The sequence below is a fragment of the Streptomyces sp. NPDC046197 genome, from assembly GCF_040646295.1.
Taxonomy (GTDB): domain Bacteria; phylum Actinomycetota; class Actinomycetes; order Streptomycetales; family Streptomycetaceae; genus Streptomyces.
The window spans coordinates 27,847-81,041 of record NZ_JBEYZY010000020.1; the positions used below are offsets into that span (position 1 = coordinate 27,847).

The following is a 53,195-nucleotide window of genomic DNA, read 5'->3' on the forward strand; positions in this document are numbered from 1 at the left end:
GCTGGGCGCGAACGCCCGGCCAGGCGCGAACGCCCGGCCGGGTACGGGCGCCCGGCCAGGTACGGGCGCTTGGCTGGGCGCGAACGCCCGGCCAGGTGCGAGCGCCCGGCCGGGTACGGGCGCCCGGCCAGGTACGGGCGCTTGGCTGGGCGCGAACGCCCGGCCAGGCGCGAACGCCCGGCCAGGCGCGAACGCCCGGCCAGGTGCGAGCGCCCGGCCAGGTACGGGCGCCCGGCCAGGTGCGAGCGCCCATCCAGGCGCGAACGCATGCACGAGCGCCCGGCCGGGCAAGAACGCCCGGCTACGCATTCCTGCGCCGCCGGGCCTGCCAGACTGCGGCCGCGGCCAGGGCGGCCACCGCCGCGCCGCCCGCGAGGAGCCCCAGCGACGGCCCGCCGTCCGGCTTGCTCCCCTTGTCGGTGGCCTGGGCCGCCGTCGTTCGCGTCCCCGCCGCCACCTGCTCGCCGCACCCCCGCTGCGGGTACCCGGCGATCGCGCAGAGCAGGGCGTTGGTGTCGTAGCGCAGTGGCTTGGCGACCGCGGCCAGTGCCTCGGCCGTCGTCGCGTCGGCGGAAACCCGCGCGCAGGCGGTTCGCGGTGCCGGCGGGGTCTCGCCGGACGGGGCGTCCGCCCGGGTGCCGAAGTCGAGGACCAGCGCCACCCGCTTGGAGCCTTGCCGGGCCGGTGTCTTCGCGCAGATTGTCGCGAAGTCGGCGCTGCCGCGCGGCTTGGACGCGTCCTGCGAGTCCTCGCTGACCGCGAAGCGGAACCCCTGCACATCACCGTCGGAGGGACGCGCCGTCGACGGTCCCTCGGTGGCGTACGTCCAGTGGCTGCCCGTCCGCTCCCAGAAGGACCAGTACCGGTAGCCGACGGCCTGCGCGTCGGTGACGCCCGCCGCCAGGAAGAAGACGGACAGGACGACCGCGGCCAGGGGCCAGGACGCGAGCGTGCGGCGGCGTGTCACGGCTGGTGCCTCTTCTTGCGGCCGCTGAGCAGGAAGCCGGCGCCGATACCGGCGACCAGGCAGACGCCGACGAACCACCAGGTGCCGAAGCCGGATCCGGTCTTCTTGTCGCTGTGTTCGGCCGGCTTCGCGGCCACCGCCTGCGGGGCCGGCCCGGTGGCGTTGAGCGCCTTCACCAGGTCCATGCCGCCGAAGTCGCGCGGGTCGGTGCCCGTCGCGTGGGCCGCGAAGACCAGCTGGGCGTACGCGGCGGGACCGCTCTCCTTCGCCCAGGCCTCGGAGTGCTTCTCAAGCCACTGCAGCGGCTTCTGCGCCTGCGCGGCCCCGCCCTGGGCGGCGAGCGCGACGACCGCGTCGGCGGTGTTGCCGTAGTCGGGCTGGCTGGTGGCACCCGGGAGCACGGACGTCAGGTAGCCGTCCTTCGCGACCGCCTGGGCCAGGTACGAGGCCCCGTTGGCCGCGGCCTGCTCCGGGGTCGGCTTCGCGGAGTCGGTGCAGCGGGCGGCGCCGCCCGCCTTGCCCGCGGCCCGCGCCACCATGCCCTGGCCCAGTGCGCCGACCACGCCCGCCGCCGTGGCGTCCGCGTTGGCGGCCAGCTTGCCCTTCTTGTCGGGCTGGTAGGCGAAGGCGCCGTCGTCGGAGCACGGCAGGGCGAGCTTCAGCAGGGCGTCGTAGGGCGACTTGCCGTCCTTCAGGACGGCCGTCGGCTTCTCGCCCACGGCGGTCAGCGCGCCGATGACGACGGACGTGGAGTTGGCGTCGCTGGCCCCGCCGGCGGCGTAACCCCAGCCACCGTCCTTGTTCTGCACGGACTTCAGCCAGGACACGGCCCGGCCGGTCGCGGCGTCGTGACCGCCGAGCGCGGCGAGGGCCTGCACGGCGGCGGCCGTGCTGTTGGTGTCCACGGTGACCGGGGCGTCCTTGGCGTCGCAGGGCCGGGCGGGCGCGGCGCGGAAGGCGCCGAACGCGCCGTTCGCGCACTGCTGCCCGGCCAGCCAGTCCACCGCCTTGGCGGCCGGCCGCACACCCGCCGTGTGCTGGGCGAGCAGGGCGAGGGACTGGCGCCAGACGCCGTCGTACTTGGGGTCGGTGCTGCCGTACAGGCCGGAGGGTATCGCCGTCGACGGGGACGGGGACGGGGACGAGGCAGGGGCGGCGACGGCGGGGGCCGCGGTGCCGATCACGGCGACGGCGGCCAGGGCCGCGGCGCTGCGGCGGACGTTCATGATCGGCGGGGGCCTCTCTGTGCTGTTCGGTGCGCGGTTCGCGGGAGCCGGGCAGCACGGGAGACCCCGGCGGCTCGGCTCCGTGAACCTCGACGGTGCCGTGCGGCGGCGGGCTGCCGACGCACGTGAGCCGGTCACGCTCCCGCGCGGGGCAGTCCGGCTCGCCGCCCGGGAGGGCGGCTCACGATAGGGGTGTCCCCTGCTCGAGCGAAGTCGAGAGCTGGGGGAAGGGTCAGCGCCGGAATTGCACCGGCTTCCCCCCGTACGGGCGTGTGGCGACCCGGCCACTCTACCGGCAGGTAGGCGCGGCCCCGGAGGGGGCTGTGAGCACCGCCTCACGCCCCGGTCCGCGCCCGGGGCGTCGGGCCGCCGAAGGGGAGGAAGAGGGTGCGGGAGGCGATCAGCCAGGTGTCGTGCACTCTTCTGAAGGTGTCCTCGTAGTGGCCGACCTGGGTCGGGGGACCGGCGGGGACCATGCCGCCCCGGTGGCCGTCGACACGGTACGTCGTGAAGTACGACGTCGCGGTGGCCGTGTCCGGGGACGTCGCCGTGACCAGGACGTTGGCCATCAGGCGGCGCGAGAGCCGGTCGGCCGGGCGGGAGCCGAAGTACTCCCGCAGCGCGCCCCGGCCCGTGACCAGACGCTCGCCCGCGGGCCAGGCCCAGGTGCCGTCCTCGGTGAACAGTTCGGCGACGGAGCCGGGTTCGCCGAGGTCGAGGCGGTGGACGAAGTCGAGGACGACGCGCTCGCAGGCGCGCTCGGCGAGAAGCCGGTCGAGGGGGTCCATGGGTTCCTTGGTACCAGGATCCGCGGCGTACGCACGACCGGATCACGCCGCCACGTACGCCACGGGATCGCTCCCCGGAACCGCCGCCGCCCGCCCCTGTTTCACCAGCCGGCGCAGATGGGCCTCGGCCTCGGAGACGGCGATGTGCCGTGAGCCGTACGGGATGTCGTCCCAGGGCCGGTTCCACTCCATGCGCTCGGCGAGCTGCCAGGGGGTCAGCGGGTTGCCGAGGAGGGCGAGCAGGGCCATGAGCCGCTTCTCGTGGTGTGCCAGCAACTCCCGTACCCGCGCGGCCGCGTCGGTGAAGGCGTGCTGGTGGGCCGGGAGTACCTCGGCGGCACCGAGGCGGCCGACGCGTTCCACGGAGTCCAGGTAGTCGCCGAGCGGGTCGGTCACCGTGGCGTCGTCGGGGTCCTCGTACAGGCCGATGTGCGGGGTGATCCCGGGCAGCAGGTGGTCGCCCGAGAACAGGCGGCCCCGGCCCGGCAGCCGGGCGGGGTGCTCCTCCTCCAGGTGCAGGCAGACGTGGCCCGGCGTGTGGCCCGGTGTCCAGACCGCGCGCAGGCGGCGGCCGGGCAGGCCGAGGAGTTCGCCGGGGACGATCTCGCGGTCGGGGAGGGCGGGGGAGAGACCGGGGAGGCTCCGGGTGCGTGGAGTGCGCAGGGGTGCGACGTGCTCCTCGGGAGCGCCCGCGGCGACGAGCTTGGCGGCCATGTACGAGAACCAGCTCTCGGGGCGCGTCTCGCGGGCGCGGCGCACGATCGCCGTGTCGGCCGCGTGCATGGCGATCCAGGCGCCGGAGGCCTCCCGCACCCTGCCCGACAGGCCGTGGTGGTCGGGGTGGTGATGGGTGATCACCACCCCGTGGAGCTCGCCGACGGACGTACCGCATGCCGACAGGCCCTCGGCGAGGGCGTCCCAGGAGGCCGGGTCGTCCCAGCCGGTGTCGATCAGGACCGGGCCGCGGTCGGTGTCGACGACGTACACGAGGGTGTGGCCGAGGGGGTTGTCCGGGATGGGGACCCGGAGGGAACGGACGCCGCCACCGTGGTCGTACACCTGCGCCATGGGCTCCCCAATCGCCGCGTCCCCGCCACTATAACTAGAACACGTTTCCATAGGAGCCCGAGTCGACCGACGGTCCCTCGTCGCATCCGTGGACTCCCCCGGGTGGAGCTGGTATCAGTTCCCTGTCTGATGGATCGTCAGACGCGAGGTCCCCGGGGAGGCAGTCGGCCATGACCGAGCTCGTGGAACACGGACAGCTGTTCATCGGCGGGGAGTTGACCGACCCCCTGGGCAGGGGCGTCATCGAGGTGGTCTCCCCGCACACGGAAGAGGTCATCGGCCGGGTACCGCACGCCTCGCGGCAGGACGTCGACCGGGCCGTCTCCGTCGCGCGCCGCGCCTTCGACGAGGGGCCCTGGCCGCGCGCGAGCCTTCAGGAGCGGATCGAGGTCGTCACCCGGATCAAGGACGCGATCGCCGCGCGGCACGAGGAGATCGCCCGGGTGATCTCCTCCGAGAACGGCTCGCCGTACTCCTGGAGCGTTCTCGCCCAGGCGCTCGGGGCGATGATGGTGTGGGACGCGGCGATCGCCGTGGCGCGGGACTTCCCCCACGAGCAGAAGCGCAACGGCGTGCTCGGCAGGATTCTCGTGCGGCGTGAGCCCGTCGGGGTCGTCGCGGCCGTCGCCCCCTGGAACGTCCCGCAGTTCGTCGCCGCGGCCAAGCTCGCTCCCGCGCTGCTCACCGGGTGCACGGTCGTGCTCAAGCCGTCGCCCGAGTCGCCACTGGACGCGTACCTCCTCGGGGAGATCGCGCGCGAGGCCGGGCTGCCGGAGGGAGTGCTGTCGATCCTTCCGGCCGAGCGCGAGGTGAGCGAGTACCTGGTCGGGCACCCGGGTGTCGACAAGGTCTCCTTCACGGGGTCGGTCGCCGCCGGCAAGCGCGTGATGGAGGTCGCGGCGCGGAACCTCACCCGCGTGACGCTGGAGCTCGGCGGCAAGTCGGCGGCGGTGGTGCTGCCCGACGCGGACCTCGCGGCGGCGGTCGCGGGGATCGTCCCGGCGGCCTGGATGAACAACGGGCAGGCCTGTGTGGCCCAGACCCGCATCCTTGTGCCGCGCTCGCGCTACGAGGAGTTCGCGGACGCCTTCGCCGAGGCGGCGGGCGCGCTGGTGGTCGGCGACCCGCTGGACCCGGCGACCCAGGTCGGCCCGCTGGTGGCCAGGCGGCAGCAGCAGCGCAGCCTCGACTACATCCGTATCGGCCAGGAGGAGGGGGCGAAGATCCTGACCGGCGGCGGGCGTCCGCCGGGCCTGGACCGCGGCTGGTACGTCGAGCCCACCCTCTTCGGCGGCGTCGACAACTCCATGCGGATCGCCCGGGAGGAGATCTTCGGACCGGTGATCTGCCTGCTGCCCTACGGCGACGAGTCCGACGCCGTGCGGATCGCCAACGACTCCGACTACGGACTCAGCGGCAGCGTGTGGACGGCCGACGTCGAGCACGGCATCGAGGTCGCCCGGCAGGTCCGTACCGGCACCTACTGCGTCAACACCTTCAGCCTGGACATGCTCGGTCCGTTCGGCGGCTACAAGAACTCCGGTCTGGGACGGGAGTTCGGGCCGGAGGGCTACGGCGAGTACCTCGAACACAAGATGATCCACCTCCCGGCGGGCTGGGAGGCGTGAGCCATGGGGGGTCCTGCCTGGCCGGGCGGAGCCGGGAGCCCGGGGGTGGGTGACCGCTGGCACGTCGAGGTCGACCGCTCCCTGTGCATCGGTTCGGCCCAGTGCGTCCACCGTGCCCCCGACGGCTTCCGCCTCGACCCGGGCCGCCAGTCCCACCCGTCCGAGCCGGACACCGACGCCAACGAGCGCATCCTCCAGGCGGCAGAGAACTGCCCGGTCGAGGCCATCGTGATCACTTTGCTGGGCAGCGGGGAGGCGGTGTTCCCGCCCGAGGAATAGGGGCCCTCACGCGGCCGGACCCGTGCGCTCCTCCCGCCCCACCGCGTAGCCGGGAACGGAGGGCCACCGCACGGTCAGCACCACGGACTCCTCCTCGGCGACCCAGGAGTGGTCCACTCCCCGGCCCCAGACGACGTAGTCGCCCTGCTGTTCCAGCAGCACGCTGCGGCCGGGGAGCTCGACCCGGAAGCGGCCGCTGACGAGAACCAGGAGGGCGGTCCGCTCCTCGCCCCGCACCCACTGCGCCCGCTCCTCGCCACGGGGGTGGACACCCCACTTGATCTCCACGGCCTCACTCCGGCGGGGATCACCGCTGTCCTTGAAGTGCCCGAGCAGCCACCCCCGGTCCAGAGCCGCGTCCCGGCCCGCGTTGCCCACGTACACGCTGTCATCCATGGGCCCGAACGCTACGGGTGCCGTTCGGATCACCCCGGGCGGGGCGAAAAAAATCTCCCGATTCGGGGGGTTCTATCCGGAGAATCGGTCTTATCCTGGTAGTGGCCTACGAGGCGAGTGAGGGAGTTCGACCGGAGTAGCCGACTCTGGCGAGACGCTTACGGGCATCCGCCGGTGCCGACGTCGACGGTCGGGCTGAGAGGCCCGAAGGTGGTAGTTGCACCAGAAGGCGACCCCCATTACCTGATCCGGACAATACCGGCGAAGGGAACCCGTCTCGTAGGTCCTTGCTGTGCCCGCCCGCCGGTCCTAGGGGGTGTCCGGGGACGTCAGGTCGATCAGCCGGCACACCGTCTCGATGTCGATCTTCACCTGGGCGATGGAGGCGCGGCCCGACAGCCAGGTGATGAGGGCCGAGTGCCAGGTGTGCTCGATCACGCGGACCGCCGAGAGCTGCTCGGGGGTCGGGTCGTCCAGGCCCATCGCGTCCAGGATGATCGCGGTCGTCTGGCGGGAGACCTGGTCGACCTCGGGGCTCACGCTGCGGTCCGCGAAGGTCAGGGCGCGCACCATGGCGTCGGCCAGGTGCGGCTCACGCTGCAGCGCCCGGAAGGCCCGCATCAGGGTCTCCGCGACCCGCTCGGCCGCCGTCTCGCCGGCCGGCGGCTTCTTGCGCAGCGTGCCGTGCATGTGCTCCAACTGGTCCTGCATCGTGGCGACCAGCAGGTGGATCTTGGACGGGAAGTAGCGGTACAGCGTGCCCAGGGCCACCTGCGAGGACTCCGCGACCTCCCGCATCTGCACCGCGTCGAAGCCGCCCCGGCTGGCCAGCTGCGCGCTCGCGTGCAGGATGCGGCGGCGGCGCGCCTCCTGCCGCTCGGTGAGGGGCGGTGACGGGGGTCCCCCGTGCTGGCGCGAGGTCGCGAGCTTGGGGGAGGGGCGCGCGGCGGCACCGGCAGCTCGCGCGGTACTGGCTTCCACCTTGGCTTGCGCAGGCATGGGTCCCGTTCCGTGACAGTCGGTGAGGGGTCGGTGGACAGGGGCGATCCCCAGCATGGCAGGACGTCCGCCGTGGCGTGAATCACCTGATCCACTTCTCACACTTCGGCTACCTGCCGGTAGATTCAGAGCCTCCTGGACGATCAAGTCTGAAACTTGTTCTAGATTAGCGTCCCGGCGTAATCTCGCGGGACAGTGCAGGCAGAAGGGGGCCCAGAGTGACCGCTGAGGCCAGTCAGGCGGGTCCCCAGGAGGACCACGCAGCCGACGGCGAGCGACCGCTCAACATCGCGCTCCTCACCTACAAGGGGAACCCGTTCTGCGGCGGCCAGGGCGTCTACGTCCGCCACCTCTCCCGCGAGCTGGCCCGCCTCGGCCACCGGGTCGAGGTGATCGGTGCCCAGCCGTACCCCGTCCTCGACGAGGGCTACGACCGCCAGAGCCTGACCGAGCTGCCGAGCCTGGACCTCTACCGCCAGCCGGACCCCTTCCGCACCCCGAAGCGGGGCGAGTACCGCGACTGGATCGACGCACTGGAAGTCGCCACCATGTGGACCGGCGGCTTCCCCGAGCCCCTCACCTTCTCCCTGCGCGCCCGCCGCCATCTGCGCGCCCGCCGCGGCGAGTTCGACGTGGTGCACGACAACCAGACGCTGGGTTACGGCCTGTTGGGGGACGTGGGCGCCCCGCTGGTGACGACCATCCACCACCCCATCACCGTGGACAGACAGCTCGAACTGGACGCCGCCGAGGGCTGGCAGCGGCGGTGGGGCGTACGGCGCTGGTACGCCTTCACCCGGATGCAGAAGCGGGTCGCCCGCCGCCTGCCGTCCGTACTCACCGTCTCCGGCACGTCCCGGCAGGAGATCGTCGGCCACCTGGGCGTGGGGCAGGACCGCGTCCACGTCGTGCACATCGGCGCGGACACCGACCTGTTCTCGCCCGACCCGTCGGTGCCGCAGGTGCCGGGCCGGATCGTGACGACGTCCAGCGCGGACGTGCCGCTCAAGGGCCTGGTCTTCCTGGTCGAGGCGCTGGCGAAGGTGCGCACCGAGCATCCCGGCGCGCACCTCGTCGTCGTGGGCAAGCGGCCCACGGAAGGCCCGGTCGCCCAGGCAGTGGAGCGGTACGGCCTCGAGGGCGCCGTCGAGTTCGTCAAGGGCATCTCGGACACCGAACTGGTCGACCTGGTCCGCTCGGCCGAGGTCGCCTGCGTGCCGTCGCTGTACGAGGGCTTCTCCCTGCCGGCGGCCGAGGCGATGGCCACGGGGACGCCGCTGGTCGCCACCACCGGCGGGGCGATCCCGGAGGTCGCCGGGCGTGACGGGGAGACGTGCGTCGCGGTCCCACCGGGGGACGCCGGCGCGTTGGCCGCCGGGCTGGGACGGCTGCTGGGAGACCCGGAGTTGCGGCTGCGGCTGGGCCGGGCGGGCCGTGAGCGCGTGCTGCGCCACTTCACGTGGGCCCGCGCCGCCGAGGGTACGGTGGCCCGCTACCGCGAGGCGATCGCCGTGAGCCGCTTCGCGGCGACGGCTCCCGGCCGCCCGGCGGCCGCGGAAGAGGTCCACCCCGAAGGCGTCTATTCCGAAAGCAGGGCCACGTGCTGACCGTCGACTTCTCCCGGTTCCCGCTCGCCCCGGGCGACCGCGTCCTGGACCTCGGCTGCGGTGCCGGCCGGCACGCGTTCGAGTGCTACCGGCGCGGCGCGCGGGTCGTGGCCCTGGACCGCAACGGCGAGGAGATCCGCGAGGTCGCCAAGTGGTTCGCGGCGATGAAGGAGGCGGGCGAGGCCCCGGCCGGAGCCACCGCGACGGCCATGGAGGGCGACGCGCTGGCCCTGCCCTTCCCGGACGAGTCCTTCGACGTCGTCATCATCTCCGAGGTGATGGAGCACATCCCCGACGACAAGGGCGTACTCGCCGAGATGGTGCGGGTGTTGAAGCCCGGCGGGCGGATCGCGATCACCGTGCCGCGCTACGGCCCGGAGAAGGTGTGCTGGGCCCTGTCCGACGCCTACCACGAGGTCGAGGGCGGACACATCCGCATCTACAAGGCGGACGAACTGCTCGCCAGGATGCGTGAGGCGGGCCTGAAGCCCTACGGCACCCACCACGCGCACGGGCTGCACTCGCCGTACTGGTGGCTGAAGTGCGCGTTCGGCGTGGACAACGACAAGGCGCTGCCGGTGCGCGCGTACCACAAGCTGCTGGTCTGGGACATCATGAAGAAGCCGCTGGCCACGCGGGTGGCCGAGCAGGCGCTGAACCCGCTGATCGGCAAGAGCTTCGTGGCGTACGCGACGAAGCCGCACCTGCCGGCCCTTCCCGGGGTGGCCGGGAACCCCGCGGCTGCCAAGGCTGCCAAGGCTGCCAAGACATCGAAGACTTCGAAGACCTCCAAGACGCCCGAGGCGGCCGCCAAGTGACCACTCCCCGGACAGAACACCTCGTCCTGCCCGGGGTCCTCACCGCCGAGCAGGCTGCCGCGACCGTCCGCGGGATCCTCGCCGTGCAGCGGGAGGACGGAGCGATCCCGTGGTTCCGCGGGCACCACCTCGACCCGTGGGACCACGTCGAGGCGGCGATGGCACTGGACGCGGCGGGCGAACACGAGGCGGCCGAGGGGGCGTACGCGTGGCTGGCCCGGCACCAGCGGCCGGACGGGTCCTGGTACGCGGCCTACGCGGACGGGGCCCACGACGACGTCACCGACCGGGGGCGGGAGACCAACTTCGTCGCCTACGTGGCCGTAGGGGTCTGGCACCACTACCTGTCGACGGGCGACGACACGTTCCTGGACCGCATGTGGCCGGTGGTGTACACGGCGATCGAGTTCGTGCTGCGGCTGCAGCAGCCGGGCGGGCAGATCGGCTGGAAGCGGGAGGACGACGGCACCGGCACGGCCGACGCGCTGCTGACCGGGTGTTCCTCGATCCACCACGCGCTGTGCTGCGCGCTGGCCATCGCCGAGCAGCGGGAGGAGCCGCAGCCGGACTGGGAGTTGGCGGTGGGCGCGCTGCGGCACGCCATCCGCAGGCATCCCGAGCGGTTCCTGGACAAGGACCGCTACTCGATGGACTGGTACTACCCGGTGCTGGGCGGCGCGCTGACCGGGACGGAGGCCAAGGCCCGCATCGAGGACGGGTGGGACCGCTTCGTGGTCCCCGGCCTCGGGGTGCGGTGCGTGGTGCCCAACCCCTGGGTGACGGGCGGCGAGTCGGCCGAACTCGCCCTGACCCTGTGGGCGGTGGGCGAGTCCGACCGCGCCCTGGACGTCCTGCAGTCCATCCAGCACCTGCGCGATCCGGAGACCGGCCTGTACTGGACGGGGTACGTCTTCGAGGACGACGCCGTCTGGCCACGCGAGCTGACCAGCTGGACCGCCGGGTCCCTGCTGCTGGCCGTGGCCGCGCTCGGCGGCCACGAGGCCACCTGCACGGTGTTCGCCCAGGACCGGCTGCCCAGGGGGCTGGACCCGGACTGCTGCGCCTGACGGCGGGGGCCGTCAGTTGCGGTGGATGCGGTTGGCGATGGCGTGGCCGACGAAGAGGTAGACCACCGCCGCCAGGCCGTAGCCGGCCACCACGCGGGCCCAGGCCTTGTCGAAGGTGAAGAGGTCTCGGGACCAACCGGCCAGCCAGTTGGCCGCGTCATGGACGAACTGGACCAGGTCGTTGGCCCGGTTGGCGTCCAGCAGATACATCAGGATCCAGAGTCCGAGGATGACGGCCATGACGTCGGCGACCACCGCGATGACCGTGCCAGCGGAGTTGGAACCACTGCGATATCGAGGGGACATGCTTTCCGTCTGGCCACGGAATCCTGGTTGAAACCTGGAACGCGCACGGCGAGTGACCCGGTGGGCACCTCAAGTGCCCCGAGTGGCGAGGTCGGCCGGCCGGAGTGACGCTGGCGGGAGAACCACGGAAGGACCACGGAGTACACCCACTCGGGAGGACATCGTGCCCGTACCTATACGGCGCCTCGCCGTGGCGCTCACCGTCTGCTGCGCCCTGCTGGCCGGCTCCACCGCCTGGGCGGGCAGCCAGGCCGCCGGCCCGCGCACCGCCCCCGCCGGCGTCGTCGCGACCGCGTCGCCGACCCCCAGCCCCAGCGCGTCCGCCGAGAAACAGCGCTTCGCCAAGACCCGTTTCGTGGCGAACGCCGGGCTCGCGGCCGGGGCCGTCTACCAGTGGATCGTGAAGCCGTACCAGCAGGGCAAGTTCAAGAAGGGCGCGGACGGCCGCAGGACGGCCCTGATCAAGGCGGGTCTGGCCGGCACCTTCGCGTACAACCGGCTCAAGGCGGCCGTGCGCAACGCCCAGGGCGACCCGACGCTGTCCAAGGCGCTGGCCCCGCTCACCGCGGGCATCGATTCGCTGAAGAGTCTGCCGGCCAGGCTCCGCCAGGGTGACGGCTCGGCGGTGAACGACTTCAGCAACGTCATCAACCAGGTGAAGGGCGCCGGGAGCAGCGCGGGAGCCCCGGTCAAGGACCAGGTGCCCTCGGCCTCCCAGCTCAGGGGTGGCTCCTAGTTCAAATCCGACAGTACCCGCAGGGTGTGCGGGTCCGGTGCCAGGACCAGCAGGTCCGTCACCGGGCCCGTGCGCCACGACTCCAGCCGCTCCGCGATGCGTTCGCGCGGGCCGACCAGGGAGATCTCGTCGGCGAAGGCGTCCGGGACGGCGCGCACGGCCTCCTCCCGGCGGCCGGAGAGGAACAACTGCTGGATCCGGCGCGCCTGCTCCTCGTAGCCCATGCGTGTCATCAGGTCGGCGTGGAAGTTGCGGGCCGCGTGGCCCATGCCGCCGATGTAGAAACCGAGCATCGCCTTGACCGGCAGCAGCCCCTCGGACACGTCGTCGCAGACCCGTGCCTGGGCCATGGGGGCCACCAGGAAGTCCGCGGAGAGGGAGGCCAGGGCCGGCCCGTACACCTCCGGGCGGCTCGGCGACCAGTACAGCGGGAGCCAGCCGTCCGCGATGCGGGTCGTCTGCGCCACGTTCTTCGGGCCCTCCGCGCCGAGCAGGACCGGCAGATCGCGGCGCAGGGGGTGGGTGATCGCCTTCAGCGGCCGGCCAAGACCGGTGGCGTCCGGGCCCCGGTAGGGGTGCGCGTGGAAACGGCCGTCCAGCCGCACCGGCGCCTCACGGCGCAGCACCTGCCGTACGACGTCGACGTACTCCCGGGTGGCGGTGAGCGGGGACGTGGGGAACGGCCGCCCGTACCAGCCCTCCACGACCTGGGGCCCGGACAGCCCGAGGCCCAGCAGCATGCGCCCGCCCGACAGGTGGTCCAGCGTCAGCGCGTGCATCGCGGTCGTGGTCGGCGAGCGCGCGGCCATCTGCGCGACCGCCGTGCCCAGTTTGATCCTCGAGGTGTGGGCGGCGATCCAGGCGAGTGGGGTGAAGGCGTCCGAGCCCCAGGACTCGGCCGTCCACACCGAGTCGTAGCCGAGCCGCTCGGCCTCCTGGGCCAGCGGCACGTGGTCCGCGGCGGGGCCGCGCCCCCAGTAGCCGAGTGCCAGACCGAGCCGCATGTCGCCTCCAGCTTTCTGACGCACCGTCAGTTGCCGGGCACCGACTGTACGACAATGGCCCCCCGCCCGGAAGGGCGAGGGGCCGCGGGGCTGTTGCCCGGATCAGCCGCGCTGGATGTTCGACGTGTCCTGCAGGACACCGCGACGGCCGTCCTGCATCTCGGTCAGCAGACCCGTGCCGCGCTGCTCCACGGCCAGGTACCACACGCCCGGCGCCAGTTCGGCGATCGGCGAGGGCGAACCGTCCTCCGCGAACAGCGGACGCGGGGCCGGCACGGCGAACCAGAACGGGGAGAAGGGCGCGCCCGGCTGCTGAGCCTGCGGAGCCTGCTGCGGCTGCCCGGCGTACGGCTGCTGCCCGCCGAAGGCCGGCTGCTGGGCGCCCGGGTAGCCGTAACCACCCTGCGGCTGGGCCCCGTAGGGCTGCGGCGCGGGCGGCTTGGGGGCGGGCACGAGGGCGGCCTGCAGGGCGGGGACCAGGGGGGTGGCGACGGCGGCCGCGGCCAGGACGAGGGCCGCGATGAAGCCGAGGATCAGACCGGCCCCGGCGTCGACGTGGTCGGGAACGTCCACCAGCGTCCAGAAGAGGGTCCAGGCGGAGAGTATCGCGAAGCCCGTGCCGACCATGCCCAGGTCCAGGCCGGCCACCTTGCGCTGCTGCGGCAGGCAGCGGTTGAGGACGACCAGCGCGCCACCGATGACGGCGCCCATGTACGTGCCGAGGCCTGTCCCCAGGGACTCCCACGCGTTCTGGCTGTTGGAATAGCCGGCCAGGGAGTAGGAGTAGAAGTCGAGGAACGACGCGATGAACAGCAATACCGCTGCTCCGATCACCACGCCGTCGCCTCTAGTGAGGGAGCGGATATTCACTGCAGGTCCTTCGAATAGGTCGTCTCGTCGTCGGTGGAGGCGTCGCTGTCACCATGTCGCCCTCGGCCCCGGTGGGAAGCGCGGGGCCGGCCCCTCATCGTACGGATGACACTATCGTCAGTCTGCCGAGGCTGTCCGCCGGGACCAGCGCGCTGATCACGACCCGCGCAGGAAACTCACGATTCCCTCAGAGATCCCTTGCGCCGCTTCCTGCCGCCAGGCGCTGCTGGTCAGCAGCGCCGCGTCCTTGCTGTCGCGCATGTTGCCGCACTCGATGAACACCTTCGGAACCGTTGACAGATTGAGACCGCCCAGGTCCGAACGTGTGACGAGACCGGTACCACCGCCGACGTAGTTGGAGGGGGGTTCCCCGGTCACGCGCACGAAGTTGCCCGCGACGCGCTCCCCGAGGTCGCGGGAGGCGGCGACGATCGGGCGGGTGTCGGCCGCCCCGGCGTGCACGGTTGCCGGGAGGATGACGTGGAAGCCGCGGTCGCCCGCCGCCGCGCCGTCGGCGTGGATCGAGATGGCCGCGTCGGCATGCGCGGCGTTGCCGAACCGGGCCCGCTCGTCCACGCACGGGCCCCAGGACGGCGAGTCGCCGTCGTGTGTCACTTTCACCGTGGCGCCCTGCTGTTCCAGGAGCGCGCGCAGCCGGTGCGCGACGTCCAGGGTGAACCGGGCCTCGGTGTATCCGGAGTTGGTGGAGGTGCCGGTGGTGTCGCACTCCTTCCAGTTCGTACCGATGTTCACCTTGCGGTTGATCTCGGCCGTGTGCTGGAAGTTGCCGGAGTTGTGGCCCGGGTCGATGACGACGACCTTGCCCTTGAGCGGACCGTCGGCGACCGGCGCGGAGGCCCGGGGCGCCGGCGTCGCGGAGCCGCCCGGCTTGTCGTCCTCACCCGGATAGGAGGGGACCGGAACGGCCGAGGAGGCGCTCGACGACCGCACGGCCGCCCGGTTCGCACCGCCGCCCGGTCTGCCGCCCGAGTCGCCGACCGCCTCGTACACGAGATAGCCGAGCAGCGCCCCGGGCACGAGCGCGGCGAGGGCGACGGTCAGCGGCCCGCGCCGGGACCGGCGGGGCTGCGGGGGATCGAACTCCGGGCCTAGGTAAGACACGTCTGCGACTCTAACCGGGGGCTCAGATCCCCGCTCCCGTTCGCCGCAGGACGCGCAGCGAGTCGGTTGCCGAGACCTCCTTGAACGCGCCGGACGCGAGCGCCCGGAGGTAGACGCGGTAGGGCGCCTGGCCGGTGAACTCGTCCACCGGGTCCGGGAACACGTCGTGGACGACCAGCAGGCCGCCTTCCGCCACATGGGGGGCCCAGCCCTCGTAGTCGGCCGTGGCGTGCTCGTCGGTGTGGCCGCCGTCGACGAAGACCAGGCCGAGAAGCGTGTTCCACAGGGCGGCGATCCGGGGCGAGCGGCCGACGAGCGCCACCACGTGCTCCTCCAGGCCCGCCCGGTGCAGCGTGCGCCGGAAGGTGGGCAGCGTGTCCATCAGCCCGACCTCGGGGTCCACCGTCTCCGGGTCGTGGTAGTCCCAGCCGGGCTGCTGCTCCTCGCTGCCGCGGTGGTGGTCCACGGTGAGGGCCGTGACGCCGGCCCGCCGGGCCGCGTCGGCGAGCAGGACCGTGGAGCGTCCGCAGTACGTGCCGACCTCCAGCAGCGGCAGCCCGAGCCGCGCCGCGTGCGTCGCCGCCGCGTACAGCGCGAGCCCCTCGTGCACGGGCATGAACCCCTTCGCGGCCTCGAAGGCGGCCAGGATCTCCGCCGGGGGTCCCCCCTGCCCGCGCGCAGCCGGGAGCTCGGGGGAGGGGGACGTGCGCATGGGGGTCCTTCCGCTGGTACGTGCGTTACCGGGCGCCCATGCTGCCGCACCCCCTGCCGGGCGGCGACAGGGGGTGCGGGTGGTGGGGATCTCAGTACGGCCTCGGTACGGCTCGGGCGGCCGTCAGGCGCTGATCGTCTCGCCCGGGAGGGAGAGGTCCAGTTCGACGGGGGTCTCGGCGCCGGTGTGGGTCGCCGAGGAGGCGTGCGGGCCGTGGCCCGCGGCCCTGGCGGCCAGGACGTAGGCGCCCTCGGTGGGAACGGTGAGGACGTAGGTCCCGTCCTCCGCGGAGAGCGTGGCGCCCGCCTGGCGGCCCCGGCGGTCGATCAGGGTGACCTTGGCGCGGGCCACCGGGGTGCCCTCGGCGTCCAGGACACGGCCGCGGAAGCCGCGCAACACCTCCTCCGCATGCGCGATGCCCGCCTCCTCCTCGCTGCTCGCGCGCAGTTGCGTGTGCTGCGCCGGGCGGCTCCGGTTCGGCAGGAACAGGGCGAGCAGCAGGCCCACCGCGACCGCGGCCGTCGCGATCAGGAAGGAGACGCGGAAGCCGTGCATGGTGGGGATCGCGAGGCCGTGCACGTGGTTCGCCGTGTTGGCCAGCACCATGCCGATCACGGCGCTGGAGACCGAGGTGCCGATGGACCGCATGAGGGTGTTGAGGCCGTTCGCCGCACCGGTCTCCGAGGCCGGGACCGCGCCGACGATCAGGGCGGGCAGGGAGGAGTAGGCCAGGCCGATGCCCGCGCCGAGCACCACCGCGATGACCAGGCTCTGCCAGGCGGCGTCCATCAGGCCGAGGCCGGAGCCGTAGCCGATCGCGATGATCAGCATGCCGATGATCAGGGTGACCTTCGGGCCGTACCTGGCCGAGAGGCGCGCGTAGACGGGGGCCGTGAACATCATCGTCAGACCGAGCGGCGCCACGAGCAGACCGGCGACCACCATCGACTGGCCGAGGCCGTAGCCCGTGACCTTCGGCAGTTGGAGCAACTGCGGCAGGACGAGCGAGACGACGTAGAAGCTGACGCCGACCATGATCGAGGCGAGGTTGGTCAGCAGCACCTCGCGGCGCGCGGTGGTGCGCAGGTCGACCAGCGGGGCCTTGACGCGCAGCTCCAGCACGCCCCACAGGAGCAGGACGACGACGGACGCGGCGAACAGGCCGAGCGTGGTGCCGGACGACCAGCCCCAGTCGCTGCCCTTGGTGATGGGCAGCAGGAGCAGGACCAGGCCGGTGGCCAGGCCGAGCGCGCCCAGCAGGTCGAAGGAGCCCTCGGCGCGCATCGGGGACTCCGGTACGGCGAGGAGGGTGAGCACGATGGACAGGGCGCCGAGTCCGGCGGCGCCGTAGAACAGGGCGTGCCAGTTGGCGTGCTGGGCGACCAGCGCGGCGGCGGGCAGCGCGAGGCCGCCGCCGACGCCGATCGAGGAGCTCATCAGCGCCATGGCCGAGCCGAGCCGCTCGCGGGGCAGCATGTCGCGCATCAGGCCGATACCGAGCGGGATCGCGCCCATCGCGAAGCCCTGGAGCGTACGGCCCACGATCATGGGGAGCAGGGTGCTGGTGACCGCGCTGAGCAGCGCGCCCACCACCATCACCGCGAGGCTGGCGATCAGCATCCGGCGCTTGCCGTACAGGTCCCCGAGGCGGCCCATGATCGGTGTGGCCACGGCGCCCGAGAGGAGCGTCGAGGTGAGGACCCAGGTGCCGTTGCTGGGCGACGTGTTCAGCAGCTGCGGCAGGTCCTTGATGACCGGGACGAGCAGGGTCTGCATCACCGCGACCACGATGCCCGCGAAGGCGAGCACCGGGACGAGGGCCCCGCTCGCGCTCCTGGTGGGCTGGTCGGTCGTCGTGAGCGTCATGGGGTGAGGCCTCCGGGCCGAAGGGTGGGTCGGTGATCAGGCGTTCGGGACAAGTGCCCGGTAAACCCCGTACGCCGAGGCAACTATTCCGATGCTTTGGCGTACTAACGAATTCTTGACCGTTCCGTGACGATCTGAGCGGGGGGCGGGGGCGGGGGCGAACTCCGGGACTCGCACCCGGAAAAACCCCGGCCGGCGTGGTGCGGGACGCCGCCCCGCGGACCCTCGGCACGGGTGCCTCCGCTGTTTCGCCCCACCCCGTGGGTGATCCCACTCGGGGCCGTCTCCCGGTCCGCCGGGCGGCCGGTGGGAGGCTCGCGCTCCGCGGGCCGATCTGCCGCTTCCTCCGCACCGCCCTACGATCGGGCCCGGATCACGAGGCGTCCGGGCGAGGGCTTGGGGAGGGCAGGGCATGGACCGGGACATCCGCACCGTGGACGACGTACTCCGGCTGCTGGACGGCCTGTTCGCGCCGGACGCCGACCGGTGGACCGGTGGCGCGGCCGACTGGTGGGACGGGTTCTACGCCGACCGTGCCCGGCCGGTGCCGTTCTTCGTCGCCAAACCGGACGAGAGCCTCGTCGCCTGGCTGGACCGCGGCGCGCTCGGCGGGCGCCGGGCGCTCGACCTGGGGTGCGGGCCGGGCCGCAACGCGCTCCATCTCGCCGCCCGGGGGTACGAGGTGGACGCCGTCGACCTGTCCCCGGCGGCCGTCGCCTGGGCGCGGGAGCGGGCCGGCGAGGCCGGGGCAACGGTCCGCTTCCGCTGCGGGAACGCCTTCGCACTCGCGGAAACCGAGCTCACCGGGCCGTACGACCTGGTCTACGACTCCGGCTGCTTCCACCACCTGCCCCCGCACCGCCGCGTCAGTTACCTCGCCCTGCTGGACCGCGTCCTCGCCCCCGGCGGTCACCTGGCCCTCACCTGCTTCGCGGCCGGCGGCATGGGCTCCGAGCTGCCCGACGCCGAGCTGTACCGCACCGGCCGTCTGCACGGCGGGCTGGCCTACACGCCCGAGTCTCTCCGCCGGATCTTCGCGGACCTGACGGAGGTGGAGCTGCGGCGGATGCGCGACGAGCCCGGTGACTCGCCCTGCTTCGGTGAGAGCTTCCTGTGGACGGCGCTGTTCCGTCGCGAACCCGGCGGGTCGTAGCACCCGCCAGGGGACGGCACGGCTACAGCCAGCCCTGCTGTCGTGCCTCGCGCATCGCCTCCATGCGGTTGCGGGTGCCGGTCTTGCCGATCGCGGAGGAGAGGTAGTTGCGCACGGTGGACTCCGACAGGTGCAGCCTGGCGGCGATGTCCGCGACCGTGGCCCCGTCGGCCGAGGCGTTCAGCACATCGCACTCGCGGGCGGTGAGCGGGTTGGGCCCCGCGCTGAGCGCGGCCGTGGCGAGCGCCGGGTCGACCACGGTCTCGCCGGCGAGCACCCGGCGGACCGCGGCCGCCAGCTCCTCCACCGGTCCGTCCTTGACCAGGAAGCCCGCCGCGCCGGCCTCCATGGCCCGGCGCAGATAACCGGGGCGCCCGAACGTGGTCAGGATCAGCACCCGGCAGCCGGGCAGCTGCTCGCGCAACTCCGCGGCGGCGTCCAGGCCGCTTCGGCCCGGCAGTTCGATGTCCAGCAGGGCCACGTCGGGGCGGTGGGCCAGCGCGGCGCCCACGATCGCGTCGCCCGCCGAGACCTGCGCGACGACCTCCATGTCCTCCTCCATGCCGAGCAGCAGGGCGAGGGCGCCACGCATCATTCCCTGGTCCTCGGCGAGCAGGACGCGGATGGACTGGGCAGGCGGGTGGCCGCCGGGCATCTCGTTCACGGCGCAAGCCTATTGAAAGCGCCGTACGGGCGGGCTCCGAGCGTTCTGACGGTGCGCGGCGCCGGGCCGTCACGTCGGCCTGGGCGCCGCGGCGAGCGCCTGATCCGCCTGCCCCGTACCGTCCTCGCCGTCCACGGGCAGTTCGGCGGTGACCGTGAATCCACCGCGCGGCGAGGGGCCCGCCCGCAGCGAACCGCCCGCCGCCGCGAGGCGTTCGGTCAGACCCTTCAGACCGGTACCGCCGATGCCCTCCGGGGCCGGCCGGGAGGGCGTGCCGTCACCGTTGTCGACGATCCTCAGGCGGACCCGCTCGGGCGTGCCGTCGAGGACGATCTCGCAGCGGGTGGCGCCGCTGTGGCGCACGGCGTTGGTGACCGCCTCGCGCACCACCCAGCCCAGCAGCGCCTCGCTCCGGGAGGCCAGCGGAGGTCCCGACCGCTGGACGACGGGTTCGATGCCGGCGGCGGTCAGCGCCGAACCGGCCCGGTCCAGTTCCGTGCTGAGACTCCCCTCGCGGTAGCCGGTGACCGCCTCGCGCACCTCGGTCAGCGCCTGGCGGCCCACCGACTCGATGTCGGTGATCTGCGTCAGCGCCGCCGGCAGGTCCCGGGGCGCAAGGCGGCGGGCCGCCTCCGACTTCACCACGATCACCGACAGGGTGTGCCCGAGCAGGTCGTGCAGGTCACGGGAGAAGCGCAGGCGCTCCTCCTCCACCGCGCGGCGGGCCAGCTCCTCACGGGCGGCGCGCAGTTCCCGTACCGCCTCGGACAGGGAGAGGATCGCGGCCGTCACCATGGTGGAGATCCAGGTCGCGTAGGCGATGTTGAGCCCGTTCCAGCCGTCCCGGAAACAGGAGACCACGCCCGCGAGGACGGCCGTCGCGGTGCCGACGCCGCGCAGGGACGGCCCGCGCAGTGCGGCGCCCGTCGCCAGCCCCAGCAGCGGGAAGCACAGCAGCCAGCTGCCGCCGTAGCCCAGGGCCAGCCCGCAGGTCACCGCGGCCAGCAGGCCTAGGGCCACCCGCGTGGACGCCGCCGTGCGCCGCTTCTTGTCGAAGGCCCGGAACGCCACGTAGATGTACAGCGAGTTGAAGGCCAGCAGGCCCAGGCCGCCGATCCACGGGTTGGGCGTCCTGCCCTCGAAGATGTTCGAGAAGGCGCCCATGCCCATCAGCAGCCAGGGCAACAGGCTCAGGCCGTTGGCGGGCGGCCCCGGGTGCTCGGGAATCTCCCCGGCCTTCCGGGCCGCACAGTACTCGGCCTTCAGGCGTCCCTTGTTCTGCTGGTAGGAGCGCTGCTGCCGCCGCGCCAGGCGGACCGCCTCGCGCCCCTCACTCCACGCACGGCCGATCCTGTGCCTCAAGGCCATGTCCCCGCTCCCCCCGGTCACACCGTCTCCGCGCAGCGACGGTACGCCGGCACGGCGTACGAGCCGAAGGCCGCCGGCCAGGCCGTCAGGACCAGGACCGCGCCCACCGCCGGGGCGTGCCCCTCGGCGACCGGGACACCGAGCTGGGCGACGCGGCTGGTCGGGGTGTACGCGCTGAGGGCGCGCAGCCAGTGCGGGAAGAGGGCGACCGGGAACCACAGGCCGCCCAGGACGGCGAAGGTCCTGACGGCCCCCGTGAAGGACACGGCCGGCCGTGTCCCGTTCTCCTTCGTCATGGCCACGACGCTACGAACCGACCCCGTCCACCCGGCAGATGCGCTTGTACGGACTCGGGCAGGACAAATGTCACGGCCGACCGAGCACGACCGAGCTGACACAGCGTCAGGAGCCTTCACAACCGTGGTGCGCTGGGCTATACAGGGGGCGCCGGACTGGAACGCGTTCTAGGTCGGCCCGTGACGACCTCGGTGCGGCCGACGGTGCGGACGGCCCCACCGAGGTCTTGGACCCGCGAGGAGACCCATGCCCATCGACGCAGCCAAGGCCCTGGCGGCCGAGCCCCGTACCGGCGAGATCTCCTGGGGCCCCAAGGACGTCCAGCTCTACCACCTCGGCATCGGCGCGGGCATCCCCGCCACCGACCCCGACGAACTGCGCTACACCCTGGAGTCCCGGCTGCACGTCCTGCCGAGCTTCGCCACCGTCGCCGGCTCCGGTACGCCCGGCGTGATCAGCGGCCTGTCCATGCCCGGCGTGGAGGTCGACCTGGCCCGCGTGCTGCACGGCGGCCAGACGCTGACCCTGCACCGGCCCATCCCGGTGACGGGCACGGCGCGCGCCACCCACCGGATCGCCGCCGTCTACGACAAGGGGAAGGCGGCCATCCTCGTCCTGCGCACCGAGGTCGCCGACGCCGACGGCCCGCTGTGGACCAACGACTCCCAGATCTTCCTGCGGGGAGAAGGCGGCTGGGGCGGCGACCGCGGCCCCGCCGCCCGCCCGGACCCGCCCACCGGCCCACCGGAGCGGACCGTCGAGCGGCCGATCCGCGAGGACCAGGCACTGCTGTACCGCCTGAGCGGCGACTACAACCCGCTGCACGCCGACCCCGAGTTCGCCAAGCTCGCCGGGTTCGACCGGCCCATCCTGCACGGGCTGTGCAGCTACGGCATGACACTCAAGGCGGTCGTCGACACCCTGCTCGGCGCGGACGTCACCCGCGTGCGGTCCTACACCACGCGGTTCGCCGGGGTGGTGTACCCGGGGGAGACCCTGCGCATCCGCATGTGGCGGTCGCCGGGCTCGGTCCGGGTGGCCGTGAGCGCAATCGAGCGGGACGACGCACCGGTCCTCGCCGACACGACCGTCGAGCACTCCTGAGCCGCCGCATTTACGGAGCACCAGCACCCCTGAGCCACAGGCACTTCCCGAGCCACCAGCACTCTTGAGCCGCCAGCACTCTTGAGCCGCCCGGACTTCCAGAGCCCACCAGCACTCCTGAGCCACCAGTCCTCGAGGGGAGCCGCACCATGCGCGCAGCCGTACTGCACGAGATCGGCCAGGACAAGCTGGAGGTCCTCGACGACGTCGAGGCCACGGGCTTCGGCCCCGGCAAGGTGAGGATCCGGGTCCGGGCCACCGGGCTGTGCCACTCGGACCTGTCCGCGATGAACGGGGTGCTGCCGCAGCCGGCTCCGTTCGTGCCCGGGCACGAGGGCGCGGGCGAGATCCTGGAAGTCGGCGAAGGGGTCGGGCACGTGAAGGCCGGTGACCGGGTCGTCGTCTGCTGGCTGCCCGCCTGCGGGGCGTGTCCGGCCTGCAGGCGGGGGCAGACCGAGCTGTGCCTGGCCGGGTTCATGAACGCGGGCACCCCCAACTTCGGGCGGCCCAACGGTGATGTGTTCGGTTTCGCCGGCACCGGCACCTTCGCCGAGGAGGTCGTCGTCGACGCGGGATGCGCGGTGCCGATCCCGGACGACGTGCCCTTCGACATCGCGGCCCTCATCGGCTGCGGAGTGACCACGGGCCTCGGGGCCGCGCTCAACACCGCCGACCTGCAGGCCGGTTCGTCGGTCGCCGTCATCGGCTGCGGCGGCGTCGGCATCTCCGCCATCCAGGGCGCCCGGCTGCGGGGCGCCGCCGAGATCGTCGCCGTGGACCCGGTGGCCTCGCGCCGCCAGGCCGCACTCCGGTTCGGTGCCACGCAGGCGGTGTCGCCGGACGAGCTGCCCGACGTCAGGCAGCGGGTCACCGGCGGGGAGGGCTTCGACCACGTCTTCGAGGTCGTCGGCAGGTCGGCCACCGCGCGCACCGCATACGAGAACACCCGGCGCGGCGGCACCCTGGTCGTCGTCGGCGCGGGCGCCATGGACGACTTCCTCCGGCTCAACATGTTCGAGCTGTTCTTCGACGAGAAACGGATCCTGCCGTCGATGTACGGCGGCGGGGACGTGGTGCGCTCCTACGAGCGGACGATCGCGCTGTGGCGGGCGGGCCGGGTCGACCTGGAGGGCCTGATCACGCACCGGGTGCCGCTGGCCGAGATCAACGAGGCACTCGACCGGATGCGCACCGGCACCGCCCTGCGCACCTGCATCGAGATCTGAACTCCGCCGTCCGGAAGGGACCTTGATGTCACTGCCACTTGAAGGGCTCTCCGCGGTCGTCACGGGCGCCGGGCGCGGACTCGGCCGGGCCGAGGCGCTGGAGCTCGCCCGGCTCGGCGCGGCCGTCGTCGTCAACGACTACGGGCAGCCCGGCCGCGACGGCTCCGGCGCGGCCTCGGCCGCACCCGCCGAGGAGGTGGCCGCCGAGATACGGGCGGCGGGCGGCCGGGCCCGCGCCCACACCGGGGACGTCGCCGACTTCCACCAGGCCGCGGAACTGGTCGAGTCGGCCATCGAGGACTTCGGCGGCCTGGACATCCTGGTCAACAACGCGGGCATCCTGCGCGACCGCATGGTCTTCTCCATGACCGAGGACGAGTGGGACTCGGTGATCCGGGTCCACCTCAAGGGCCACTTCAACACCACCCACTTCGCGGCCGCGTACTGGCGCGAGCGGTCGAAGGCGGCCGGGGGACCGGTGTACGGGCGGATCGTGAACACCTCCTCGGAGGCATTCCTGGCCGGATCGGCCGGTCAGCCCAACTACGCGGCCGCCAAGGGCGGGATCGTCGGGCTGACCACCTCGACCGCGCTCGCCCTGGCCAAGTACGGCGTGACGGCCAACGCGATCTGCCCACGTGCCCGCACCCGGATGACGCAGGACGTCTTCGCCGCACTCGCCCGGCCCGACGAGGGCCTCGACCCGCTCGCCCCCGAGCACGTGGCGCCGCTCGTCGGCTATCTGGCCTCGCCGGCCGCCGCCCGGATCAACGGGCAGCTGCTCGTCGTCCACGGCGGCATGGTCGCGGTCGTCGAACGGCCGCGGGTCGCGGCGAAGTTCGACAGCAAGCAGGACACCTTCACCCACGACGAACTCGACGCGCTGCTCACGCCGCACTACGCCGAGCGGCCCGAGGGTGAGACCTTCGCGGCGGTGGAGGTGCTGGGGCTGCGGCGCGCGTAGGGGGTCTCGTTCGGGTCAGCGCGGACCCCGCGGTGATCCGAACGACACCACCTGGCCGGCGCACGCAACGGCCCCCGTCCTTCGGGAAGGACGGGGGCCGTCGGCCGCTTGCTCCGTGCCGTCAGCGGGCCGCCCCGGTCTCCTCGACCGGTTTGCGGTGACGGCCGCTGGGAGTCTCCTCGCCGTCGTGCGAGGAGACCGGGCCGCGGTGCTTGCCGTGGCCCGCGTTCTCCGGAGCCATGGAAGTCCCCCCTGAACGGAACCCGTCGGAGCCCCTGGGGGAGGAAAGCGGCTGGGTCTTGTTGGCGTCACTCATCGGAAGAATCCACCCCGTCAACATCATCTTTCGTACAGCCGGGCGAGTCTAACCGCGACACCTCGGGCGAAATCCAGGCGGCCACGCCAACCGGCACGACTTCGTTACCTGCTTGCCGTACGCCCCGTCAGCGGGGCCTGCTGCAAGGGGACCGGACGGGGCGCGGAGGGTTTCGGAGGTTCCGGTTCCAGGGCGTCCCGCCGCACCCCCGCCGCGGGGTGCGGCATGTCCGCTGCCGGGGGCGGGGCCGGGGAAGCAGCCTCGGGAGCCGAGTTCGAGGCCGGGTGCGCCGGGTGCACGAACGTCCCGTGGGCGACTGTTCCGGGGCCGACCGTCCGGTAGGCGACCGCCCCGCGGCCCACCGTCCCGTAGGCGACCGTCCCCACCGTCCCGTAGGCGACCGTCCCGTGGGCGGTGGGGACGGTCGCCTCGGCCGCCGCCTCCTGCGCCGTCGTCGCGGGCGTCGGCGGCGCCCAGCGCTCCACCCCGCACGGCACCGCGTCGCCGGCGTAGGGCAGGTGGAGCTCCCCGTCCGGCGTCCACAGCCCGGCCCCGGCCAACCACCCCTCCGGCGCCGGGAGATGGTGGACCTGGCGCTCGGAGGGGCGCCACACGCCGACCCAGCTGCCGAACGCGCCGTCGCAGCGCAGCGCCACCGCGCAGTGCTCCGGCGTCAGCACCTGCCCCGGCTGGATCGCGAACGGCGTCATCGTGCAGCCCGGCAGCCGCAGGCACTCCGGGAAGCGCACCGGCAGGGTGCTGCCCAGCACCCCCCAGCCCAGCCGTTGCCGGCCGGGCGAGGGCGCGTCCGAGCTGATCAGCAGGAGCCCGCTGTCGGGGTCGGCGAGCAGCAGCCGGTCGTCGCTGTGGGCCGCGATCTGCAGCAGCGGCGACACCTCGCCGCCGTGGGCCAGGTCCACCACGACCGCCTTGGTCCGCCCCCCGGCCGCCCGGTCCAGGGCCAGCATGCGTCCCGTCCGGTCCAGCCAGACCCCGCCCGAGCAGCGGCCCGGCACCTCGGCCAGGGGCTCGGGCCCGAAGGCGCCGCCCGCCACCAGCCACACCGCCGTCGAGCGCGGGCCCACGGCGAGCGCGTACGCCCGCTCGCCTCCCGGTGCCGGGGGCAGCAGCCGCAGCCGGGTGCCGTCGGCGGGGCACTCGACCGCGCCGAGCGGCAGTTCCCCGGTGCGCGGACCGGTCGGGTACAGCAGCGAGAAGGTGTGCCGTCCGGCCACCAGCCGCCGGATGAGGACCCGGCCGTCGCCCATCGGCTGCACCTCCGTACCGGGCTCCTCCGGCTGGTTGCCGGGCAGCGGCACCGCGTACGGCTCGGGGCCGTCCAGCGTCCAGCGCTCGGGGTACCAGCAGTCCCCGCTGCGCGCCAGAAGGGCGGCGTAGCAGCCGTCCACCGTGATCGCGCAGCCTGCCCGCCGCGTACCGCCGTGCTCGTTCTCCGCCGTGGGCGGTGGGGCCACCCCCTGCTCGAACGCAGCTGAGAGCTTGGGAGACGCACAGGCTGTCATCGTTCGGTCACCTCCGGTGACGGAGGCTAGTTTTCGCACGCGCAGACGGCGCAGCGGCGGGCGGCGGCTTCACACATAAGGGTGGAGGAGAAGCGATTCTCCTGAGGGGGTGGAGACCGATGTGCTGGACGCGGACGGCCGGGTCCGCGGCGGCGGTGCCGGTTCAGCCGCAGGGAACGGCCGGGTAGCCTTGCATCCGTGCCCCGTCTGTCTGAAGTCATCGCCGCGCTGGAGAACCTGTGGCCCGCCGAGCGGGCCGAGTCCTGGGACGCGGTCGGCACCGTCGTCGGCGAGCCCGGCCAGGAGGTCGGCAGGGTGCTGTTCGCCGTCGACCCGGTGCAGGAGGTCGTCGACGAGGCGGTGAAGCTGGGCGCCGACCTGCTGGTCACCCACCACCCGCTCTACCTGCGCGGTACGACGACGGTCGCGGCCTCCACCTTCAAGGGCCGCGTGGTGCACACCCTCATCAAGAACGACGTCGCGCTGCACGTGGCGCACACCAACGCGGACACCGCCGACCCGGGCGTCTCCGACGCGCTCGCGGGCGCGCTGGACCTTCGTGTCCTGCGGCCCCTCGTGCCGGACCCCGGCGACCCGGAAGGCCGGCGGGGTCTGGGCCGCGTCTGCGAGCTGGACCATCCGCTGACCGTCGGTGAACTGGCCGCCCGCGCCGCCGAGCGGCTGCCCGCCACCGCGCAGGGCATCCGTGTGGCCGGCGACCTGGAGGCGGTGGTCCGCACGGTCGCGGTGAGCGGCGGCTCCGGCGACAGCCTCTTCGACCACGCACGGGCCGCGGGCGTCGACGCCTTCCTCACCGCGGACCTGCGCCACCACCCCGCCTCGGAGTTCATGGCGGCAGGCGCCGACGGTCCCCCCGCGCTGCTCGACGCGGCGCACTGGGCCACCGAGTGGCCCTGGTGCGAGCTGGCCGCCGCCCAGCTCGACGAGATCTCCGACCGGCACGGATGGGGCCTTCGCGTCCATGTGTCGAAGACGGTCACCGACCCCTGGACCGCCCACGCGGCGTCCGCCTCCACCACCAGCACTAGCGCAACGGGAGCCCCCAACTGAACGCCGCGCCCGCCGACCAGATCCGACTCCTCGACGTCCAGGACCTCGACGTACGCCTGCAGCAGCTCGCGCACCGGCGGAGGTCCCTGCCCGAGCACGGCGAGATCGAGTCGCTGACCAAAGACCTCACGCAGCTGCGCGACCTCCTGGTCGCCGCGCAGACCGAGGAGAGCGACACCGCCCGCGAGCAGACCAAGGCCGAGCAGGACGTGGACCAGGTGCGCCAGCGCGCCGCCCGCGACCAGCAGCGCCTCGACTCCGGCGCGGTCACCTCGCCGAAGGACCTGTCGAACCTCCAGCACGAGATCGCGTCCCTGGCCAAGCGGCAGGGCGATCTGGAGGACGTGGTGCTGGAGGTCATGGAGCGCCGTGAGTCCGCGCAGGAGCGGGTCGCTGAGCTGACCGAGCGCGTCGCCTCGGTCCAGGCGAAGATCGACGACGCGTCCGCGCGCCGGGACGCGGTCTGCGAGGAGATCGACGGCGAGGTGGCCTCGGTGACCAAGGAGCGCGAGGTCATCGCCGGTTCCGTCCCCGCCGACCTGCTCAAGCTCTACGACAAGCTGCGCGAGCAGCAGGGCGGCATCGGCGCGGCCAAGCTGTACCAGCGCACCTGCCAGGGCTGCCGCCAGGAGCTCGCCATCACCGAGCTGAGCGAGATCCGTGCGGCCGCGCCCGACACCGTCGTGCGCTGCGAGAACTGCCGCCGCATCCTGGTGCGCACCGCCGAGTCCGGCCTGTAAGGACGGCAGGGCGTGCGGGAGTTCATCGTCGAGGCCGACGGCGGGTCGCGGGGCAACCCGGGGCCCGCGGGCTACGGGGCGGTCGTGATCGACGCGGCGACGGGGGAGACCCTGGCCGAGGCCGCGGGCCACCTCGGGGTGACCACCAACAACGTCGCCGAGTACCGGGGCCTGCTGGCCGGCCTGCGCGCCGCGCACGAACTCGACCCGACGGCCACGGTTCACGTGCGGATGGACTCCAAGCTCGTCGTCGAGCAGATGTCGGGCCGCTGGAAGATCAAGCACCCGGACCTGAAGCCGCTGGCGGCACAGGCGGCCCGGGTCTTCCCGCCCGACCGGTCGACGTACGAGTGGATCCCGCGCGAGCGCAACAGGCACGCCGACCGCTTGGCGAACGAGGCGATGGACGCGGGCGGCAGAGGCGAGCAGTGGTCGCCGTCGACCTCGACGGCCCAGCTGCGCGCGGGATCGCGTTCCCACCCGGCTGCCCCACCCGCCGAGGTTCCTTCCGCCCGCGGCGCGGCGGCGGAGCGTCCGGACGCCCCGTCCGGGGCGGGTACGGCGGAGCCTTCCGGCGACGGGGCCACGGACGCGGACGTCCGGGCCGCCCGCACCGTGGCCGCCCCCGGCTGGGCTCCCGCGGACCTCGGCGCCCCCGCCACTTTCGTACTGCTGCGGCACGGTGAGACTCCGCTGACCCCGCAGAAGCGGTTCTCCGGCAGCGGCGGCACCGATCCCTCCCTCTCCGACGTCGGCAGGGAGCAGGCCGAGCGGGTCGCGGCGGCCCTCGCCCGGCGCGGCACCATCCAGGCCGTGGTCTCCTCCCCCCTCGCGCGCGCCCGCGAGACCGCGGGCATCGTCGCCGCCCGCCTCGGTCTGGACGTGGCCGTCGACGAAGGGCTCCGCGAGACGGACTTCGGCGCCTGGGAGGGCCTCACCTTCGCCGAGGTCCAGGAGCGCCACCCGGACGACCTGAACGCCTGGCTGGCCTCCCCGGACGCCGAACCGTCCGGCGGCGGCGAGAGCTTCGTGGCGACCGCCGCCCGGATCGCCGCCACCCGAGACAAGCTGGTCGCGGCGTACCAGGGCCGCACGGTGCTGCTCGTCACGCACGTCACCCCGATCAAGACGTTCGTCCAACTCGCCCTCGGCGCCCCGCCGCAGTCCCTGTTCCGCATGGAGCTGTCGGCGGCCTCGCTGTCGGCGGTGGCGTACTACGCGGACGGCAACGCGAGCGTCCGCCTGCTCAACGACACCTGTCACCTGCGCTGACCGGCGGCGCAGCTCGGCCGGTGTGACGTCGACCGCCGTGGCGAACGACGTCAGCGTGGTCAGCAGCCGCAACTCGCCCTCGGCGCACCGCAGCCGCAGCTGCACCGTGAACGCGAGGCAGACCTCGTCCACGCCCGCCCGGCCCGGCGAGCCCGGACACGCCGAGGACATGTCCGTCCACGCAGTCCACACGATCCCGGGAGGCCCGCATGCGTCCCCCTGCGCGCGGACCACGTCGCCGACTGCCTCGAGAACCCCCAATGGGCCACCGTCGTACGGGAGATGACGGGCGGAGCCGGTGCGGACCTGGTCCTACCGCCCCTACGAGAGCGGCGCCGCCTCCGGCAAGGTCGTCATCCGGATCGCCTGAACCCCGCCCCTGGCACACCGGACCGCCCGAGCCCCGCCGCCTCGCGCGCCAGTGCCTCGACCCGCTGCCAGTCCCCGGCGGCGACCGCGTCCGCGGGCACCATCCACGTTCCGCCCACGCAGCCGACGTTGGGCAGTGCAAGGTACTCCGGCGCGTTGCCCGGGCCGATGCCTCCCGTCGGGCAGAAGCGGGCCCGGGGGAGCGGGCCGGCCAGCGACCTCAGGTAGGCGGTTCCGCCCGCCGCCTCGGCCGGGAAGAACTTCATCTCCCGTACCCCTCGCTCCAGCAGCGCCACGACCTCCGAGGTGGTCGACACCCCGGGCAGAAAGGGCACCCCGGACGCCCGCATCGCCTCCACCAGACCGTCCGTCCAGCCGGGACTGACCAGGAACCGCGCCCCGGCGGCCACGCACCGCGTCACCTGCTCCGGCGTGAGGACCGTGCCCGCGCCGACCACCGCGCCGGGCACCGCACCGGCAATCGCCCGGATCGCCCCGAGGGCGGCGGGCGTCCGCAGCGTCACCTCGATCGCGGGCAGCCCACCGGCCACCAGCGCCCGGGCCAGCGGTACGGCGTCGGCGGCGTCCTCCACGACCACCACCGGCAGGACGGGCGCGAGGTCCAGAACCGATGCGGTCCGGGCGGGCGAGGAGGACGGCGGCGAGGTCATGGCCTCATCGTGCCCGCGGGGTGCAGTGCACGCAAAGAGCGTTGCACACCATGCAACGCTCTGCCGGTGGGTGTTCGTGGGCCCCCGCCCGCGTCCCTCAGTGGATCTCCGTCACCACCACGTCCAGCGTCCACGCCCTCCCCACCCTCGCGGGCGGCTCCGCCTCCACCACGTACCCGAGGTCCCGCAGCGTCTCGACCAGGGCCGCCGGGTCCCTGGGAGCAGCCCCGGAGGTCAGCAGGCCGCGCACGATCCGGCCCTTCGTCGCCTTGTTGAAGTGGCTGACCACGGACCGCTTCTCCACGCCGTCCACGACCCGGGAGTGCAGCACCCGAACGGTCGCCGTCCGCCCCGCCACGTCGCCCTTCGGCTTCCATGCGGCCGCGTACGCGGAGGACCGCAGGTCCAGCACCAGCCCCTCGCCGGCCGCCTCCGGCAGCACCGAGGCCATCGGAGTACGCCAGAACGCGCCCAGCGCGCCGAGTCCCGGCAGCTTCACACCCATCGAGCACCGGTACGAGGGGATCCTGTCGGTCACCCGGACCGCGCCCCACAACCCCGAGAACACCAGCAGCGAACGCGCGGCGCGCCTCTTGGCGGCCGCGTCGAGGGACGCCAGGTCGAGGGCGTCGTAGAGCACACCCGTGTAGATCTCCCCGGCGGGCCGCGCGCCCGCCGTGCGCAGCCCGGCGTTCTTCGCGACCTCGCCCCGCAGCCCCTCGCTCAGCCCGAGCACCTCGCGCGCCTTGTCCTCGTCGCCCGTGCACAGCTCGACCAGCTCGTCCACCACGGCCTCGCGGGCGGCGGCGAGTCCCGGCAGCGACAGCGCCCCGGGCTTCAACGGGGCGCCACGGCCGGAGGGCGCCTTGCCTTCGGACGGGGGCAGCAGGACCAGCACGGTTGTCTCTCCTTCGGTAGCGCTCCGCGACAGCGTACGGCGTGCCACCCGACCACCCCCGACCTACGCTCGCTGTATGCCCCGCCGCCACATCCGCGTGACCGGCGCCCCCGAAGCACCCCTGCGGGCCGCGCTCGCCGGTCTGCGCAGCGCGCTCGGCGTGCCCGGCGACTTCCCCCCGGAGATCCTGGCCGAGGCCGAACGGGCGGCACGGGACCCCGCCCTCCCCCTCCACGACGCCACCGACGTGCCGTTCTTCACCCTCGGCCCGGACCGGGCGACACACCTGTCCCGGCAGGGCACCGGCTACCGCGTCCGGTACGCCGTCGCCGACGTCGCCGCCTTCGTCGCACCGTCCGGCGCGCTGGACGCCGAGACGCACCGGCGGGTGACCACCCTCTACTTCCCCGACGGCACGGTCCCGCTGCACCCGGCCGTCATCGGCGAGGGCGCCGCGAGCCTGCTGCCCGGGCAGACCCGACCGGCCGTCCTGTGGACCATCGACCTGGATGCCGACGGCCGCACCCTCGCCGTCGACGTGCACCGCGCCCTGGTGCGCAGCCGGGCCGCTCTCGACCACGCCGGCGTCCAGAAGGAGATCGACGACAAGACCGCGGACGAGCCGGTCGCCCTGCTGAAGGACATCGGGCGGCTGCGGGAGCGGCTGGAGAGCGAGCGGGGCGGCATCTCGCTGAACGTCCCCGAGCAGGAAGTGGTCGAGACCCCGGTGAAGCCGGCCCACGGGCAGGGGGCCCACACCTACCGACTCCACTACCGCGCCCCGCTGCCCGTCGAGGGCTGGAACGCCCAGATCTCGCTGCTCACCGGCATGACGGCGGCCGAGCTGATGCTGGCCCACGGAACCGGGGTGCTGCGCACCCTGCCGGCCGCCCCGGACGGCGCCGTCGGCCGGCTGCGGCGCAGCGCGCACGCCCTGCACATCGACTGGCCGCACCACGTCTCCTACGCCGCGCTCGTCCGCTCCCTCGACCCGCGGCGGCCGCGGGACGCCGCCTTCCTCCAGGAGTGCACCACGCTGCTGCGCGGCGCCGGCTACACCGTCTTCCGGGACGGAAAGCTCCCGGAGATCACCACGCACTCCGCCGTCGCCGCGCCCTACGCCCACTGCACCGCCCCGCTGCGCAGGCTCGCCGACCGGTACGCCACCGAGCTGTGCCTGGCGGCCGCCGCGGGCCAGGACCCGCCCGACTGGGTGCTCGCCGCCCTCGACGCGCTGCCGCGGGAGATGGCCGACGGCGCCCGGCGCGCCGGGACCGTGGAAGGCCGCGGCCTCGACGTCGTGGCGGCCGCGCTGCTCCGGGACCGGGTCGGCGAGCTCTTCGACGGCTGCGTGATCGAGGTGGAGGAGCACCGGCCCGCCGTAGGCACCGTCCACGTGGAGTCTCCGGCCGTCGTCGCCCCCGTCGAGGGCGGCAGCGCCCCGCTGCCGCTGGGGGAGCGGCTGCGGGTACGGCTCACCCAGGCCGATCCGGCAGCGGCGAAGGTGCGGTTCGCGCCCGCGTGAGTGCCCGTACCAGGCGGTCGGAGTCGTCGGCGTGGAGACGGACCACCCGCACCTCCCGGCGCCTGCCGAGGAGGGTGACATGGGTGACGGGGGCGCGCAGTTCGAGGGTGACGGAGGTCTGCGAGCCGACGGGGACGTCGAGTTCGCCGTCGGTCCCCTCGTGCGTCGTGCCCAGCTCGCGGCGCACGGAGGCGATCTCCCGCAGCGGCAGGCGCAGATCGACGTGGACGCCGTGACGCACCCGCAGGGTGTCCGCGTCCAGCACGTGCGGCCGGACGACCGAGGCCGCGTGCAGGGCGACCACGAAGAGGACCGTGTACACATCCAGGAACAGAACCACCGCATGCAGGGTCGGCATGTGGCGCAGCAACACGGACATGGTCAGCGTCTCGACCACGCACACGAAGGCGAACCCGGCCATGACCGGGCCCTGCCCGCGGGCGTACCCGAAGGCCTGTCCGCCGCCCGTCCCGTGCGTGCGCCGCGCGGCCCACAGCGCCAGGCTGGTGAACAGCCGCATCTCGTGCCGTATCAGAGCGGCCGTCGCCCTCATTCCCGTCCCTCCGCCAGGATCCGCAGGGCCCGCCGGATCGCCTCGGCCTGGGCGGGGGCGAAGTCGGCGTAGAGGGCGTGCAGGAAGGCCTGCCGGCCGTCGGCGGCAGCGTCCGGCCGGCCGTCGACGGCAGCGTCCGGCGGAAACAGGTCGCCGGGGATGCAGTCGGCGAGCGCGCGGGCCGCCTCCTGCACCAGCGGGGCGTCGGTGTCCGCGTCGGCGAGCGCGTCGAGCAGCGCATACGCCTCCCGGGCCCGTGCCGCGGCACCCGGCGAGGCGAACGCGGTGGCGAATGAGGCCAGCAGCCGCTCCCGGTCCTCCGGGGCCGCCGTCGTCTCCAGCAGCGCCAGCATCTCGCGGTCCTTGGCGGCCATGGGGGAGTCGGACAGGTGGGCGGTCCCGGCGAACAGGGCGGCCAGCTCGGGGGAGACCGGTCCCTCGGCGGGCAGCTCGCCGACCTCGAGCAGCGCGCGGAGCCGAACCCGGCGGTCCCGGATCGCGGCCTCCTGGCGGGCCAGGTCCGCGTCCAGCTCCTCCAGCACCTCGGCGAGGTCCCGGCCCGCCGCCAAGCCGTCCGCCCCGCTCGAACAGGGAGGACTCCCGCCGTCGGCGAGCACGTCCCGCACCTCCGCCAGCCCCAGCCCCAGCTCGGTCAGCCGCCGGATCCGGGCGAGGGTGACGGCGTGGCGCAGCGTGTAGTGCCGGTAGCCGTTGGCCCGCCGCTCGGGTTCCGGGAGCAGGCCCAGGTGGTGGTAGTGCCGAACGGTCCGCGTGGTGACGCCGACGACCGCGGCGAGTTCTCCGATCCGCATGCACCAAGTACAGACGTTGACGCTGCGGCAGGGTCAAGCGAGCGGTCGGCGCTGCGGTGCGTCCCTGACGGCGGCCGTGATCGTGTGCCACGATCGAGGGAACGGTTCCCGATTCCCCGCACAGGTGATCTTGCGATGGCCCAGTCTGGCGAGCGACCGAAGGAGGGGCGTGACATGACTGCCGTGGCTCATGAGCCCACCACGCCGGCTGAGGGACTGCTGGAGATCTTCCTGTCCCTCGACACCCCGGAGGGCTTCCGGGCCGAGCTGATCGAGGGGGAGATCGTCGTGACACCGCCGCCGGACGGGGACCACGAGGACTGCATCGGCCTGATCGTCAGCCAGGTGATCAGGGGTTCCCGGACCGACATGCAGTTCTCCGGAAACAAGGGCCTGAAGCTGAAGAGCGGCGGCGGCTGCCCGAAGAACCACGTGATTCCGGACGGCACCTTCGCCCCCGGGGAACTGCGACTCTACCGCGGCGCCGACCCCTGGATGCCCTGCGACGGCGTCGCCATGGTCCTCGAAGTGACGTCGACGAAGCCGAAGACCGACCGTGAGGCCAAGCGCCGCTGCTACGCCCGCGGGAGCATTCCCCTCTACCTGCTGGTCGACCGTGACGACGCCTCGGTCACCCTGTTCAGCGATCCGGAGCACGACGACTACCGCGAGCTGTGCACCCGTCCCTTCGGTAAGCCCCTCGCCCTCCCCGAGCCCTTCGCCTTCGAGCTGGAGACCGCGGACTTTCTGTGAGGCCGCCGAGGTTGCATCCGTCGAGGAGGGGTGCAACGTGGGTGAGCAGGCGTCGTGGACCAGGGCACGCCTCGGGCGCTCCGGGCCCCGGCTCGACCTGCTGACCGCGCGCTTCGACAAGCACGCCTACGCCCCGCACGCGCACGAGGCGGGCCCGACCCGGGCCACCGTCATCACGTACGTCAATCCGGCGGTCGCGGTGGCGGCGGGCGCCGTGTTCCCGGGCGAGCGGCTGACACCCGGTGTCCTGTCCGCCTTCGGGCTGATCCTGGCGGGCTCGGTGCCGGCGACGGCAGCCGGACCCAGGCGGGTCGCACGCCCGGTACCATGGTCGACACGGCAGACGAGCCGGGCGGACGGCCGCGTGGAGTGCCCTTAGCGGGGCGCTCCCCGAGGAACGTCCGGGCTCCACAGGGCAAGGTGGTGGCTAACGGCCACCCGGGGTGACCCGCGGGACAGTGCCACAGAAAGCAAACCGCCGGGGACCGTATCCGTACGGCCCCCGGTAAGGGTGAAACGGTGGTGTAAGAGACCACCAGTGCCCAGGGTGACCTGGGCAGCTAGGTAAACCCCACCCGGAGCAAGGTCAAAAGGGGCCGCCTCTTCGCAAGAAGGAGCGACCCTGCGCGGACGTTCGAGGGCTGCCCGCCCGAGTCCGCGGGTAGACCGCACGAGACCGGCGGCAACGCCGGCCCTAGATGGATGGCCGTCGCCCCGGCTCCCGCGAGGGGACCGGGGAACAGAACCCGGCGTACAGCCCGACTCGTCTGCCCTTACGGCCCTGACCTGGGCTTTACCCGGTCAGGGCCGTTTTTGTCGGCAGCAGCGCCAGAAGTGGTCCGCAGAGCAGGGCATGCTCCCCGGGAAGACGGCGGCGGACCCGACGGCATCGTGGTCCAGAGCGAGGGGATCGCAGCCCCCGGGTAGCCACAGCCCTGGCTCGGGACGGAACACGAGCCGATGGTTGGACAAGCGACGAAGGCGCCCGGGAGACGGTCCGCCGACTGGCGGCGGACGGGTTCGCCGTGGTGGTCGGCTACGCGGACAAGCGGGGGCAGGCCGAGGCCGCGGTCAAGGAGGTCACCGCCGCGGGCGGCCGGGCGATCGCGGACCTGGTGCTGGGGTCGCACGCCCTGTGCCTGATCACGGCAGCCCGGCAGGCGGTCGACGAAGACATCCGCACCTGGGAAAACTGTCGCGCACCGCGGACTTTCCCGACGGCGCACAACTCAGCAGCGACTGACACCTCCTGAGCCGCCGCAACGGCTGCCCGACATCGCGGCAAGCGCACCTGCGGCACCTTCCACCAGGCGTCGCGGGCCGGTGACGGGAAGGGCCGGCGGGCAGCGGGGAACTCGCGGGCCGCTGCACAGCCCCGGGAAACCTCCGTCCCTCACACCTGGGCCAGCCCGCCGTCGACAAAGAGCTCCACGCCGGTGACGAAACTGGATGCCTCGCTGGACAGGAAGACCGCCGCCCTGCCCATCTCCCGAGGATCGGCGACCCGCCCCGTCGGGTTCTGCCTGCCGAGCTTGTCGATCGCAGCGTCGACTTGGCCGGGGCCGGCGGCCTGTTCCGAGGCGCGACGCAGCGACTCGGTGTCCACCGCGCCCGGGCTGAGGACGTTGATCCGAATACCGGAGCCCTTGACGTCCTGGATCCAAGCGCGGATGAAGGCACGCACCGCCGCTTTCGTTCCGCCGTAGATGCTCATCGCGGCCGGGGGTCGGACAGAAGCAGTCGAGCCGATGACGACGACCGTGGCGCCGGGCCTGAGCAGCGGGATGGCCGGCTGGACGGTGAACAGGACGCCCTTGGCGTTGACGTTGAACATCCGGTCGAACTGGACCTCGGTGATCGAGCCCAAGGGGGCGTGGTCGCCGATGCCGGCGTTCGCGACGACCGCGTCGAGCCGGCCATGGAGGGAGATCACCTCGGCGTACATCGCCTCCATGTCGGCGAGCTTGGTGACGTCGGCGACGATGCCCGAGCAGTTTTTCCCGCTCTTCTCGACCGCGGCATCGATCTGGTTCTGCTCAAGGTCCGCGATCACTACGTGGGCGCCGTTGCCGACGAACTCCTCGGCGATGCCGAAGCCCACTCCGGAGGCCGCACCGGTGATGACGGCAACCTTGCCTTCAAGCGAGCCGCTCATATTGATCCCTCGTTCCATAGGTCGTCTTTCGCACCAGGTCCTGCGGAGATGCGCGTGCCATCCCGATCGAGTGCATGGCTCACCGGGCGGCCATGCGGTGAAGGCCGGCTCCCAAAGGGAGCGACCTCACGCTCGACTAAACGGAGGATCCTCCACTTATGGTCACGACTGTAACTGGAGGCCCCTCCACTTGCAAGCGGTCGAAGTGGCCGCGTTGTCGCCATCCAGGGAGCCCGGGGTGAGAGAAGGTGCTCGTCCTGGCGGCACGAGGGCTGCGCAATCGGGGCACCGGCACGCGGCTGTCGATTCCGGCCGAATGGTCGGACACCGGCTGGCGCGCCTCTGTGACAGGGCCGGTCATCGGGCTGGGGCCGATCTGGCGATGACCGCCTTCGCGCGGGGGGTTGCTCCCCTGATCCGAGCCGGCCTGGCGTGGCCGAGGCCCACTGTCTCCGTGGCGGCGGCCGGGTAAGGGCTACGCATCGTCATGGCGCTTTCCGCCACCCGGCGAGCGAGCCGGCATTCCCGAGAATGAGCGAGGGAGCGTAGGAGGTCGGGGTGCTGTGCAGCGTATGCCCTAAAGTGGAACTGGAGGGGCCGCCGGTTCGTGCCCGGCCGCAACCGGACCATCCTCTGTTGTGCGGGAGGAGACGACAGGAGGCCGCCGATGACCAGGGAGGCAGGGCGCCCGCTGAGGGCCGACGCCCAGCGGAACCGGGACAAGATCCTGTCCGTGGCGGTGCGTATGTTCGCCGACGAGGGCCTGAACGTACATTTTGAGCGCATCGCCAAGGAGGCCGGAGTCGGCACCGGCACCCTGTACCGGAACTTCCCGACCCGGGAGGTCCTCATCGAGGCGGCCTACCGCAACGAACTGGCCAAGCTGTGCGACGCCGCCCCCGAACTTCTGGCCACCATGCCGCCGTACGAGGCCCTGCGGGCGTGGATGGACCGTTTCATCGACTACGCGTCCGCCAAGCTCGGTATGGCGGACGCCTTGCGGGCTCTGGTGGAGTCGGGCGTCAACCCGTACGCCCAAAGCCACGAGATGATGCTGGCCGCTTTGGCCTCCCTGTTGGAGGCCGGTGTTCGAGCCGGTGTCATCCGCTCGGACATCAGCGCGGCGGACATGTTCGCCGCCCTCACCGGCATCGCTCTCACCTCGGGGAAACCCGAAGAGCGTGAGCAAGCCGAACGCCTCCTCGACCTCACTATGGACGGGCTCAGCATCCACCACCGCTGAACGACCGCTGAACAGGCTGTGACAGTCGGCAGGTCCTCCTGGACGCCGCCGGAGCGCTGCTTGAGCACACGAGTCCGGACGACCTGACGGTGGAGGCGATCGCCAAGGGCGCCGGGCCCCGGCGTACGGCCCGGCTCGTCTGCCGCTCACCGGGTCAGTCCGAGGGTGCCGTCCGGTTCGGTGGTGACGGTCAGTTCCCCGCTGATTCGCTGGAGGGTCTCCCTCAGCCAGTCCCGGTCCTCCTCGGCCGCGGGTTCCAGGCGCATCCGCCGGGCCCGCAGTACCCGCATCCGCAGGTCCGTCAGCCTGCCCGTGCCCGCCTCCACCGAGGCGAGGTAGGCCACGCGCAGGTCGTCGCGGTACTGCTCGTAGCCGGAGATGCCCTCGTAGTCGTCGACGAAGTCGCCGCAGCCGTACAGGATCAGCCGGTCGCGGTACACCTCGACGGGGCGGGGGTGGTGCGAGGAATGCCCGTGGACGACGTCGACGCCGCCGTCCACCAGGGTGTGGGCGAAGCGGACCTGCTGCTGCGGGACGTGGTACCCCCAGTTGGACCCCCAGTGCACGGAGACGACCACGATGTCGCCCGGACGCCTCACCCGGCGTACCCGCTCGACGGTCGCGGCGGCCACTTCGGTGGTCGGTCCGCAGACGTGGGCGACACCGGCGAGGTCCGCCGTCGCCGCCCAGCTCGGTGGTATGCCGCTGGACGCGGCCCCCAGGGCGAACACCAGCACGCGGGAGCCGCCCGCCGTGGGGCACACGGCCGGCGCGTACGCCGCCCCGGCGTCCCGGCCCGCGCCCGCCACTCGCAGGCCCACCGCCTTCAGGGAGTCGAGCGTCTCCAGGAGCCCGGCACGGCCGAAGTCCAGCACGTGGTTGTTGGCCAGTACGCAGATGTCGGGACGGGCCGCGGTGAGAGCCGGCAGGTTGGCCGGATTCATCCGGTAGTGGACCGCCTTGCCGGGCGCGAACGCGTCACTGCGCGTCACGGAGGTCTCGAGATTCACGATCCGCACGTCCGGGGCGGCCTCGGCGAGCATGCTGAGGGCCTCGCCCCACGGCCACGAGGCGGGGACCGGGGCGGGGATCGGTCCGTTCGCCGCCTGGGCGAGCTCGACGTAGGCCCGCGCGTCCCGAATCCAGTCCTCGCGCAGGGCCGGATCTCCGGGGTGCGCCAGGATCTGGTCGACGCCACGACCGAGCATCACGTCGCCGCACAGGAACAGCGTGGCCACGCCGCCACCCATGCCTCCACGTTAGTTCCGGCAGCAGTTCCCGGCAGCGCCGTCAGTTCCCGGCAGCGCTGTCCGCCCCGCCGGCAGCGCCGTGCGCCCCGCCGGTAGCGCCGTCCGTCCCAAGGGAGCGCTGGGTGACCCGGTTCAGGTGGTGGGTGAAGACCTCGCGGGCGTCCGGCGTCAGGGTGCGCAGGGCCACCAGGGCCGTGATCACCACGTCGCACAGCTCCGCCTGGACGTCCTCCCAGGTGTGGGTGGTGCCCTTGCGCGGATTCTGGCCGGTCGCGCCGATCACCGCCTGGGCGACCTCGCCGACCTCCTCGGACAGCTTCACTATGCGCAGCAGCATCTCCTCCCGGCCGACGTGCGACCGGTTCGCGCCGAGCCAGGTCCACAGGTGGTCCACGGACGCCCAGAGGTCCGCTGCGGCCGGGGCCGGGGCCGGCGACGGGGCCGGGACCGGGGCCGATGCTCCTGCCCGCGCCGCGGGTTCGTGCTGCTCACTCATGCACCGCAGCCTGCCACGGGGCGGCTACTCCTCGAACAGGGCGTCCTCCTCCTCGAACAGGGCCTCCTGCTCGCCCTCCCGCTGCATACGCAGCTGCTGGTTGCGCGCGCCCACCACCAGGGCCGTGACCGCACCCACCGCCGCGAACGCCGCCGGGACCATCCAGCCGCGGTTGACCGCGTGTCCGAGGGCGTGGTCGACGGAGAGGCGGCCGGGACCCGTGATCGCCAGACCTGCCGCCGTCAGGCCCAGGGAGGCCGCGTACTCGTAGCCGCCGTCCTGCGCGAAGAAGCCGTTGGGCATGTGTACTGCGGCGGCCCCCGCCATGGCACCGGCCGCGGCCGCCCCGGCCGCCGGGGTCGCCAGGCCCAGCGCGAGCAGCACACCGCCACCCGCCTCCGCCAGGCCCGCCGCCATCGCGCCGGCCTTGCCGGGCCGGTAGCCGACGGACTCCATGAATTGGCCGGTCCCCTCGATCCCGCCGCCGCCGAACCAGCCGAACAGCTTCTGTGCGCCGTGCGCGGCCAGCACGCCGCCGGTGCCCAGTCGGAGCAGCAGCAGGCCGAGATCACGTCGGTCGTAACAGGTCACGTCGACTCCCCAGGCAGACAGCAGGAACACGGCTCCTTCGTGTTTCCACCGTCGCACCGGAAACACCCGAAGGGCCCGTCCGGGGCGCCGTTCGGGTGGCGGGGCGCGAACCCGGGTGTGACGCTGCCGACATGACCATTTCGCCCGCCAAGCTCAGCGACCCGGCCGTCCGCGCCTTCGTCACCGCTGTCAACGCCCACGACCGCGAGGGATTCATGCAGCTCCTCGCGCCGGGCGCGACCATGGCGGACGACGGCTCCGACCGCGACCTCGCCGAGTGGATCGAGCAGGAGATCTTCTCCACGCACGGCCACATGGAGGTCGACAGGGAGTCCGACGGCGGCCGCGCCCTCGTCGCCCGCTACCGCAACGACACCTGGGGCGAGATGCGTACCCGGTGGAGCTTCACCGTCGCGGACGACGGCCGGATCTCCCGCTTCGAGACCGGGCAGGCGTAGCCGGACCGCTCACCGCCGGCCCGCTCACCGCCGTACCGCAGCAGTGCAGCTCACCGTCGGGCAGCCGACCGAGGGCAGCGGCCGAGGGCAGCCGACCGAGGGCCGGCGGACACCCGGGAGGTGAGCGGCTGGGGCCCGTGAGCCGTCGGCGCAGGTCCGGGCGCCGGTCGACCCCGGCTTTGGTGATCCTTTGATCGTGCTTTGCAGACCCGCCGTTCGCGGCAGCGGGCTCACTTTGTACGGTCCCGGAGTGCGCGATTCCTCTCGGCCCCCCCGGTTGTCCCGCCGCTCGGTGCTCTCCCTCACCGCGGCCGCCCCGCTGGCCGCAGCGGTCCCGTGGGCCACGGCCGTCCCGGCCGCGGCCGCCACCACCACGATCGGCGGTGAGCGGCTGGCCCGCGACGGGGTGCAGGCACGCGGTGCCATCGGCCTGCCCAGGAAGCTCACCGCCCGGTCCTGGCTGGTCGCCGACTGGGAGACGGGGGAGGTGCTCGCCTCCTTCCGCGCGCACCAGCGGCTGGCTCCCGCGTCCACGCTGAAGATGCTGTTCGCGGACACCGTGCTGCACCGGTTCGACCGTACCGAGCGGCACACCGTCACCGATGCCGACCTCGCCGCGATTCCCGCGGGCTCCAGTCTGGTCGGCATCAGGCCCGGGATCACCTACACCGTGGCCCAGCTGTGGCAGGGCGTCTTCCTGCGCTCGGGCAACGACGCGGTGCACGTGCTCGCCCACATGAACGGCGGCGTCGAGAAGACGGTCGCCGACATGCAGGCCAAGGCCGAGGACCTGCAGGCCCTGGACACGCACGTGGTCAGCCCCGACGGCTTCGACCACCCCGGCCAGCTGTCCTCGGCGTACGACCTGACCCTGTTCGCCCGGCACGGGCTGAAGAACGCCGACTTCCGGGGCTACTGCGGCACCAGGACCGCCGACTTCCCGGCGGGCGGGAAGAAGACCTTCCAGATCCAGAACACGGACCGGCTGCTGACCGGCGCGTGGGGCCTGCGGACGTACCAGGGTCTGATCGGGGTCAAGAACGGTTACACCAGCGACGCCGGGAACACCTTCACGGGCGCCGCGGTCCGCGGCGGCCGCACCCTGCTGGCCACCGTGATGCACCCCTCGGCCGGCAGCAACGCCGTCTACGAGGAGACCGCCGCCCTCCTCGACTGGGCCTTCGCGCGGGGAAGTTCGGCGCAGGCGGTGGGCACCCTGGTCGAGCCGCTGAGCGAGGGCGGCGCGAGGGCGGGCGCCACGCCCGCGCGCAAGACCGCCCAGGCCGCCGCCGGGGCGCCGGGGGCGGCCGCGCACGGCCCGTCGACATGGCGGCTGCTGGAGGGGGCGACGGGAACGGTCGCGCTGCTCGCGGGCGGTGTGTTCGCGCTGCGCCGCCGATGGGCGGCCGCGGCGGAGGCCGGAGGCCGGCACCGTCGCTGACGGGCCGGCACCTCGGCGGACGGGCGACCGCAGGACGGCAGTGGCGGCAGCCGTTCCACGCACCGTCGCGTACCCCGCGGTCCCACGCGGGGCCCACCCCCAGCCGGTGCCGTGGAACGGCTGCCGCACCCCCCTTGGTGTGGCCGACGGAAGCTCACTCCTCCAACTGTGAAGCTCTGATGGAGGAGATGATGAGCATAAGTCAGCTACCGGCTCAAATCGTGCGGAGGTTCACATTCCACTTGTGTGGATTCCCGTCCTGTGCGGGCCGGTCACCCGTCCTGTGCGGGCCCGGCCACCCCTCAGCCCCGCCCCACGTACGGCATCGTCGTCGCCAGTACCGTCGCGAACTGCACGTTGGCCTCCAGCGGCAGCTCCGCCATGTGCCGCACCGTGCGCGCCACGTCCGCCACGTCCATCACGGGCTCGGGCGCGACCTCCCCGCTCGCCTGCAGGGCACCGGTCCGCATCCGGGCCGTCATCTCGGTCGCCGCGTTGCCGATGTCGATCTGTCCCACCGCGATGCGGTACGGCCGCCCGTCCAGCGACAGCGACTTGGTCAGCCCCGTCAGCGCGTGCTTGGTGGCCGTGTAGGGCGCCGAATGGGGACGGGGCGTGTGCGCCGAGACGGAACCGTTGTTGATGATGCGGCCGCCCTGCGGGCTCTGCTCCTTCATCTGCCGGTACGCCGCCTGCGCGCACAGGAACGCCCCGTTGAGGTTGGTGTCCACCACGTGCCGCCACGCCTCGTAGGGCAGGTCCTCGACGGGGACGCCGCCGGGCCCGAACGTCCCCGCGTTGTTGAACAGCAGGTCGATCCGCCCGAAGCGCCGGACGGCGGCGGCGAACAGCGCGGTCACGTCCTCGGGCCGGGACACGTCGGTGCGTACGGCGAGGGAGTCGGCCTCCGGTGCGAGGGCCGCCGTCTCCTCCAGCGTTCCGGCGTGCCGCCCCGCCAGGGCCACGGACCAGCCCGCCCGCAGCAGCTCCACCGCCACCGCCCGTCCGATGCCGGAACCCGCGCCCGTCACCACGGCGATCTTCGATTGCCTGTCAGTCATGGCACCGGAGCGTACGAGCGCGATCCGTCATCATGTGACCCCCGGCACCGTGTGCGAGCTGAGAACATGGGGCCGGAGCAGTCGGAGAGGGAGGGACACATGCCCGAGGGCGGGGCGTCGATACCGCACGCGTCACCGGCGGCCGTACCGGACCGGGGACCCAGCCGGTCACCGGCCCGCGACTCCCGCCGCGGCGGCCTGCTGGTGACCCTGATCCTCGGCGGACTGACCGCCACGCCTCCGCTGGCGATGGACATGTACCTCCCCTCGCTCCCGGAGGTCACCAGGTCCCTGCACGCCCCGGCCGCCACCGTCCAGCTCACGCTCACCGCCTGCCTGGCCGGCATGGCCCTGGGCCAACTCGTGGTCGGGCCGATGAGTGACCGGTGGGGGCGCAGGCGCCCGCTGCTCGCCGGGCTGGCCGTCTATCTCCTGGCCACCGCCCTGTGCTCCTTCGCCCCCACGGTGGAGTTCCTGGTCGCCCTCCGCCTCGCGCAGGGCCTGGCGGGCGCGGCCGGGATCGTCATCGCGCGGGCGGTCGTCCGGGATCTCTACGACGGCGTGGCCATGGCCCGCTTCTTCTCCACCCTCATGCTGATATCCGGCGTCGCCCCCGTCGTGGCGCCGCTGATCGGCGGGCAGATCCTGCGGGTGACCGACTGGCGGGGCGTCTTCGTGGTGCTCACCGCAGTCGGGGTCCTGCTCGCCGCGGCCGTGCTCACGCGGCTCCCGGAGACGCTTCCGGCTGCCGACCGCCACGGCGGCGGCGTCGGAGAGGCACTGGGCTCCATGCGCCGGCTGCTCGCCGACCGCACCTTCGCCGGCTACATGATCGCCGGCGGCTTCGCCTTCGCCGCGCTGTTCGCCTACATCAGCGCCTCGCCGTTCGTGATCCAGGAGATCTACGGCGCCTCCCCGCAGACCTTCAGCCTGCTGTTCGGGCTCAATTCGGTCGGGCTGGTCGTGGCCGGCCAGATCAACGGCAAGGTGCTCGTCGGCCGGGTCCGCCTGGACCGGGTGCTGGCCGTCGGCCTGACGGTGATCATCCTGGCGGCGGCCGCCCTGCTGCTGATGGCCACCGGCGCCCTCGGCGACGTGGGGCTGGCCCCGGTGGCCGCCGCGCTGTTCGTCCTGATGTCCGCGATGGGCATCACGCTGCCCAACACGCAGGCCCTCGCCCTGATGCGCACCCGGCACGCCGCCGGCTCCGCGTCCGCTCTGCTCGGCACGTCCTCCTTCCTCGTCGGAGCGGTCGCCTCACCGCTCGTCGGGATCGCCGGGGAGCACACCGCCGTCCCGATGGCCGTCGTCCAGCTGGCCGCGGCACTGGTGGCACTCGCCTGCTTCGTGGCAATGTGCCGTCCCTGGAACATCCGTGCGGGCGCGGAGGGAGCAGAGAGCTGAGCGCACCGAGACTGCGCGGCGACACACCGGAGAAGGCCGGACTCGACCCCGGAGAGCTCGAGCACCTCGTTCGCGAGCTCCACGACCTCACCACCGGACCCCACCCGTGGGCCGCCGGCGCCGTCGTGGTCGTCGGACGCGGCCCGGTGATCGCCCTGGCCGAGGCGGCGGGCTGGGCCGTGCGCTACGCGGCCTACGACCCGGCGACCGACCGCGGCCTGGAGCTGCCCCCGGACGCGCGCGTGCCGATGACCGTCGACACGCCCTTCGACCTGGCCTCCCTGACCAAGCTGTTCACCGCGGTCGCCGTGGTGCAGCAGATCGAGCGGGGCACACTCGGCATCGACGCGCGCCTGGGCGCCTACCTGCCGGAGTTCCGCGCGGCCGCCCGGCACGACATCACCGTACGGCAGCTGCTCACCCACACCTCCGGGCTGCGCCCCGAACTCCCGCTGTACGACTGCCCGGACGACGCGGCGCGCCGGGCGATGCTGCGGGCCGAGGCGCCGGTGGCGGCGCCCGGCACCTACACCTACTCGGACCTGAACCCGCTGCTGCTGCAACACCTCCTGGAGCGCGTCACCGGCCGTCGTCTCGATGTCCTCGTCCGCGACGGGATCACCCGCCCGCTGGGCATGACGTCGACCCGCTTCGGCCCGTGCCCGGGTGCGGCGGCGACGGAGGACCAGCGGCGGCCGTGGGCGAAGGCGGACCGCGGCATGCTGCGCGGCGAGGTCCACGACGAGAACGCCTGGGCGCTGGGCGGCGTGGCCGGTCACGCCGGCCTGTTCTCGACCGCCCGGGACCTGGCGGTCTTCTGCCGCACCCTGCTCGCGGGCGGTTCCTACGGTCCGGCCCGCGTCCTCGGGGCCGACTTCGTGGAGCTGCTGCTGACCCCGCCGGGCCTCGGCTTCGCGGTGGACCAGCCGTGGTTCATGGGTGAGCTCGCGGGGAGGGGAGCGGCCGGGCACACGGGCTTCACGGGGACCTCGCTCGTCCTCGACCGGGCCACGGACCTCTTCGTCGTGCTGCTGGCCAACACCGTGCACCCGCGCAGGCGGCCACCGGACAGCGGGCCACGGGCGGCGGTGGCCACCCGGGTGGCGCGGGCGGTGCGGGGAAGGCAGGGGGCCTGGGGGCAGCGGCCCCCGGGCGCCGGCAACGGCCGGCCCGAGCGCTCATAGAATCCTCGGGTGAACGACCCCGTACCCGCGTCGGAGACCCTCCGTGCCGCCCTGGCCGGTCTGCTCGACGGGCTGCCGCCCCGGCAGGCCGCGGGCGCCGTGGAGCGGCTGATCGCCAACTACCGGGGGAGCACCCCGACCCACGCGCCGGTCCTGCGCGACCGCGCGGACGTGGCCGCCTACGCCGCGTACCGGATGCCCGCGACCTTCGAGGCGGTGCGGTCGGCGCTCACGGCGTTGGCGGCCGCCGCCCCCGGCTGGGCGCCCGGCAGCCATGTGGACGTCGGCGGCGGGACCGGCGCGGCCACCTGGGCGGTCGGCGCCACCTGGGAGGGGACCCGGCCGGTGACGGTGCTCGACTGGGCCGAGCCCGCGCTCGCCCTCGGCCGGGAGATCGCCGCCGCGCACCCGGACCTGGCGGACGCCCGCTGGCAGCACGCCCGGATCGGCACGGCGCTCACCCTCGACGCCACCGACCTCGTCACCGTCTCCTACGTCCTCGGCGAGCTGAGCGAGGCCGACCGCACCGCCGTGGTCGACGCCGCCGCGGCCGCCGCGCAGGCCGTCGTGGTCGTCGAACCGGGCACCCCGGACGGCTACGCCCGTGTCATCGAGGCCCGCGACCGCCTGATCGGCGCCGGATTCCACGTCGCCGCGCCCTGCCCGCACAGCGCCGCCTGCCCGATCGTGCCCGGCACGGACTGGTGCCACTTCTCGGCCCGGGTCAGCCGCTCCTCCCTCCACCGGCAGGTCAAGGGCGGCTCGCTCGCCTACGAGGACGAGAAGTTCAGCTACGTCGCCGCCACCCGCTTCCCCGTGGCACCCGCTCCGGCCCGCGTCATCCGGCGCCCGCAGATCCGCAAGGGCCAGGTCCTGCTCGACCTGTGCGAGCCCGACGAGCAACTGCGTCGGCGCACGGTCACCAAACGCCACGGCGACCTGTACAAGGCGGCCCGCGACGCGGACTGGGGCGACGCCTGGCCGCCCCGGCCCCCTGCGCCACCGGAGGCAGACACGCCCCAGGCGTATTGATCACGAGCGCCGGTGCGTCACACGCGCAGCTCCAGCGAGCAGCACTTCACGCTGCCGCCTCCCTTGTGCAGCTCGCTCAGCTCCACCCCGACCGGCTCGAAGCCCCGCTCGCGCAGGGGGCCGTAGAGCCCGGTCGCCGCCTGCGGCAGCACCACGTGCAGGCCGTCGGACACCGCGTTCAGGCCGAACGCGGCCACGTCCTGCTCGCCCGCGATCAGCGCGTCCGGGAACAGCCGCCGCAGCACCTCCCGGCTGCCGGGGGAGAAGGCGGGCGGGTGGTACGCCACCTCGTCCCCCGCGTCGTCCAGGACGGCGAGGGCCAGGTCGAGGTGGTAGTAGCGCGGGTCGACCAGCTCCAGGCCGATCACCGGCCGGCCGAAGTACTCCTGCGCCTCGCCGTGCGCGAGCGGGTTGGTGCGAAAGCCCCGGCCCGCCAGCAGGTAGGACGAGGTGAGGGCGAAGTCGCCCTCCCCCTCGTTGATGTGGACGGGAACGTGCAGATGCGCGAGGCCGTGCGCCGCGAACCACTCCAGGTGCGCCTCGGCCTCCGGCTCCCGCTCCGGGTGGGCGAACCGGGCGCCGAACACCCGGCCGTCGATCACCGTGGCGCCGTTCGCCGTGAACACCATGTCGGGCAGTCCGGGCTCGGGGGCGAGCTCCGCCACGGTGTGGCCGAGCGAGCGGTACAGCTCGCGCAGCTGCTCCCACTGGGCGAGGGCGAGCGCGGTGTCGACCGGCTTGTCCGGGTCCATCCAGGGGTTGATGGAGTATGTGACGTCGAAGTGTGCGGGTGGGCACATCAGATAGCGCCGGGGTGTGGCGCGGCGGGAAAGGGCCAAGGTGGGCTCCTCGGATACCGCAGGGGCACTTGGTGCCCATGGTGCGCCCGGGCCGGTCCGCGCGCGCGGGCCGGACCGGCTGCTTCGCCCGCGTGAGTGTTCCCGTCGTCCACCGCGAGACGCCTCGTCTCACCGCCCTGCTACCGTCGGCCCCATGGTCAAGAAGCCCGCCCCCGACGTCACCCGCCGGAGTGAGAAGTCCCGCCGCGCGATCCACGAGGCCGCCCTCGCGCTCGTCGGGGAGGTCGGGTACCGCAGGAGCACGATCGAGGCGATCGCCGCGCGGGCCGGGGTCGGCAAGCAGACGATCTACCGGTGGTGGTCGTCGAAGGCGGACGTGCTCCTCGAGGCGTTCCTCGACCTGGGGGAGCAGGCGGGCCAGAAGCCCTGCGAGATCCCCGACACCGGCGACCTCGCCGCCGACCTCAGGGCCGTACTGCGGGCCACCGTCGACGAACTGCTCGACCCCCGGTTCGAGGCCCCGTCCCGGGCGCTGGCCGCCGAGGGCGTGGTCGACGAGCAGCTCGGCCGTGAGTTCGTGACCAAGCTGCTGGAGCCGCGGCTCCAGTTGTATGTGCGCAGGCTGCGCTCCGCACAGGAGGCCGGTGCGGTACGACCGGACGTCGATCCGCGCATCGCCCTGGAACTCTTCGTCTCCCCGCTCGCCCAGCGCTGGCTGCAGCGCACCGCGCCGATCACCCACGAGTACACCGACACCCTCGTCGACTACGCGCTGCACGGCATCGCTGAGCGCTGAGCGCTGAGCGCTGAGCGCTGAGCGCGGAGTCCGGAGCCGGCGAATCCGCCCGCCGAAAGAGGCTGATCGCCCCCAATCCGGCTGTGCGGTACGTCTCGTCCGGCCTGTCCCCGGCCACCCCGGATGTGGGGGTCCGGCCCCCCGGGGCGCAGGATGGTGGGACGATAGGGCATGCTGTCCAGACCAGCGAGGCGAGGGGACAGATGAGCGCGGAGTTCGGCGGCCGTAGCGGCCGGCAGGGCAGAATCTCCCAGTGGCTGCGCGGACGCCGCCCGAAGGAGACCGCCGACGGCGGCGGTCGTGAGGCCCTGCTGCTCGCCGCCGCCGCCGCGGGACTGCCCCTGGCGCCGGCCGCGCACCCGGCCCCCGGCTATCGGTGTTCGTGTGAGCGCGTCGGCTGTCCCACGCCCGCCCGGCACCCCGTCTCCTTCGCCTGGCAGACGCAGTCCACGACCGACCGCGCGCAGATCGAGCGCTGGGCCAGGCACCAGCCGCAGGCGAACTTCATCACCGCGACGGGCATGGTGCACGACGTGCTCGACGTGCCCCTGCAGGCCGGTCGCGAGGCCCTGCAGCGGCTGCTGGACTCCGGCGTCGAGGCCGGACCGGTCGCCGAGAGCGACGACGGCCGCATGCTCTTCTTCACCCTCACCCGCGGTACCCCCGAGGACGAGGACGAGTGGTGGCCGTGCGAGCTGGACTGCCACCCCGAGACCATGGACGAGCACCCCGGGCTGCGCTGGCACTGCCGGGGTTCCTACGTCCTCGTACCGCCGGCCCGGCTGCCCGGCGACGACGGCCGGACGGTGCGCTGGGTGCGCGGCCCGGAGCACCCGCTTCCCGACCCGCTGAGCCTGCTGGAGGCCCTGACCGACGCGTGCGCCCGGCACGTCGGTGAGGGGCCCCACCAGGTGGGCGCGTCCTGGCCGTTGCGCCACTGAGCCGCGCACTGCGCGCTACCGCAGTTGCGCTCCTCCGCCGAGCCGCGCGGAGCGCGCTACTCGCCCTGCGCCGCGGTGAGTCCCTGGATGCGGCCCAGCATCGTCACCTGCCGCTTGGCGGAGCCCTTCGCGGGGTCGAGGACCACCTCGTTGGAGACGAACTCCATCGTCAGGGACTGCTTGATCTCACCGCTGGTCAGGGCCTGCACGTCCTTGTTCGGGGTGGGGACCGAGGCGCCCGGCGCGGCCGTCTGCTTCTCGTAGTGGTGCGTGGTGAAGAACACCAGCGCGCCGCCGTCCGCGGTGCGCAGCGCCAGCGGCGCGTAGTCGCCGTTCGTCAGCGGCTCGTCGATGTACTGCGTGGCCAGGCCCGGCCTGCTGGCGTCCTTTGCGCGCAGCTCGCGCCAGCCGGTGGTGTGCGCACCCGCCGCGAAGGACTTCCCGCCGCTCTTCAGGTACGTCGCGTAGTCCCGGCTCAAGTTCTGGGGGGCGACGGCGAGTTCGGCCGAGCCGGCGGGGAGCGCCTGCGCCCAGCCGTCCTTGTCCTTCGCGAGCCGCGGTATGTCGCCCGGGGCCACGAGCGTCAGGTACGCCACCTGCCAGGGTTCGGTGAGGCTGCCACGGGTGAACACCAGCAGCCAGCGCGCGTCACCGCCCTTGTTGCCCTTGGCGTCGGCGACGAACCAGCGCGGCCAGCCGGCCTTCTTGGGGATGGTGAACTTCGCGTCCGTCAGCGTCAGGGGGGTGTGCGCCGGATTGCCGCGCGGGTTGTTGACGTGGCCCGCCTTCAGCCGCGCCGCGTCGATGGCGCCGAGCGCGCCGGTGACGCGGTCCGCGTCCAGGGAACTGTCGTACGCCTTGTCGGCCTTGTTGTACGCGGCCGTGAACTGCGTCAGCGCCTTCGCGGCCTCGGCCCGGGTGGTCGCCGGGAGCACCTCGCGCTCGCCGTGCACCACCACGCAGCCGCTCGCCGTCCACGACAAAGCGGTCACCGAGGCCGCGATCAGTGCCCTGCGCTCAAGCCTGCGAAGCCTTCGAGGGCCGCGAACCCTGCTCATCAGCTACCTTCACCTTCCCCTTCCCGGAGGCGAACCCTACCGGGGAGAGGAACAACCCGAGTGCCGGGACCAGGTACAGCAGCCACACCGTGACCTGGAGTACGGTCGGGTCGGGCTGGAAGTTCAACACGCCCTTGAGCAGAAGGTCTCGACGCGTGGCAGCGTCTCGTCGGCCTGGTCCTGCGCGTAGGCGCGGTAGCCGGCGACCGCCTTGTCCGGCCCGGGGTCGCGCCGGGCGGCCGAGCCGCCGGTCACCGTGAGCTTCTGCCGCACGCCGTGGCCCTTCCTGCCCGGGCGGCAGGCGATTTCGTACGCACCGGCCTTGACCTCGGCGGTCAGCGTGTACTTCGTACCCGGGCCGATGTTCTCCTTCTCGGAGACGATCCGGTCGTCCGGGAAGAGGATCTCGACCTCGGTCGCCTTGGAACCCTTGTTCTCGATCCTCAGCGTCACCTGGCCCGCCGGGACGGAGGTGGCCGAGGTCTCGCACGTGGAGTCGGCGGCCGTCACGCGTATCGCCTCGCCGTCCCCGGCGTCGCTCTTCGCGGTCCAGGCCGTCATGGCGGTCAGAGCGGCCGCGGTGGTGGCGGCGATGACGACGGTAGGTCGGACGGCTCGCATGCAGGCTCCGGAGGAGAATGGTTTGGTGAGGCTCGTGCGGCCGGTGATCCAGCTCTCACTTGATCCACGGACGCGGGGATCCGGCTGTCGCGCTCCCCGGCGGCGCCCCCGCCCGGGCCCCCTGGAGGCCCGCGTGATGCTTCAATGCCCGGGTGACTCATTACGACGTGCTGCGCGTGTTCTGCGGGCCGGCCGGCGGATACGGCAACGAACTCGGCGTCGTTCGCGACGGCTCGGTGATGCCGGAGCGCGACGACCGGCAGGCGTTCGCGGCCAAACTCGGCTTCAGCGAGACCGTCTTCGTCGACGACCCCGAGCGCGGCGTGATCGACATCTACACGCCCACCCTGCGGCTGCCCTTCGCCGGGTACCCCTGCGTCGGCACGGCCTGGCTGCTCGACGTGCCCGAACTGGTCACCCCCGCCGGGGTCGTGGGCGCCCGCATGGACGGGGAGTTCAGCTGGATCGAGGCGCGCCCGGAGTGGGCACCGCCGCGCACGCTGCGGCAGTACGCGTCGGCCGCAGAGGTGGACGCCCTGCCCGTGCCCGAACCGGGCGAGTGGATCTACGCCTGGGCCTGGGAGGACGAGTCCGCCGGCCGTGTCCGGGCCCGCGCCTTCCCCGGCCGCGGCGACGGCATCGAGGAGGACGAGGCCACCGGCGCGGCCGCGCTGCTCCTCACCGACCGGCTGTGCCGCGCCCTCAACATCACCCAGGGCGCGGGCTCCCAGATCCTCACCGCACCGCAGCCCGGCGGCTGGGTGGAGATCGGCGGCCGGGTCGTCCTCGAACGCTGAGCCTCCCGTCCGCGGCCCGCGCCCGACCGGCGGCACCGGCCGCCCGAGTCGGCGCGCCGCTACGGCAGCGTGAGGATCTCCGCCCCCGTGTCGGTCACCACCAGCGTGTGCTCGAACTGGGCGGTGCGCCTGCGGTCCTTGGTGACGACCGTCCAGCCGTCGTCCCACACGTCGTACTCGTAGGTGCCGAGGGTCAGCATCGGCTCGATGGTGAACGTCATCCCGGGCTGCATCACCGTCGTCGCGTGCGGGCTGTCGTAGTGCGGCACGATCAGCCCGGAGTGGAACGAGGAGTTGATGCCGTGGCCGGTGAAGTCCCGGACCACGCCGTAACCGAAGCGCTTGGCGTAGGACTCGATGACCCGGCCGATGACGTTGATCTGGCGGCCCGGCCGGACCGCCCTGATCGCCCGGCCCAGCGCCTCCCGGGTGCGCTCGACGAGCAGCCGGCTCTCCTCGTCCACCTCCCCGACGAGGTAGGTCGCGTTGTTGTCGCCGTGCACCCCGCCGATGTACGCCGTCACGTCGAGGTTCACGATGTCGCCGTCCCGCAGCACCGTCGAGTCCGGGATGCCGTGGCAGATCACCTCGTTGACGGAGGTGCACAGGGACTTCGGGAAACCGCGGTAGCCGAGCGTCGAGGGATAGGCACCGTGGTCGCACATGAACTCGTGCGCCACCCGGTCCAGCTCGTCCGTCGTCACACCCGGCGCGATGTGCCTGGCCGCCTCCTCCATCGCCTGCGCGGCGATCCGCCCGGCGATCCGCATCGCCTCGACGGTCTCCGGCGTCTGCACCTCCGGCCCGGAGTACGGCTTCGGCGCGGGCCTGCCGACGTACTCGGGGCGGCGGATGTTTCCGGGCACGGAACGGGTGGGGGACAGCTCCCCCGGAACGAGCAGCGACTGGCCAGACATGTCGGCGAGTCTATCGAGCGCCGATGGGGGAACATGTCGGTGGCGAGAGGAGCTGGTCATGGCCCTGTTCAAGAAGCGGACCGCCGGAAAGCCGGGCGAGTGGTACTACTGCCTGGAGCACAAGAAGGTCGAGGAGGGGCCGGAGTGTCCCGGCAAGGACCGGTTCGGCCCGTACGCCTCCCGTCAGGAGGCCCAGCACGCGATGGAGATCG

Annotated in this window: 53 protein-coding genes, 1 other RNA gene, 7 pseudogenes and 1 riboswitch (1 of these 62 running past the window's edge); of the genes and pseudogenes, 29 read left to right on the top strand and 32 right to left on the bottom strand. The window is 73.0% G+C overall.

Annotated features, from left to right (window positions below; translation table 11 throughout):
* Nucleotides 1-301: 301 nt before the first annotated feature.
* The 4 genes from AB0A61_RS25930 to AB0A61_RS25945 form a co-directional block, all read right to left on the bottom strand.
* Complete coding sequence (locus AB0A61_RS25930; protein ID WP_361297060.1) at nt 302-934, bottom strand: SCO2322 family protein; 633 nt, start codon at nt 932-934, stop codon at nt 302-304.
* Between the two features lie 29 nt (nt 935-963).
* On the bottom strand, nt 964-2,193 hold the full coding sequence (locus AB0A61_RS25935) for a prenyltransferase/squalene oxidase repeat-containing protein (protein WP_361296749.1): 1,230 nt from the start codon (nt 2,191-2,193) through the stop codon (nt 964-966).
* Between the two features lie 335 nt (nt 2,194-2,528).
* The gene (locus tag AB0A61_RS25940) at nt 2,529-2,981 is read right to left on the bottom strand and encodes a nuclear transport factor 2 family protein (RefSeq protein WP_361296752.1); all 453 of its coding nucleotides are present in this window, start codon (nt 2,979-2,981) and stop codon (nt 2,529-2,531) included.
* Nucleotides 2,982-3,023: 42 nt separating this feature from the next.
* A complete protein-coding gene (locus AB0A61_RS25945; protein WP_361296754.1) occupies nt 3,024-4,049 on the bottom strand; it encodes an MBL fold metallo-hydrolase in 1,026 nt (341 codons plus the stop codon).
* 170 nt (nt 4,050-4,219) lie between these two features.
* Here AB0A61_RS25945 and AB0A61_RS25950 point away from each other — a divergent pair, with 170 nt between their 5' ends.
* Together AB0A61_RS25950 and AB0A61_RS25955 are read left to right on the top strand one after the other, a co-directional pair.
* Nucleotides 4,220-5,677 (top strand): aldehyde dehydrogenase, encoded by a 1,458-nt coding sequence (locus tag AB0A61_RS25950; RefSeq protein WP_361296757.1) that lies wholly within the window; start codon nt 4,220-4,222, stop codon nt 5,675-5,677.
* Nucleotides 5,678-5,722: 45 nt separating this feature from the next.
* Entirely contained in the window at nt 5,723-5,956 is a 234-nt protein-coding gene (locus tag AB0A61_RS25955; RefSeq protein WP_361296760.1) for a ferredoxin, read from the top strand.
* A gap of 6 nt (nt 5,957-5,962) precedes the next feature.
* Here AB0A61_RS25955 and AB0A61_RS25960 read toward each other — a convergent pair whose 3' ends face one another.
* Both AB0A61_RS25960 and AB0A61_RS25965 read right to left on the bottom strand, forming a co-directional pair.
* Nucleotides 5,963-6,352: a signal peptidase I gene (locus AB0A61_RS25960; protein WP_361296763.1), complete on the bottom strand. Its 390-nt coding sequence runs from the start codon at nt 6,350-6,352 to the stop codon at nt 5,963-5,965.
* 109 nt (nt 6,353-6,461) lie between these two features.
* A riboswitch (TPP riboswitch) is annotated at nt 6,462-6,639 on the top strand.
* Nucleotides 6,640-6,661: 22 nt separating this feature from the next.
* The gene (locus AB0A61_RS25965; protein WP_361296765.1) at nt 6,662-7,351 is read right to left on the bottom strand and encodes a TetR family transcriptional regulator; all 690 of its coding nucleotides are present in this window, start codon (nt 7,349-7,351) and stop codon (nt 6,662-6,664) included.
* A 218-nt stretch (nt 7,352-7,569) separates the two neighbouring features.
* Here AB0A61_RS25965 and AB0A61_RS25970 point away from each other — a divergent pair, with 218 nt between their 5' ends.
* The 3 genes from AB0A61_RS25970 to AB0A61_RS25980 are packed head-to-tail and all read left to right on the top strand — an operon-like array spanning nt 7,570 to nt 10,843.
* Nucleotides 7,570-8,958, top strand: coding sequence for a glycosyltransferase family 4 protein (locus tag AB0A61_RS25970; RefSeq protein WP_361296768.1), 1,389 nt, complete (start codon nt 7,570-7,572; stop codon nt 8,956-8,958).
* The gene (locus tag AB0A61_RS25975; protein ID WP_361296771.1) at nt 8,952-9,776 is read left to right on the top strand and encodes a class I SAM-dependent methyltransferase; all 825 of its coding nucleotides are present in this window, start codon (nt 8,952-8,954) and stop codon (nt 9,774-9,776) included. The genes AB0A61_RS25970 and AB0A61_RS25975 overlap by 7 nt, the downstream gene beginning before the upstream one ends.
* The gene (locus tag AB0A61_RS25980) at nt 9,773-10,843 is read left to right on the top strand and encodes a prenyltransferase/squalene oxidase repeat-containing protein (protein ID WP_361296774.1); all 1,071 of its coding nucleotides are present in this window, start codon (nt 9,773-9,775) and stop codon (nt 10,841-10,843) included. The genes AB0A61_RS25975 and AB0A61_RS25980 overlap by 4 nt, the downstream gene beginning before the upstream one ends.
* Nucleotides 10,844-10,855: 12 nt before the next feature.
* Here AB0A61_RS25980 and AB0A61_RS25985 read toward each other — a convergent pair whose 3' ends face one another.
* Nucleotides 10,856-11,149 carry a hypothetical protein gene (locus tag AB0A61_RS25985; protein ID WP_361296777.1) on the bottom strand — a complete coding sequence of 98 codons (294 nt, stop codon included), beginning with the start codon at nt 11,147-11,149 and terminating at the stop codon, nt 10,856-10,858.
* A 163-nt stretch (nt 11,150-11,312) separates the two neighbouring features.
* Here AB0A61_RS25985 and AB0A61_RS25990 point away from each other — a divergent pair, with 163 nt between their 5' ends.
* Nucleotides 11,313-11,885, top strand: coding sequence for a hypothetical protein (locus tag AB0A61_RS25990; RefSeq protein WP_361296780.1), 573 nt, complete (start codon nt 11,313-11,315; stop codon nt 11,883-11,885).
* Here AB0A61_RS25990 and AB0A61_RS25995 read toward each other — a convergent pair.
* From AB0A61_RS25995 to AB0A61_RS26015, 5 genes are all read right to left on the bottom strand, one after another.
* Nucleotides 11,882-12,889 carry an LLM class F420-dependent oxidoreductase gene (locus tag AB0A61_RS25995; protein WP_361296783.1) on the bottom strand — a complete coding sequence of 336 codons (1,008 nt, stop codon included), beginning with the start codon at nt 12,887-12,889 and terminating at the stop codon, nt 11,882-11,884. The genes AB0A61_RS25990 and AB0A61_RS25995 overlap by 4 nt on opposite strands.
* Nucleotides 12,890-12,991: 102 nt before the next feature.
* Complete coding sequence (locus AB0A61_RS26000) at nt 12,992-13,759, bottom strand: DUF5336 domain-containing protein (protein WP_361296786.1); 768 nt, start codon at nt 13,757-13,759, stop codon at nt 12,992-12,994.
* Nucleotides 13,760-13,915: 156 nt separating this feature from the next.
* Nucleotides 13,916-14,881 carry an N-acetylmuramoyl-L-alanine amidase gene (locus tag AB0A61_RS26005; RefSeq protein ID WP_361296789.1) on the bottom strand — a complete coding sequence of 322 codons (966 nt, stop codon included), beginning with the start codon at nt 14,879-14,881 and terminating at the stop codon, nt 13,916-13,918.
* Between the two features lie 22 nt (nt 14,882-14,903).
* A complete protein-coding gene (locus AB0A61_RS26010; protein ID WP_361296792.1) occupies nt 14,904-15,593 on the bottom strand; it encodes a class I SAM-dependent methyltransferase in 690 nt (229 codons plus the stop codon).
* 123 nt (nt 15,594-15,716) lie between these two features.
* On the bottom strand, nt 15,717-17,459 hold the full coding sequence (locus AB0A61_RS26015; RefSeq protein ID WP_361296795.1) for an MFS transporter: 1,743 nt from the start codon (nt 17,457-17,459) through the stop codon (nt 15,717-15,719).
* A 412-nt stretch (nt 17,460-17,871) separates the two neighbouring features.
* Between AB0A61_RS26015 and AB0A61_RS26020 the strand changes: the two genes are divergently transcribed.
* Nucleotides 17,872-18,612, top strand: coding sequence for a class I SAM-dependent methyltransferase (locus AB0A61_RS26020; protein WP_361296798.1), 741 nt, complete (start codon nt 17,872-17,874; stop codon nt 18,610-18,612).
* 22 nt (nt 18,613-18,634) lie between these two features.
* Here the strand turns inward: AB0A61_RS26020 and AB0A61_RS26025 are convergent, their stop codons facing one another.
* From AB0A61_RS26025 to AB0A61_RS26035, 3 genes and pseudogenes are all read right to left on the bottom strand, one after another.
* A complete protein-coding gene (locus AB0A61_RS26025) occupies nt 18,635-19,276 on the bottom strand; it encodes a response regulator transcription factor (RefSeq protein WP_361296801.1) in 642 nt (213 codons plus the stop codon).
* 69 nt (nt 19,277-19,345) lie between these two features.
* Nucleotides 19,346-20,644: a sensor histidine kinase gene (locus AB0A61_RS26030; protein WP_361296804.1), complete on the bottom strand. Its 1,299-nt coding sequence runs from the start codon at nt 20,642-20,644 to the stop codon at nt 19,346-19,348.
* 17 nt (nt 20,645-20,661) lie between these two features.
* Nucleotides 20,662-20,880 (bottom strand): annotated as a pseudogene (locus tag AB0A61_RS26035) (ABC transporter permease); the annotation flags it as partial.
* A 307-nt stretch (nt 20,881-21,187) separates the two neighbouring features.
* Between AB0A61_RS26035 and AB0A61_RS26040 the strand changes: the two are divergent.
* The 3 genes from AB0A61_RS26040 (at nt 21,188) to AB0A61_RS26050 (ending at nt 24,235) form a co-directional block, all read left to right on the top strand.
* Nucleotides 21,188-22,045 carry a MaoC/PaaZ C-terminal domain-containing protein gene (locus AB0A61_RS26040; protein WP_361296807.1) on the top strand — a complete coding sequence of 286 codons (858 nt, stop codon included), beginning with the start codon at nt 21,188-21,190 and terminating at the stop codon, nt 22,043-22,045.
* A 149-nt stretch (nt 22,046-22,194) separates the two neighbouring features.
* The gene (locus AB0A61_RS26045; RefSeq protein WP_361296810.1) at nt 22,195-23,271 is read left to right on the top strand and encodes a Zn-dependent alcohol dehydrogenase; all 1,077 of its coding nucleotides are present in this window, start codon (nt 22,195-22,197) and stop codon (nt 23,269-23,271) included.
* 25 nt (nt 23,272-23,296) lie between these two features.
* Nucleotides 23,297-24,235, top strand: coding sequence for a 3-oxoacyl-ACP reductase (locus AB0A61_RS26050; RefSeq protein ID WP_361296813.1), 939 nt, complete (start codon nt 23,297-23,299; stop codon nt 24,233-24,235).
* A 121-nt stretch (nt 24,236-24,356) separates the two neighbouring features.
* Here AB0A61_RS26050 and AB0A61_RS26055 read toward each other — a convergent pair whose 3' ends face one another.
* Nucleotides 24,357-24,551 carry a hypothetical protein gene (locus tag AB0A61_RS26055; protein WP_361296816.1) on the bottom strand — a complete coding sequence of 65 codons (195 nt, stop codon included), beginning with the start codon at nt 24,549-24,551 and terminating at the stop codon, nt 24,357-24,359.
* A gap of 104 nt (nt 24,552-24,655) precedes the next feature.
* The gene (locus AB0A61_RS26060; RefSeq protein ID WP_361296819.1) at nt 24,656-26,074 is read right to left on the bottom strand and encodes a hypothetical protein; all 1,419 of its coding nucleotides are present in this window, start codon (nt 26,072-26,074) and stop codon (nt 24,656-24,658) included.
* 198 nt (nt 26,075-26,272) lie between these two features.
* Here AB0A61_RS26060 and AB0A61_RS26065 point away from each other — a divergent pair, with 198 nt between their 5' ends.
* From AB0A61_RS26065 to AB0A61_RS26075, 3 genes are read left to right on the top strand one after another with little or no spacing between them, the layout of a single operon-like run.
* Nucleotides 26,273-27,145, top strand: a complete 873-nt coding sequence (locus AB0A61_RS26065) for a Nif3-like dinuclear metal center hexameric protein (RefSeq protein WP_361296822.1) — start codon at nt 26,273-26,275, stop codon at nt 27,143-27,145.
* A complete protein-coding gene (locus AB0A61_RS26070) occupies nt 27,142-27,885 on the top strand; it encodes a C4-type zinc ribbon domain-containing protein (protein ID WP_361297063.1) in 744 nt (247 codons plus the stop codon). Before AB0A61_RS26065 ends, AB0A61_RS26070 begins: the two co-directional genes overlap by 4 nt.
* Nucleotides 27,886-27,897: 12 nt before the next feature.
* A complete protein-coding gene (locus AB0A61_RS26075; RefSeq protein WP_361296825.1) occupies nt 27,898-29,157 on the top strand; it encodes a bifunctional RNase H/acid phosphatase in 1,260 nt (419 codons plus the stop codon).
* Nucleotides 29,158-29,166: 9 nt separating this feature from the next.
* On the opposite strand, the pseudogene AB0A61_RS26080 reads toward AB0A61_RS26075, so the two are convergent.
* The 3 genes and pseudogenes from AB0A61_RS26080 to yaaA form a co-directional block, all read right to left on the bottom strand.
* Nucleotides 29,167-29,274: pseudogene (locus AB0A61_RS26080) on the bottom strand (transcriptional regulator); the annotation flags it as partial.
* A 236-nt stretch (nt 29,275-29,510) separates the two neighbouring features.
* A complete protein-coding gene (gene eda, locus AB0A61_RS26085) occupies nt 29,511-30,197 on the bottom strand; it encodes a bifunctional 4-hydroxy-2-oxoglutarate aldolase/2-dehydro-3-deoxy-phosphogluconate aldolase (protein ID WP_361296828.1) in 687 nt (228 codons plus the stop codon).
* Nucleotides 30,198-30,294: 97 nt separating this feature from the next.
* The gene (gene yaaA, locus AB0A61_RS26090) at nt 30,295-31,095 is read right to left on the bottom strand and encodes a peroxide stress protein YaaA (RefSeq protein ID WP_361296831.1); all 801 of its coding nucleotides are present in this window, start codon (nt 31,093-31,095) and stop codon (nt 30,295-30,297) included.
* A 76-nt stretch (nt 31,096-31,171) separates the two neighbouring features.
* Between yaaA and AB0A61_RS26095 the strand changes: the two genes are divergently transcribed.
* A complete protein-coding gene (locus tag AB0A61_RS26095; RefSeq protein ID WP_361296834.1) occupies nt 31,172-32,620 on the top strand; it encodes an RNB domain-containing ribonuclease in 1,449 nt (482 codons plus the stop codon).
* On the opposite strand, the gene AB0A61_RS26100 is transcribed toward AB0A61_RS26095, so the two are convergent.
* Both AB0A61_RS26100 and AB0A61_RS26105 read right to left on the bottom strand, forming a co-directional pair.
* On the bottom strand, nt 32,571-33,173 hold the full coding sequence (locus AB0A61_RS26100) for a hypothetical protein (RefSeq protein WP_361296837.1): 603 nt from the start codon (nt 33,171-33,173) through the stop codon (nt 32,571-32,573). The two genes, AB0A61_RS26095 and AB0A61_RS26100, sit on opposite strands and share 50 nt — an antisense overlap.
* Nucleotides 33,170-33,985 (bottom strand): MerR family transcriptional regulator, encoded by an 816-nt coding sequence (locus tag AB0A61_RS26105; RefSeq protein WP_361296840.1) that lies wholly within the window; start codon nt 33,983-33,985, stop codon nt 33,170-33,172. The genes AB0A61_RS26100 and AB0A61_RS26105 overlap by 4 nt, the downstream gene beginning before the upstream one ends.
* Before the next feature lie 174 nt (nt 33,986-34,159).
* Between AB0A61_RS26105 and AB0A61_RS26110 the strand changes: the two genes are divergently transcribed.
* The 5 genes and pseudogenes from AB0A61_RS26110 to AB0A61_RS26130 form a co-directional block, all read left to right on the top strand.
* The gene (locus AB0A61_RS26110) at nt 34,160-34,738 is read left to right on the top strand and encodes a Uma2 family endonuclease (RefSeq protein ID WP_361296843.1); all 579 of its coding nucleotides are present in this window, start codon (nt 34,160-34,162) and stop codon (nt 34,736-34,738) included.
* Nucleotides 34,739-34,775: 37 nt separating this feature from the next.
* Nucleotides 34,776-34,886, top strand: a pseudogene (locus tag AB0A61_RS26115) (AraC family transcriptional regulator); the annotation flags it as partial.
* 196 nt (nt 34,887-35,082) lie between these two features.
* An RNA gene (gene rnpB / locus AB0A61_RS26120) (RNase P RNA component class A) lies at nt 35,083-35,508 on the top strand.
* A gap of 165 nt (nt 35,509-35,673) precedes the next feature.
* Nucleotides 35,674-35,844, top strand: a pseudogene (locus AB0A61_RS26125) (3-ketoacyl-ACP reductase); the annotation flags it as partial.
* Nucleotides 35,845-35,981: pseudogene (locus tag AB0A61_RS26130) on the top strand (short-chain dehydrogenase/reductase); the annotation flags it as partial.
* A gap of 150 nt (nt 35,982-36,131) precedes the next feature.
* Here AB0A61_RS26130 and AB0A61_RS26135 read toward each other — a convergent pair.
* Complete coding sequence (locus tag AB0A61_RS26135) at nt 36,132-36,893, bottom strand: SDR family oxidoreductase (protein ID WP_361296846.1); 762 nt, start codon at nt 36,891-36,893, stop codon at nt 36,132-36,134.
* A 667-nt stretch (nt 36,894-37,560) separates the two neighbouring features.
* Here AB0A61_RS26135 and AB0A61_RS26140 point away from each other — a divergent pair.
* Complete coding sequence (locus AB0A61_RS26140) at nt 37,561-38,136, top strand: helix-turn-helix domain-containing protein (RefSeq protein WP_361296849.1); 576 nt, start codon at nt 37,561-37,563, stop codon at nt 38,134-38,136.
* A 146-nt stretch (nt 38,137-38,282) separates the two neighbouring features.
* Here AB0A61_RS26140 and AB0A61_RS26145 read toward each other — a convergent pair whose 3' ends face one another.
* Genes AB0A61_RS26145 through AB0A61_RS26155 form a run of 3 tightly spaced genes read right to left on the bottom strand, consistent with a single transcriptional unit; the run spans nt 38,283 to nt 40,473 of the window.
* Nucleotides 38,283-39,386, bottom strand: a complete 1,104-nt coding sequence (locus AB0A61_RS26145; protein WP_361296852.1) for a CapA family protein — start codon at nt 39,384-39,386, stop codon at nt 38,283-38,285.
* 40 nt (nt 39,387-39,426) lie between these two features.
* Nucleotides 39,427-39,882 (bottom strand): MazG-like family protein, encoded by a 456-nt coding sequence (locus AB0A61_RS26150; protein WP_361296855.1) that lies wholly within the window; start codon nt 39,880-39,882, stop codon nt 39,427-39,429.
* A gap of 24 nt (nt 39,883-39,906) precedes the next feature.
* Entirely contained in the window at nt 39,907-40,473 is a 567-nt protein-coding gene (locus AB0A61_RS26155; RefSeq protein WP_361297066.1) for a DoxX family membrane protein, read from the bottom strand.
* Nucleotides 40,474-40,604: 131 nt separating this feature from the next.
* On the opposite strand from AB0A61_RS26155, the gene AB0A61_RS26160 reads away from it, so the two are divergent.
* Both AB0A61_RS26160 and AB0A61_RS26165 read left to right on the top strand, forming a co-directional pair.
* Entirely contained in the window at nt 40,605-40,931 is a 327-nt protein-coding gene (locus AB0A61_RS26160) for a nuclear transport factor 2 family protein (RefSeq protein ID WP_361296858.1), read from the top strand.
* A 250-nt stretch (nt 40,932-41,181) separates the two neighbouring features.
* Nucleotides 41,182-42,372 (top strand): D-alanyl-D-alanine carboxypeptidase, encoded by a 1,191-nt coding sequence (locus AB0A61_RS26165; protein WP_361296861.1) that lies wholly within the window; start codon nt 41,182-41,184, stop codon nt 42,370-42,372.
* A 302-nt stretch (nt 42,373-42,674) separates the two neighbouring features.
* On the opposite strand, the gene AB0A61_RS26170 is transcribed toward AB0A61_RS26165, so the two are convergent.
* A complete protein-coding gene (locus AB0A61_RS26170) occupies nt 42,675-43,433 on the bottom strand; it encodes an SDR family oxidoreductase (protein WP_361296864.1) in 759 nt (252 codons plus the stop codon).
* Nucleotides 43,434-43,532: 99 nt separating this feature from the next.
* Between AB0A61_RS26170 and AB0A61_RS26175 the strand changes: the two genes are divergently transcribed.
* From AB0A61_RS26175 to AB0A61_RS26185, 3 genes are read left to right on the top strand one after another with little or no spacing between them, the layout of a single operon-like run.
* Entirely contained in the window at nt 43,533-44,837 is a 1,305-nt protein-coding gene (locus tag AB0A61_RS26175; RefSeq protein ID WP_361296866.1) for a multidrug effflux MFS transporter, read from the top strand.
* A complete protein-coding gene (locus tag AB0A61_RS26180; protein ID WP_361296868.1) occupies nt 44,789-46,021 on the top strand; it encodes a serine hydrolase domain-containing protein in 1,233 nt (410 codons plus the stop codon). The genes AB0A61_RS26175 and AB0A61_RS26180 overlap by 49 nt, the downstream gene beginning before the upstream one ends.
* A 9-nt stretch (nt 46,022-46,030) precedes the next feature.
* A complete protein-coding gene (locus AB0A61_RS26185; RefSeq protein WP_361296871.1) occupies nt 46,031-47,053 on the top strand; it encodes a small ribosomal subunit Rsm22 family protein in 1,023 nt (340 codons plus the stop codon).
* A gap of 17 nt (nt 47,054-47,070) precedes the next feature.
* Here AB0A61_RS26185 and ddaH read toward each other — a convergent pair whose 3' ends face one another.
* Complete coding sequence (gene ddaH, locus AB0A61_RS26190; protein WP_361296874.1) at nt 47,071-47,892, bottom strand: dimethylargininase; 822 nt, start codon at nt 47,890-47,892, stop codon at nt 47,071-47,073.
* Between the two features lie 154 nt (nt 47,893-48,046).
* Here ddaH and AB0A61_RS26195 point away from each other — a divergent pair, with 154 nt between their 5' ends.
* Both AB0A61_RS26195 and AB0A61_RS26200 read left to right on the top strand, forming a co-directional pair.
* The gene (locus tag AB0A61_RS26195; RefSeq protein WP_361296877.1) at nt 48,047-48,649 is read left to right on the top strand and encodes a TetR/AcrR family transcriptional regulator; all 603 of its coding nucleotides are present in this window, start codon (nt 48,047-48,049) and stop codon (nt 48,647-48,649) included.
* Nucleotides 48,650-48,852: 203 nt separating this feature from the next.
* A complete protein-coding gene (locus tag AB0A61_RS26200) occupies nt 48,853-49,590 on the top strand; it encodes a bifunctional DNA primase/polymerase (RefSeq protein ID WP_361296880.1) in 738 nt (245 codons plus the stop codon).
* Between the two features lie 56 nt (nt 49,591-49,646).
* On the opposite strand, the gene AB0A61_RS26205 is transcribed toward AB0A61_RS26200, so the two are convergent.
* From AB0A61_RS26205 to AB0A61_RS26215, 3 genes and pseudogenes are all read right to left on the bottom strand, one after another.
* On the bottom strand, nt 49,647-50,648 hold the full coding sequence (locus AB0A61_RS26205) for a hypothetical protein (protein WP_361296883.1): 1,002 nt from the start codon (nt 50,646-50,648) through the stop codon (nt 49,647-49,649).
* Nucleotides 50,608-50,790: pseudogene (locus AB0A61_RS26210) on the bottom strand (iron transporter); the annotation flags it as partial. The gene AB0A61_RS26205 and the pseudogene AB0A61_RS26210, both read right to left, overlap by 41 nt.
* Nucleotides 50,790-51,269 (bottom strand): annotated as a pseudogene (locus AB0A61_RS26215) (cupredoxin domain-containing protein); the annotation flags it as partial. The pseudogenes AB0A61_RS26215 and AB0A61_RS26210, both read right to left, overlap by 1 nt.
* Before the next feature lie 152 nt (nt 51,270-51,421).
* Between AB0A61_RS26215 and AB0A61_RS26220 the strand changes: the two are divergent.
* On the top strand, nt 51,422-52,066 hold the full coding sequence (locus AB0A61_RS26220) for a PhzF family phenazine biosynthesis protein (protein ID WP_361296886.1): 645 nt from the start codon (nt 51,422-51,424) through the stop codon (nt 52,064-52,066).
* A 59-nt stretch (nt 52,067-52,125) separates the two neighbouring features.
* Here AB0A61_RS26220 and map read toward each other — a convergent pair whose 3' ends face one another.
* Nucleotides 52,126-52,983: a type I methionyl aminopeptidase gene (map, locus tag AB0A61_RS26225; protein WP_361296889.1), complete on the bottom strand. Its 858-nt coding sequence runs from the start codon at nt 52,981-52,983 to the stop codon at nt 52,126-52,128.
* Nucleotides 52,984-53,041: 58 nt separating this feature from the next.
* Here map and AB0A61_RS26230 point away from each other — a divergent pair, with 58 nt between their 5' ends.
* Nucleotides 53,042-53,195, top strand: the 5' portion of a protein-coding gene (locus AB0A61_RS26230; RefSeq protein WP_361296892.1) for a hypothetical protein. It continues 83 nt past the right edge of the window; the window shows 154 of its 237 coding nt (coding positions 1-154); the start codon lies at nt 53,042-53,044; the stop codon falls past the right edge of the window.

What these genes read in the sequence shown, in the direction of transcription:
- AB0A61_RS25945 (WP_361296754.1), bottom strand. Translation starts at nt 4,049, where the DNA reads ATGGCGCAGGTGTACGACCACGGTGGCGGCGTCCGTTCCCTCCGGGTC.
- AB0A61_RS26200 (WP_361296880.1), top strand. Translation starts at nt 48,853, where the DNA reads ATGAGCGCGGAGTTCGGCGGCCGTAGCGGCCGGCAGGGCAGAATCTCC.
- AB0A61_RS25960 (WP_361296763.1), bottom strand. Translation starts at nt 6,352, where the DNA reads ATGGATGACAGCGTGTACGTGGGCAACGCGGGCCGGGACGCGGCTCTG.
- AB0A61_RS26010 (WP_361296792.1), bottom strand. Translation starts at nt 15,593, where the DNA reads ATGCGCACGTCCCCCTCCCCCGAGCTCCCGGCTGCGCGCGGGCAGGGG.
- AB0A61_RS26030 (WP_361296804.1), bottom strand. Translation starts at nt 20,644, where the DNA reads ATGGCCTTGAGGCACAGGATCGGCCGTGCGTGGAGTGAGGGGCGCGAG.
- AB0A61_RS26150 (WP_361296855.1), bottom strand. Translation starts at nt 39,882, where the DNA reads ATGAGTGAGCAGCACGAACCCGCGGCGCGGGCAGGAGCATCGGCCCCG.
- AB0A61_RS26170 (WP_361296864.1), bottom strand. Translation starts at nt 43,433, where the DNA reads ATGACTGACAGGCAATCGAAGATCGCCGTGGTGACGGGCGCGGGTTCC.
- AB0A61_RS26055 (WP_361296816.1), bottom strand. Translation starts at nt 24,551, where the DNA reads ATGAGTGACGCCAACAAGACCCAGCCGCTTTCCTCCCCCAGGGGCTCC.
- AB0A61_RS25935 (WP_361296749.1), bottom strand. Translation starts at nt 2,193, where the DNA reads ATGAACGTCCGCCGCAGCGCCGCGGCCCTGGCCGCCGTCGCCGTGATC.
- AB0A61_RS26135 (WP_361296846.1), bottom strand. Translation starts at nt 36,893, where the DNA reads ATGAGCGGCTCGCTTGAAGGCAAGGTTGCCGTCATCACCGGTGCGGCC.
- AB0A61_RS26175 (WP_361296866.1), top strand. Translation starts at nt 43,533, where the DNA reads ATGCCCGAGGGCGGGGCGTCGATACCGCACGCGTCACCGGCGGCCGTA.
- AB0A61_RS26095 (WP_361296834.1), top strand. Translation starts at nt 31,172, where the DNA reads ATGCCCCGCCGCCACATCCGCGTGACCGGCGCCCCCGAAGCACCCCTG.
- AB0A61_RS26140 (WP_361296849.1), top strand. Translation starts at nt 37,561, where the DNA reads ATGACCAGGGAGGCAGGGCGCCCGCTGAGGGCCGACGCCCAGCGGAAC.
- AB0A61_RS26110 (WP_361296843.1), top strand. Translation starts at nt 34,160, where the DNA reads ATGACTGCCGTGGCTCATGAGCCCACCACGCCGGCTGAGGGACTGCTG.
- AB0A61_RS25995 (WP_361296783.1), bottom strand. Translation starts at nt 12,889, where the DNA reads ATGCGGCTCGGTCTGGCACTCGGCTACTGGGGGCGCGGCCCCGCCGCG.
- AB0A61_RS26105 (WP_361296840.1), bottom strand. Translation starts at nt 33,985, where the DNA reads ATGCGGATCGGAGAACTCGCCGCGGTCGTCGGCGTCACCACGCGGACC.
- AB0A61_RS26050 (WP_361296813.1), top strand. Translation starts at nt 23,297, where the DNA reads ATGTCACTGCCACTTGAAGGGCTCTCCGCGGTCGTCACGGGCGCCGGG.
- AB0A61_RS25985 (WP_361296777.1), bottom strand. Translation starts at nt 11,149, where the DNA reads ATGTCCCCTCGATATCGCAGTGGTTCCAACTCCGCTGGCACGGTCATC.
- AB0A61_RS26020 (WP_361296798.1), top strand. Translation starts at nt 17,872, where the DNA reads ATGGACCGGGACATCCGCACCGTGGACGACGTACTCCGGCTGCTGGAC.
- AB0A61_RS26040 (WP_361296807.1), top strand. Translation starts at nt 21,188, where the DNA reads ATGCCCATCGACGCAGCCAAGGCCCTGGCGGCCGAGCCCCGTACCGGC.
- AB0A61_RS26195 (WP_361296877.1), top strand. Translation starts at nt 48,047, where the DNA reads ATGGTCAAGAAGCCCGCCCCCGACGTCACCCGCCGGAGTGAGAAGTCC.
- AB0A61_RS26060 (WP_361296819.1), bottom strand. Translation starts at nt 26,074, where the DNA reads ATGACAGCCTGTGCGTCTCCCAAGCTCTCAGCTGCGTTCGAGCAGGGG.
- map (WP_361296889.1), bottom strand. Translation starts at nt 52,983, where the DNA reads ATGTCTGGCCAGTCGCTGCTCGTTCCGGGGGAGCTGTCCCCCACCCGT.
- AB0A61_RS26015 (WP_361296795.1), bottom strand. Translation starts at nt 17,459, where the DNA reads ATGACGCTCACGACGACCGACCAGCCCACCAGGAGCGCGAGCGGGGCC.
- AB0A61_RS26100 (WP_361296837.1), bottom strand. Translation starts at nt 33,173, where the DNA reads ATGAGGGCGACGGCCGCTCTGATACGGCACGAGATGCGGCTGTTCACC.
- AB0A61_RS26145 (WP_361296852.1), bottom strand. Translation starts at nt 39,386, where the DNA reads ATGGGTGGCGGCGTGGCCACGCTGTTCCTGTGCGGCGACGTGATGCTC.
- eda (WP_361296828.1), bottom strand. Translation starts at nt 30,197, where the DNA reads ATGACCTCGCCGCCGTCCTCCTCGCCCGCCCGGACCGCATCGGTTCTG.
- AB0A61_RS25965 (WP_361296765.1), bottom strand. Translation starts at nt 7,351, where the DNA reads ATGCCTGCGCAAGCCAAGGTGGAAGCCAGTACCGCGCGAGCTGCCGGT.
- AB0A61_RS25940 (WP_361296752.1), bottom strand. Translation starts at nt 2,981, where the DNA reads ATGGACCCCCTCGACCGGCTTCTCGCCGAGCGCGCCTGCGAGCGCGTC.
- AB0A61_RS26205 (WP_361296883.1), bottom strand. Translation starts at nt 50,648, where the DNA reads ATGAGCAGGGTTCGCGGCCCTCGAAGGCTTCGCAGGCTTGAGCGCAGG.
- AB0A61_RS25950 (WP_361296757.1), top strand. Translation starts at nt 4,220, where the DNA reads ATGACCGAGCTCGTGGAACACGGACAGCTGTTCATCGGCGGGGAGTTG.
- AB0A61_RS26045 (WP_361296810.1), top strand. Translation starts at nt 22,195, where the DNA reads ATGCGCGCAGCCGTACTGCACGAGATCGGCCAGGACAAGCTGGAGGTC.
- AB0A61_RS26160 (WP_361296858.1), top strand. Translation starts at nt 40,605, where the DNA reads ATGACCATTTCGCCCGCCAAGCTCAGCGACCCGGCCGTCCGCGCCTTC.